45 protein-coding genes and 1 riboswitch (1 of these 46 running past the window's edge) are annotated in these 57,671 nt (G+C 67.3%); of the genes, 18 read left to right on the plus strand and 27 right to left on the minus strand.

The window, feature by feature from the left end; all coding sequences use genetic code 11:
• Window positions 1-178: 178 nt before the first annotated feature.
• Window positions 179-2,143 (plus strand): M2 family metallopeptidase, encoded by a 1,965-nt coding sequence (locus V3B30_RS17025; RefSeq protein ID WP_262082825.1) that lies wholly within the window; start codon window positions 179-181, stop codon window positions 2,141-2,143.
• A gap of 81 nt (window positions 2,144-2,224) precedes the next feature.
• On the opposite strand, the gene V3B30_RS17030 is transcribed toward V3B30_RS17025, so the two are convergent.
• The 3 genes from V3B30_RS17030 to V3B30_RS17040 all read right to left on the minus strand — a co-directional run bounded on the left by V3B30_RS17030 (window position 2,225) and on the right by V3B30_RS17040 (window position 4,950).
• A complete protein-coding gene (locus V3B30_RS17030; RefSeq protein ID WP_100473586.1) occupies window positions 2,225-2,617 on the minus strand; it encodes a hypothetical protein in 393 nt (130 codons plus the stop codon).
• Window positions 2,618-2,685: 68 nt separating this feature from the next.
• Window positions 2,686-3,582: a siderophore-interacting protein gene (locus V3B30_RS17035; protein WP_100473587.1), complete on the minus strand. Its 897-nt coding sequence runs from the start codon at window positions 3,580-3,582 to the stop codon at window positions 2,686-2,688.
• Between the two features lie 141 nt (window positions 3,583-3,723).
• Complete coding sequence (locus V3B30_RS17040) at window positions 3,724-4,950, minus strand: multidrug effflux MFS transporter (protein ID WP_262082826.1); 1,227 nt, start codon at window positions 4,948-4,950, stop codon at window positions 3,724-3,726.
• 299 nt (window positions 4,951-5,249) lie between these two features.
• Window positions 5,250-5,352: riboswitch (glycine riboswitch) on the plus strand.
• A 62-nt stretch (window positions 5,353-5,414) separates the two neighbouring features.
• On the opposite strand from V3B30_RS17040, the gene gcvP reads away from it, so the two are divergent.
• Entirely contained in the window at window positions 5,415-8,282 is a 2,868-nt protein-coding gene (gene gcvP, locus V3B30_RS17045; RefSeq protein ID WP_262082827.1) for an aminomethyl-transferring glycine dehydrogenase, read from the plus strand.
• Between the two features lie 92 nt (window positions 8,283-8,374).
• Here gcvP and V3B30_RS17050 read toward each other — a convergent pair whose 3' ends face one another.
• From V3B30_RS17050 to V3B30_RS17060, 3 genes are all read right to left on the minus strand, one after another.
• Window positions 8,375-8,785, minus strand: coding sequence for a VOC family protein (locus tag V3B30_RS17050; RefSeq protein WP_262082828.1), 411 nt, complete (start codon window positions 8,783-8,785; stop codon window positions 8,375-8,377).
• A gap of 103 nt (window positions 8,786-8,888) precedes the next feature.
• Window positions 8,889-10,256 (minus strand): amino acid permease, encoded by a 1,368-nt coding sequence (locus V3B30_RS17055; RefSeq protein ID WP_262082829.1) that lies wholly within the window; start codon window positions 10,254-10,256, stop codon window positions 8,889-8,891.
• An 82-nt stretch (window positions 10,257-10,338) separates the two neighbouring features.
• Window positions 10,339-11,061 (minus strand): AraC family transcriptional regulator, encoded by a 723-nt coding sequence (locus V3B30_RS17060; protein WP_014038112.1) that lies wholly within the window; start codon window positions 11,059-11,061, stop codon window positions 10,339-10,341.
• Window positions 11,062-11,175: 114 nt separating this feature from the next.
• Here V3B30_RS17060 and V3B30_RS17065 point away from each other — a divergent pair, with 114 nt between their 5' ends.
• Together V3B30_RS17065 and V3B30_RS17070 are read left to right on the plus strand one after the other, a co-directional pair.
• Window positions 11,176-13,266 carry a catalase gene (locus V3B30_RS17065; protein WP_262082830.1) on the plus strand — a complete coding sequence of 697 codons (2,091 nt, stop codon included), beginning with the start codon at window positions 11,176-11,178 and terminating at the stop codon, window positions 13,264-13,266.
• Between the two features lie 21 nt (window positions 13,267-13,287).
• Window positions 13,288-13,776, plus strand: a complete 489-nt coding sequence (locus tag V3B30_RS17070) for a hypothetical protein (protein ID WP_262082831.1) — start codon at window positions 13,288-13,290, stop codon at window positions 13,774-13,776.
• Between the two features lie 9 nt (window positions 13,777-13,785).
• On the opposite strand, the gene V3B30_RS17075 is transcribed toward V3B30_RS17070, so the two are convergent.
• The gene (locus V3B30_RS17075; protein ID WP_262082832.1) at window positions 13,786-14,487 is read right to left on the minus strand and encodes a lysophospholipase; all 702 of its coding nucleotides are present in this window, start codon (window positions 14,485-14,487) and stop codon (window positions 13,786-13,788) included.
• Between the two features lie 133 nt (window positions 14,488-14,620).
• On the opposite strand from V3B30_RS17075, the gene V3B30_RS17080 reads away from it, so the two are divergent.
• Complete coding sequence (locus tag V3B30_RS17080) at window positions 14,621-14,908, plus strand: hypothetical protein (protein WP_262082833.1); 288 nt, start codon at window positions 14,621-14,623, stop codon at window positions 14,906-14,908.
• Window positions 14,909-14,993: 85 nt separating this feature from the next.
• Here V3B30_RS17080 and V3B30_RS17085 read toward each other — a convergent pair whose 3' ends face one another.
• A complete protein-coding gene (locus tag V3B30_RS17085; protein WP_262082834.1) occupies window positions 14,994-17,117 on the minus strand; it encodes a methyl-accepting chemotaxis protein in 2,124 nt (707 codons plus the stop codon).
• 233 nt (window positions 17,118-17,350) lie between these two features.
• Between V3B30_RS17085 and V3B30_RS17090 the strand changes: the two genes are divergently transcribed.
• Complete coding sequence (locus V3B30_RS17090; protein WP_262082835.1) at window positions 17,351-18,313, plus strand: L,D-transpeptidase family protein; 963 nt, start codon at window positions 17,351-17,353, stop codon at window positions 18,311-18,313.
• 4 nt (window positions 18,314-18,317) lie between these two features.
• Entirely contained in the window at window positions 18,318-18,998 is a 681-nt protein-coding gene (locus V3B30_RS17095) for a M23 family metallopeptidase (RefSeq protein WP_100473594.1), read from the plus strand.
• Here the strand turns inward: V3B30_RS17095 and V3B30_RS17100 are convergent.
• The 5 genes from V3B30_RS17100 to hflK all read right to left on the minus strand — a co-directional run bounded on the left by V3B30_RS17100 (window position 18,928) and on the right by hflK (window position 23,522).
• Window positions 18,928-19,590, minus strand: coding sequence for a hypothetical protein (locus V3B30_RS17100; protein WP_262082836.1), 663 nt, complete (start codon window positions 19,588-19,590; stop codon window positions 18,928-18,930). The two genes, V3B30_RS17095 and V3B30_RS17100, sit on opposite strands and share 71 nt — an antisense overlap.
• Window positions 19,591-19,708: 118 nt before the next feature.
• Window positions 19,709-21,001, minus strand: a complete 1,293-nt coding sequence (locus V3B30_RS17105) for an adenylosuccinate synthase (protein WP_014648029.1) — start codon at window positions 20,999-21,001, stop codon at window positions 19,709-19,711.
• Between the two features lie 274 nt (window positions 21,002-21,275).
• The gene (locus tag V3B30_RS17110; protein ID WP_180866219.1) at window positions 21,276-21,461 is read right to left on the minus strand and encodes a DUF2065 family protein; all 186 of its coding nucleotides are present in this window, start codon (window positions 21,459-21,461) and stop codon (window positions 21,276-21,278) included.
• A gap of 67 nt (window positions 21,462-21,528) precedes the next feature.
• Window positions 21,529-22,392: a protease modulator HflC gene (locus V3B30_RS17115; protein WP_010482785.1), complete on the minus strand. Its 864-nt coding sequence runs from the start codon at window positions 22,390-22,392 to the stop codon at window positions 21,529-21,531.
• Window positions 22,389-23,522: an FtsH protease activity modulator HflK gene (gene hflK / locus V3B30_RS17120; RefSeq protein WP_100473597.1), complete on the minus strand. Its 1,134-nt coding sequence runs from the start codon at window positions 23,520-23,522 to the stop codon at window positions 22,389-22,391. Before hflK ends, V3B30_RS17115 begins: the two co-directional genes overlap by 4 nt.
• A gap of 153 nt (window positions 23,523-23,675) precedes the next feature.
• Between hflK and V3B30_RS17125 the strand changes: the two genes are divergently transcribed.
• Complete coding sequence (locus tag V3B30_RS17125; protein ID WP_262082838.1) at window positions 23,676-24,671, plus strand: YhdH/YhfP family quinone oxidoreductase; 996 nt, start codon at window positions 23,676-23,678, stop codon at window positions 24,669-24,671.
• An 88-nt stretch (window positions 24,672-24,759) separates the two neighbouring features.
• Entirely contained in the window at window positions 24,760-25,131 is a 372-nt protein-coding gene (pilH, locus tag V3B30_RS17130) for a twitching motility response regulator PilH (RefSeq protein WP_005410644.1), read from the plus strand.
• Between the two features lie 138 nt (window positions 25,132-25,269).
• Here the strand turns inward: pilH and V3B30_RS17135 are convergent, their stop codons facing one another.
• On the minus strand, window positions 25,270-26,163 hold the full coding sequence (locus tag V3B30_RS17135) for a DnaJ C-terminal domain-containing protein (protein ID WP_100473599.1): 894 nt from the start codon (window positions 26,161-26,163) through the stop codon (window positions 25,270-25,272).
• Between the two features lie 261 nt (window positions 26,164-26,424).
• On the opposite strand from V3B30_RS17135, the gene V3B30_RS17140 reads away from it, so the two are divergent.
• Together V3B30_RS17140 and V3B30_RS17145 are read left to right on the plus strand one after the other, a co-directional pair.
• Window positions 26,425-26,907, plus strand: coding sequence for a peroxiredoxin (locus tag V3B30_RS17140; RefSeq protein WP_100473600.1), 483 nt, complete (start codon window positions 26,425-26,427; stop codon window positions 26,905-26,907).
• Window positions 26,908-26,936: 29 nt separating this feature from the next.
• The gene (locus tag V3B30_RS17145) at window positions 26,937-27,512 is read left to right on the plus strand and encodes a ferritin-like domain-containing protein (RefSeq protein WP_100473601.1); all 576 of its coding nucleotides are present in this window, start codon (window positions 26,937-26,939) and stop codon (window positions 27,510-27,512) included.
• 72 nt (window positions 27,513-27,584) lie between these two features.
• On the opposite strand, the gene pbpC is transcribed toward V3B30_RS17145, so the two are convergent.
• From pbpC to prpB, 7 genes are all read right to left on the minus strand, one after another.
• Complete coding sequence (gene pbpC, locus V3B30_RS17150) at window positions 27,585-29,966, minus strand: penicillin-binding protein 1C (protein ID WP_262082839.1); 2,382 nt, start codon at window positions 29,964-29,966, stop codon at window positions 27,585-27,587.
• A 49-nt stretch (window positions 29,967-30,015) separates the two neighbouring features.
• Window positions 30,016-34,923, minus strand: coding sequence for an alpha-2-macroglobulin (locus V3B30_RS17155; protein ID WP_262082840.1), 4,908 nt, complete (start codon window positions 34,921-34,923; stop codon window positions 30,016-30,018).
• A gap of 159 nt (window positions 34,924-35,082) precedes the next feature.
• Complete coding sequence (locus V3B30_RS17160) at window positions 35,083-36,543, minus strand: bifunctional 2-methylcitrate dehydratase/aconitate hydratase (protein ID WP_262082841.1); 1,461 nt, start codon at window positions 36,541-36,543, stop codon at window positions 35,083-35,085.
• A gap of 124 nt (window positions 36,544-36,667) precedes the next feature.
• Window positions 36,668-37,846: a 2-methylaconitate cis-trans isomerase PrpF gene (gene prpF, locus V3B30_RS17165; protein ID WP_262082842.1), complete on the minus strand. Its 1,179-nt coding sequence runs from the start codon at window positions 37,844-37,846 to the stop codon at window positions 36,668-36,670.
• Between the two features lie 51 nt (window positions 37,847-37,897).
• Window positions 37,898-40,516 (minus strand): Fe/S-dependent 2-methylisocitrate dehydratase AcnD, encoded by a 2,619-nt coding sequence (gene acnD, locus V3B30_RS17170; protein WP_262082843.1) that lies wholly within the window; start codon window positions 40,514-40,516, stop codon window positions 37,898-37,900.
• Between the two features lie 97 nt (window positions 40,517-40,613).
• The gene (prpC, locus tag V3B30_RS17175; RefSeq protein WP_014038133.1) at window positions 40,614-41,771 is read right to left on the minus strand and encodes a 2-methylcitrate synthase; all 1,158 of its coding nucleotides are present in this window, start codon (window positions 41,769-41,771) and stop codon (window positions 40,614-40,616) included.
• Between the two features lie 36 nt (window positions 41,772-41,807).
• The gene (gene prpB / locus V3B30_RS17180) at window positions 41,808-42,701 is read right to left on the minus strand and encodes a methylisocitrate lyase (protein ID WP_012511842.1); all 894 of its coding nucleotides are present in this window, start codon (window positions 42,699-42,701) and stop codon (window positions 41,808-41,810) included.
• Between the two features lie 155 nt (window positions 42,702-42,856).
• Here prpB and prpR point away from each other — a divergent pair, with 155 nt between their 5' ends.
• Window positions 42,857-44,440 carry a propionate catabolism operon regulatory protein PrpR gene (prpR, locus tag V3B30_RS17185; protein WP_262082844.1) on the plus strand — a complete coding sequence of 528 codons (1,584 nt, stop codon included), beginning with the start codon at window positions 42,857-42,859 and terminating at the stop codon, window positions 44,438-44,440.
• 136 nt (window positions 44,441-44,576) lie between these two features.
• Here prpR and V3B30_RS17190 read toward each other — a convergent pair whose 3' ends face one another.
• From V3B30_RS17190 to pdxH, 3 genes are all read right to left on the minus strand, one after another.
• Complete coding sequence (locus V3B30_RS17190) at window positions 44,577-45,038, minus strand: DoxX family protein (RefSeq protein WP_100473608.1); 462 nt, start codon at window positions 45,036-45,038, stop codon at window positions 44,577-44,579.
• A gap of 160 nt (window positions 45,039-45,198) precedes the next feature.
• Entirely contained in the window at window positions 45,199-45,558 is a 360-nt protein-coding gene (locus tag V3B30_RS17195) for a hypothetical protein (protein WP_262082845.1), read from the minus strand.
• A 9-nt stretch (window positions 45,559-45,567) separates the two neighbouring features.
• Entirely contained in the window at window positions 45,568-46,167 is a 600-nt protein-coding gene (gene pdxH / locus V3B30_RS17200) for a pyridoxamine 5'-phosphate oxidase (RefSeq protein ID WP_100473610.1), read from the minus strand.
• A gap of 40 nt (window positions 46,168-46,207) precedes the next feature.
• Here pdxH and V3B30_RS17205 point away from each other — a divergent pair, with 40 nt between their 5' ends.
• Window positions 46,208-47,035: a kinase gene (locus V3B30_RS17205; RefSeq protein ID WP_100473611.1), complete on the plus strand. Its 828-nt coding sequence runs from the start codon at window positions 46,208-46,210 to the stop codon at window positions 47,033-47,035.
• 6 nt (window positions 47,036-47,041) lie between these two features.
• Here V3B30_RS17205 and V3B30_RS17210 read toward each other — a convergent pair whose 3' ends face one another.
• Window positions 47,042-47,245, minus strand: coding sequence for a dodecin family protein (locus V3B30_RS17210; RefSeq protein WP_012511846.1), 204 nt, complete (start codon window positions 47,243-47,245; stop codon window positions 47,042-47,044).
• A 101-nt stretch (window positions 47,246-47,346) separates the two neighbouring features.
• On the opposite strand from V3B30_RS17210, the gene V3B30_RS17215 reads away from it, so the two are divergent.
• From V3B30_RS17215 to mdtD, 5 genes are all read left to right on the plus strand, one after another.
• Entirely contained in the window at window positions 47,347-47,889 is a 543-nt protein-coding gene (locus V3B30_RS17215; RefSeq protein ID WP_100473612.1) for a shikimate kinase, read from the plus strand.
• On the plus strand, window positions 47,886-48,998 hold the full coding sequence (aroB, locus tag V3B30_RS17220) for a 3-dehydroquinate synthase (RefSeq protein WP_262082846.1): 1,113 nt from the start codon (window positions 47,886-47,888) through the stop codon (window positions 48,996-48,998). The genes V3B30_RS17215 and aroB overlap by 4 nt, the downstream gene beginning before the upstream one ends.
• A 122-nt stretch (window positions 48,999-49,120) precedes the next feature.
• On the plus strand, window positions 49,121-49,360 hold the full coding sequence (locus tag V3B30_RS17225) for a WGR domain-containing protein (RefSeq protein WP_262082847.1): 240 nt from the start codon (window positions 49,121-49,123) through the stop codon (window positions 49,358-49,360).
• A gap of 25 nt (window positions 49,361-49,385) precedes the next feature.
• Window positions 49,386-50,468: a uroporphyrinogen decarboxylase gene (gene hemE, locus V3B30_RS17230; RefSeq protein ID WP_262082848.1), complete on the plus strand. Its 1,083-nt coding sequence runs from the start codon at window positions 49,386-49,388 to the stop codon at window positions 50,466-50,468.
• A 92-nt stretch (window positions 50,469-50,560) separates the two neighbouring features.
• The gene (gene mdtD / locus V3B30_RS17235) at window positions 50,561-51,970 is read left to right on the plus strand and encodes a multidrug transporter subunit MdtD (RefSeq protein WP_100475236.1); all 1,410 of its coding nucleotides are present in this window, start codon (window positions 50,561-50,563) and stop codon (window positions 51,968-51,970) included.
• A gap of 490 nt (window positions 51,971-52,460) precedes the next feature.
• On the opposite strand, the gene V3B30_RS17240 is transcribed toward mdtD, so the two are convergent.
• On the minus strand, window positions 52,461-55,988 hold the full coding sequence (locus tag V3B30_RS17240; RefSeq protein ID WP_262082849.1) for a hybrid sensor histidine kinase/response regulator: 3,528 nt from the start codon (window positions 55,986-55,988) through the stop codon (window positions 52,461-52,463).
• A 96-nt stretch (window positions 55,989-56,084) separates the two neighbouring features.
• A protein-coding gene (locus V3B30_RS17245; protein ID WP_262082850.1) for an ATP-binding protein crosses the window boundary here: on the minus strand, window positions 56,085-57,671 show its final stretch. 1,956 nt of this gene lie beyond the right edge of the window; the window shows 1,587 of its 3,543 coding nt (coding positions 1,957-3,543); its start codon lies off the right edge, out of view; its stop codon occupies window positions 56,085-56,087.

Raw genomic sequence — 57,671 nt, forward strand, 5'->3', positions numbered from 1 at the left:
CCCCCCCCCCCCCCCCCCCCCCCCGCCCCCCCCACGGAATCCTCGCTTTTGAAGTTGACGTTGTCCTTGCTTGAAAGCCTCTGCGGGTGCCGGGTGCCGCCCGGCCGACTTCCGCCACTTGCGGTGACAGCGACGGCCCACTAGCCTTCGGCCGTCGTTCACCACCCAAGGACCGCCCGTGAAACACCGTCATCTCCTGCTGGCCTCGGCAATCGCCGCCGCCACGCTGGCCCTGGTCGCCTGCAAGAAGGAAGCTGCCCCAGGTACCGATACCGCCAGCAGCAGCGCCCCGGCCGGCGAAACGGCCGACCAGTTCGTGGCCCGCATCAATGCCGAATTCAAGGCCGCCTACCCGGAGATGACCTCGGCGCAGTGGCTGTCCTCCACCTACATCAACAGTGACTCCGAACGCATCGCGGCCAAGGCCAACGAGCGTTCGCTGACCCAGCTCAACAGCTGGATCGAACAGGCCGCCAGGTTCGACGGCAAGCCGATGAGTGAGGACAGCAAGCGCGCGATCCACCTGCTGAAGCTGATGTCGTCGATGCCGGCACCGCGCGATCCGGCCAAGCTGGCCGAGCTGACCCAGATCGCCACGCGCATGGAAGGCAGCTATGGCGCCGGCAAGTACTGCACCGATGCCAACGATCCGAACTCCTGCCGCCAGCTGGGCGAGCTGGAGCAGGTGCTGGCGCGCAGCCGCGATTACGACCAGCAGCTCGACGCCTGGCAGGGCTGGCACAGCACCACCAAGAGCATGCGCGGCGACTACCAGAAGTTTGTCGGGCTGGTGAACGAAGGTGCCAAGGGCATGGGCTTCACCGATGCCGGGCAGATGTGGCGCAGCGGCTACGACATGCCGCCGGAGCAGATCGGCCCGGAAACCGACCGCCTGTGGGAGCAGGTCAAGCCGATGTACGAGCAGCTGCACTGCTATGCACGCGGCAAGCTGGACAAGACCTACGGCAAGGACAAGGCCGAAGTGGGCAACGGCCTGATCGCCGCGCACCTGCTGGGCAACATGTGGCAGCAGGACTGGTCGAACCTGTGGGACCAGCTGGAACCGTACCCGGGTGCCGGCAGCCTGGACATCACCGCAGCGCTGGAAAAGCAGTACCAGACCAACCTGAGCGCGGCGCTGGCCAAGGCTGGCAAAGATGCCAACGTAGCGGCGCAGTACAAGGCACAGCGCGAGGCCGAACTGCGTACCGCCAAGCAGATGACCGAACGCGCGCAGGACTTCTACGTGTCGCTGGGCATGCCGTCGCTGCCGCAGTCGTACTGGGAGAAGACCCAGTTCATCAAGCCCGATGACCGCGACGTGGTCTGCCACGCCAGCGCCTGGGACATGAACATGGAAGGCGACGTGCGCACGAAGATGTGCATCAAGCCGAACGAAGAGAACTTCACCACCATCTACCACGAGCTGGGCCACATCTATTACGACCTGGCCTACAACCCCCTGCCGCCGCTGTTCCAGGGCGGAGCCAACGATGGCTTCCATGAAGCGATCGGCGACACCATCGTGCTGGCCATGACGCCCAAGTACCTCAGCTCGATCGGCCTGGTCGATGCGCCGACCGAAAGCCGCGAGGCGGTCATCAACAACCAGATGCGCATGGCACTGTCGGGTGTGTCGTTCCTGCCGTTCGGGCTGATGATCGACCGCTGGCGCTGGGGCGTGTTCGACGGTTCGATCACCGCCGACAACTACAACAAGGCATGGTGGGACCTGAAGGCCAAGTACCAGGGCGTGGCACCGGCCAGCACCCGTGGCGAAGAATTCTTCGACCCGGGCGCGAAGTACCACGTGCCGGGCAACACCCCGTACACGCGTTACTTCCTGGCGCGCATCCTGCAGTTCCAGTTCTACAAGGGCCTGTGCGACGCGGCCGGCTACAAGGGCCCGCTGCATGAGTGCACCTTCTACGGCAACAAGGAAGCCGGCCAGAAATACTGGGCGATGCTGAGCAAGGGTGCCAGCCAGCCGTGGCAGGCCACGCTGAAGGAGCTGACCGGCACCGACAAGCTCGATGCCGGCCCGATGATCGAGTACTTCACCCCGGTCAATGAGTGGTTGAAGCAGCAGAACGAAGGCCAGATGTGCGGCTGGCAGGCCAACGCGGCCCCGGCGGCGAAATGAAAAAAGGGGCGGATCCGCAAGGATCCGCCCCTTCAGGTGTTGTAGAGCCGAGCATGGCTCGGCTCGACGGTTTGGCAGCGATCAGCTGACCTTCTTCGCCGCCATCGCTGCAGCCAGTTCGGCCTTGAATTCCTCGAAGGTCTGGCCCTTCTCTTTCGCTTCGGCCTGCGCGGCATCGCGCAGCGCATCGGAGTACATCAGGCGCACTGGCGTGCCGTTGCGCTCGTGCAGCTCACCGGCCTGCATGATCAGCGCCAGTACCTGCGCGGCAGAATCACTGTGGCCGGCGATGCGGCCATCCATGCCCAACACCCATTCGCCATCACGGCGCACGACACCGGCCAGCAGGGTGCGCTGCGCGTCGCGCAGTTCGGCATGCGGCTCCACCGGCGAGGCCTGGGCAGCGGCCTTGTTGGCGGCCTGCTTTTCCTGGCGACGGCGCTGGTCGCGGCGGGTCTTGGAGCTGGTGGACATGGTGCGGTACCGCTGCGAGGGGGGCGCAAGGATAGCGCACCCCGCCCGCAGCGCCGCTTCACGCCACCTCAGTCCAGCACTTTGCCGTGCCGCCAGTAGCCCATGAAGGTGATCGCGCGGCGGTCCAGCCCGCAATCGCGCACCAGGTGGCGGCGGATCGCCATCACTGCCCCCGCCTCGCCCGCCACCCAGGCGTACAGCGGCCCGGCCACGCGGGTATCGGCCTGCTCCCAGAGGATCTGCGTATCGACGTCGATCTCCTCCAGCGCATCGCCGGCAGCCACACCCGAGGCCGCGGCCAACCTTGCCTGGACTGCCTGCAGCAAGGGCTGCCCGTACGCCGCCTGCCCGCGCGGCAACCAGACCAGCTCGGCCGTGGCCGGCGCCTTCAGGGGAACCGCATCACCGGCCTGCGCCACTTCCAGCAGGGCCAACGTACGCGGCGGATCCACCATGGCCGCCAGTTCCTCGAGAATGCCGGCCACGGCCGGCAGCGCGGTCTCGTCAGCCACCAGCAGCACCTGGCCAACGCCGGCCGGCGGCTTCCATTCCCAGCCCTCGCTGCTGTCGGCACAGTCGGCATCCGGGGCCAGCAGCACCACACGGTCGCCCGGCCGTGCATGCATGGCCCAGCGCGAGGCGGGGCCGGTCACGCCGTGGATGACGAAATCGACGTCGACCTCGCCCTGCTCGGCGCGCAGCTGGCGGATGGTGTAGGTGCGCATCGGCGGGCGCTGGTCGTCCGGCAGGGCCCGATAGCGTGGATACCAGTCCTCGCCGCTGGGGACCTGCGGCACCTCCTGGCCGGGCAAGGGGAAGAACACCTTGATGCGCTGGTCCGGGCCTTCGGTCTTCATCCGCGCCACGTCGGCACCGGTGAACACCATGCGGTCCAGGGAAGGGGAAAGAACGCGGCGCTCCTTCAGCGCCACCTCGAACAGGCGGTAGGTCTGCTGCGCAGCCATGGGGGTACCTCATGCAACGACAGTGGATCGGCTGGCTGTTGTGCACCCGTGCACCGGCTGGCTGGAGTACCCAGCCTAGTCCGGTGGTTTCCCGTCGCAAGTGCTGCGGGCGTCACGGCCCGCCCTACCCCTGCACGCTGCTCAGTGACCTGTGCTGGCCGCCTGCGCCGTGTGTTCGCGCTGGTGTTCCCAGTACCAGAACACGAAGCCGGCGCCGAAGAACGCCGCCTGGCCCAGCGCCAGGTGCAGCGGGCTGGCGCTGAGCAGCGGTGACACCACGCCGGCCACCACGGTGCTGATCATCAGCTGCACGAAGGCCTGCAGCGACGAGGCCAGGCCGCGCTGGTGCGGGTACATGTCCAGCACCGCCAGCGCCAGGATCGGGAAGATCAATGCCATGCCCATGCCGCCCAGGAAGATCGGCAGCACCGCCCACGGCAGCACGAACTGCGGCGCCAGCGCCACGTAGCCGACGTTCAGCACCACCGACAGCGCGCACAGGCCGAAACCGATGGCGACCTGGCGGGTGGGCGTGGTGTGCCCGGCCATGCGCCCGGACAGGAACGAGCCGGTGGTCATGCCGCCGATGGTGGGGATGAACAGCCAGGCGAAGCCGCCCTCGCCCAGATGCAGGTGCTGCATCACGAACACCGGCGCCGAGGCGATGTACAGGAAGATGCCGCCGAAACCGATGCTGCCGGCCAACGCCAGGCGCAGGAAGCGCGGGTTGAAACCGATGCGCACGTAATCACGCATCAGCACGCGCGGCGACAACGGCACCCGGGCCTCGACCGGGTGGGTTTCCGGCAGGTAGCGTGCGGTGGCTGCCAGCAGGACCAGTGCGAACACCACCAGGAACCAGAAGATCAGCGGCCAGCCAGCACCGCTGAGCAGGATCCAGCCGCCGATGATCGGCGCGATGGCCGGGGCGATGCCGAACAGCATCGACACCTGGCTCATCAGCCGCTGCGCGTCATGGCCGTGGTACAGGTCGCGGATCACCGCCCGGCCGACGATCATGCCGACGCCTGCAGACAGGCCCTGCAGCGCGCGGAACGCCAGCAGCGTGGTCAGGTCGGTGGACAGCGCACAGCCGACCGAGGCGCCGACGAAAATCACCAGGCCACCGAGGATCACCCGCTTGCGTCCCCAGGCGTCGGACAGAGGGCCATGCGCCAGGCTCATCAGGCCGTAGAACAGCAGGTACACGCTGATGGTCTGCTGCACCGCCACCTCGTCCACCGCCAGGCGCTGGGCCAGCTGCGGGAACGCCGGGAAGATGGTGTCGATCGAGAACGGGCCGAACATGGCCAGGCCGGCGAGCAGCAGGGCCATGCGGCGGGTGGAAGGAGCAACAGCGGCGGTCATGGGGAAGGCGTCCGGCAGGGCCATGCGCAGCACGCACGGCGGGCGCCGATCCCCTTCTGCAGGGACGGCGCCAGATGAATTCGGGTATCCGCCCATCATAGGTGGGGATTGCGCCTGATGCCATGCAGCGGTGCACAAAACGCACGGCCGGGCCATCGGCCATTCAGGCGCAACGGCCGGGCCCGGAGGCGGCTGGCGCGCCCGCAACGGGCTATAATCGGCGGGCAACACGGTGGGAGAAGCGGAACACCGCTGCCGAAGGCGCAACGCCCGTAATCGCTCAGGCCCGATACCACCCGTAACACAACTCTGGAGAGACCGGTTCGATCCGGCGCCGAAGGGGCACGAAGCTGCGGTCCGCCGCGCTTTTAAACTCTCAGGCAAAAGGACAGAGGGGCGCCCCGCAGACCGCCGACCGGCGGCTTGTGCCCGTGCGTGTGCCCTTTCCTGACGGATCCTTCGCCATGTCCCAGAACACCCCTTCCCTGCGTGAGCTCGAGCATCATTCCGCGTTCGTCGAGCGCCACATCGGCCCCAACGATGCCGAGATCGCGCAGATGCTCGACGTCGTCGGCCACGCGTCGCTGGATGCGATGACCGATGCCATCGTACCGGCCAAGATCAAGTCGCCGGCGCCGCTGGCACTGCCGGAGTCGATGACCGAAGTGCAGGCCCTGGCGAAGATCCGTGCGATCGCCGACAAGAACACCGTGCTGCGCAGTTTCATCGGCCAGGGCTACTACGGTACCCACACGCCGAACGTGATCCTGCGCAACATCCTGGAAAACCCGGCCTGGTACACCGCCTACACCCCGTACCAGGCGGAAATCTCGCAGGGCCGCATGGAAGCGCTGATCAACTTCCAGACCCTGTGCGCCGACCTCACCGGCATGGAAATCGCCAACGCCTCGCTGCTGGACGAAGCCACCGCCGCCGCTGAAGCGATGACCCTGGCCAAGCGTTCGGCCAAGTCGAAGTCGGACACCTTCTTCGTGCACGACGCCGTGCACCCGCAGACGCTGGAACTGCTGCGTACCCGCGCAGAACCCATGGGCATCGTGCTGCGCGTCGGCACCCCGGCCGAAGCGCTGGAAGCGGAAGCCTTCGGCCTGCTGCTGCAGTACCCGGATACCTTCGGCCAGGTCGGCGACTACAAGGCGCTGGTCGATGCCGTGCACGCGCGCGGCGGCCTGGTGGCCGTGGCCACCGACCTGCTGGCCCTGACCCTGCTGGCCGCCCCGGGCGAATGGGGCGCGGACATCGTGGTCGGAAACAGCCAGCGTTTCGGCGTGCCGTTCGGCTTCGGCGGCCCGCACGCCGCGTTCATGGCCTGCCGTGACGCCTACAAGCGCTCGATGCCGGGCCGCCTGATCGGCGTCTCGGTCGATGCCCAGGGCAACCCGGCCTACCGCCTGACCCTGCAGACCCGCGAGCAGCACATCCGCCGCGAGAAGGCCACGTCCAACATCTGCACCGCACAGGTGCTGCTGGCGGTGATGGCCTCGATGTACGCCGTTTACCACGGCCCGGACGCCCTGACCCGCATCGCCCGCCGCACCCATCGCCTGGCCTCGATCCTGGCCGCCGCGCTGCGCAACGCCGGCGTGCAGGTCGGCGGTGACTTCTTCGACACCCTGCATGTCACCGGCGTGCATGCCGATGAGATCCACGCCAAGGCCCGCGCCGCCGGCTACAACCTGCGCGCGATCGACAGCGACTCGGTCGGCATCAGCCTGGACGAGACCGCCACCCGCGCCGACGTGGTCGCGCTGGCTGCCGTGTTCGGTGCCCAGGCCGACGTCGACGCGCTGGATGCCAGCACCGCCGATGCACTGCCGGCCGGCCTGCTGCGCCAGTCCGCGTTCCTGACCCATCCGGTGTTCAACACCCACCACAGCGAGCACGAACTGCTGCGCTACCTGCGTTCGCTGGCCGACAAGGACCTGGCGATGGACCGCACGATGATCCCGCTGGGCTCGTGCACCATGAAGCTCAACGCCACCGCCGAGATGATCCCGGTGACCTGGCCGGAGTTCTCGCAGATCCACCCGCTGGTGCCGGCCGACCAGGCGCTGGGCTACAAGGAGCTGATCGACACGCTGGAAGCGATGCTGGTGGAATGCACCGGCTACGACGCGGTCAGCCTGCAGCCGAACTCCGGCGCGCAGGGCGAGTACGCCGGCCTGCTGGCGATCCGCGCCTACCACCGCTCGCGCGGCGAAGACCACCGCGACATCTGCCTGATCCCGGACTCGGCGCACGGCACCAACCCGGCCTCGGCGCAGATGTGCGGCATGAAGGTGGTGGTGACCAAGACCGATGCCAACGGCAACGTCGACGTGGAAGACATCCGCCTCAACGCCGAAAAATACAGCGACCGCCTGGCCGCGATCATGATGACCTACCCGTCCACGCACGGCGTGTTCGAGGAAGAGGTGGTGGAGATCTGCGAGATCATCCACAAGCACGGTGGCCAGGTGTACACCGACGGCGCCAACATGAACGCCCTGGTTGGCGTGGCCAAGCCGGGCAAGTGGGGTTCGGACGTTTCGCACCTGAACCTGCACAAGACCTTCTGCATCCCGCACGGCGGTGGCGGTCCGGGCGTCGGCCCGTGCGCGGTCAAGGAGCATCTGGCCCCGTTCCTGCCGGGCAAGCTGGGTGACAACGGCCCGGTCGGCATGGTCAGCGCAGCCAGCTTCGGCAGCGCCTCGATCCTGCCGATCAGCTGGATGTACATCGCGATGATGGGCCGCGACGGCCTGCGCAAGGCCACCCAGGTCGCGCAGCTCAACGCCAACTACATCGCCAAGCGCCTGGCCCCGCACTTCAAGACCCTGTACACCGGCCGCAACGGCCTGGTGGCACACGAGTGCATCCTCGACGTGCGCCCGTTGGAGAAGACCAGCGGCATCGGTGCCGAGGACGTGGCCAAGCGCCTGATCGACTTCGGCTTCCACGCCCCGACCCTCAGCTTCCCGGTGGCCGGCACGCTGATGGTGGAGCCGACCGAGAGCGAATCGCTGCACGAACTGGATCGCTTCATCAACGCGATGATCCAGATCCGCGAGGAAATCACTGCGATCGAAGACGGCCGCCTGGACCGCGAGGACAACCCGCTGAAGAACGCGCCGCACACTGCCACCGCAGTGACCGCCAGCGAGTGGACCCACGCCTACCCGCGCGAACTGGCCGCCTTCCCGCTGGCCAGCCTGAAGCAGAGCAAGTACTGGCCGCCGGTGGCGCGTGTCGACAACGTGTACGGCGACAAGAACGTGATGTGCGCCTGCATCCCGGTCGATGCCTACAAGGATGATGAAGTCGAGGCTTGATTCCTCACTGCATCGGCAACGAAAACGGCCCGCGCGAGCGGGCCGTTTTCGTAAGGGCGCGTGGACCAAGGCCCGCACCCACACACATCGGATCACGGGTCAGGCATCTGCCCCAGGCTCAACTGCCATGACACGCCGAAGCGGTCCTGCACCCAGCCGTAGCGGTTGCTGAAATCGTAATCGCCCACCGGCATCAGCCAATGGCCGTCCTCGCCCAGCACGCGTGCGGCTCGTTCGAACTGCTCGGCGCCGGAACACTCGACGAACAGCGAGATCGACGGCGAGAAGGTGAAATCGTGCACGTCCAGGCTGTCGAAGCACAGGTAGTGGGTGCCACCGAGCAGGAAGATGGCCTGGCGGACCTGCCCGGGCACGCCAGCGCCGGCCCCCTCGGGGTGGCGTTGCAGGGCCAGCAGGCGGAAGTCGGCAAAGGCTTCGGCGTACAGGGCCAGCGCGGCCTCGGCCTGGCCGGTGAACATCAGGAAGGGACGGCTGCGCAGCATGCGGTGCTCCTGTTCGACGGGCCGATGACGACCCATGCGATCAGGATGGCACGGCGGATGTGCAGCCCCCGTGGTAGTGCCGGCCGCTACCCGGCAGCTTCCATCAAGCCTCGCGCATGCGCCGTGCGATGGCGCTGCTGGCGGCGATCGTGGCAGTCAGCGCCACCATCGACAGGAACTGCAGCCGGGTATGCGCTTCACTCAGCAGCAGCCCGAAGATCAGCGCCAGGATCGCCAGCGCACACACGGTCAGCCACGGGAAGCCGGCCATGCGGAATGGCAGGCGGGTACCCAGGCGATCCGCACGCCTACGCAGCACCAGCTGCGAGACAAGCGACAGCGTCCACACCAGCAGGCAGGTGGAGCCGACGATGTTCAGCAGCACCGGCAGCACTTTGTCCGGGAAGAGCAGCTCCATCACCGTGGCGGCAAATCCGAACAGCACGCTGGCCAGCACGGCGATCACCGGCACCTGGCGCGGGTCGGTCCAGCCAAGCACGGCCGGGGCTTCGCGGCGCTGCGCCAGCGAATACATCATGCGCGAGGCTCCGTAGAGGTTGGCATTGAGCGCCGACAGCAGCGCGATCACTGCAATCAGGGTGATGGCGGTACCGGCGCCCGGGATGCGGGCGATGTCCAGCACGGCGGCGAACGGCGACTTCAGCGCGTCGCTCGTCCACGGCACCACGGCGATGATCACGCTCAGCGAGCCGATGTAGAACACCAGGATGCGCCAGGCCACGGTGCGGATGGCCCGGGCAATGCTGCGCTCGGGATCTTCGGTTTCAGCCGCCGCAACGGCCACGATCTCAGTGCCGCCAAAGGCAAAAACGACAACCAGCAGCGCCGCGCCGATCCCGGCCAGGCCCTTGGGTGCAAATCCGCCGTGCTCGGTGAAGTTGCTCAGGCCTGGCGAGGTGACCTGCGGCAGCCACCCCATCAGCAGCGCCACACCGATGGCGATGAAGGCCAGGATCGCCGCCACCTTGAGGATGGCGAACCAGAATTCGAACTCGCCGAAGTTCTTCACCCCGAGCAGGTTGATCGCGGTGAAGAACAGCATGAACGCCAATGCCGCCATCGGTACCGGTATCGCCGGCCAGACGGTAGCCAGCAGCCCGGCGGCGCCCACCGCTTCGGCGGCGATCACGATCACCAGCTGCACCCACCACAGCCAGCCGACCGTGGCGCCGGCCGTGGCGCCCATGGCATCGGCGGCGTACACCGAGAACGCACCGCTGGTCGGCTTGGCCGCCGCCATCTCGCCCAGTGCGTTCATCACGATGATCACCAGCGCACCGGCTACCAGATACGACACCAGCACCGCCGGGCCTGCGGCCTGCACACCCACGCCCGAGCCGAGGAACAGGCCGGCACCGATGGCGCTACCCAAGCCCATCATGATCAGCTGGCGGGGCTTGAGCGAATGTCCGAGGCGGGACGGCGAAGCGGTCGGAATCGAGTTGGGCATCGGCGGGGCTGGCGGCGGGCTACAGGGGCGACACCTTACCCTGTCCCGTGCCCACGGGGATAGGCACAGCGCAGCAGGCGGCTCAGGCCAGCGCCGGCTCGCCGACGTTCCCACCGATACGGGCACGGTAGGCGCGTGGCGAAAAACCGGTTTCAGCCTTGAACTTGCGGGTAAAGGCACTCTGGTCGCTGAAACCGCAGGCCTGGCCGATGCAGGCGATGCTGTCGTCGCCATGCAGCAGGTGCATGGCCATCTGGATCCGCAGCCGGGTGAGCACCTGCTGCGGGGTCATCTGGAACACCTTGCGGAAACTGCGCTCCAGCTTGGACAGCGAGAAGCCGGTGATGTCCAGTAGCGTCTGCATGCGCACGTTCTCGGCGTAGTGCGCGTTGAGATGGGCCAGCGCCAGCCGCAGCTGCTCGTACTGGGTGCCCAGGCTGTCCTTCTGCCCCAGGTCGCGGGAGATGCCGATCAGGCCCTCTATGGCCCCGTCGACCACCAGCGGGCGCTTGCAGGTCAGGCACCAGCCCGGTTCGCGGTTGGCGAACAGGTGCAGCTCCATCAGGTTCTCGATCACCTCGCCGGACAGCACGCGGGCATCCTGGTCGACGTAGTCCGCACTGAGGCCGGTCGGGTAGATCTCGGCCGCGGTACGGCCGATCACGTCCTTGCGCGCGCGCAGGCCCAGCCGCCGCAGCATGGTCTGGTTGACGTGGGTATAACGCCCCTGGCGGTCCTTGATGAAGAACAGCACATCCGGGATGGCGTCGAACAGGGCTTCGATGTCGGCGGGCTCGACTCGCATGTAGCAAGCATACCCGAGCCTGCTTTTGCCTGTACGTTCACCTTTGCCGGACCTTGGTTTAACGGGTCCGGTTCCAGTGTCGTGGTTCCCTTTGATGATCCGGAGCCACCATCCATGGCCGCCAGCAAGCCGACCGGCAAGCGCGCAACCGCCCAGACCGAGAACGATCGCCGGGGCAATGGCGATGAACTGCACCAGCAGGCCGGGGGCAGCCACCCGGCGATGACCACCGACCAAGGCATCCCGGTGGCGGACAACCAGAACTCCCTGCGGCAGGGACCTCGGGGACCCACACTGCTGGAGGACTTCATCCTGCGGGAGAAGATCACCCACTTCGACCATGAGCGCATCCCCGAGCGCATCGTGCACGCACGTGGCAGCGCGGCACATGGCTACTTCGAGTTGACCCGATCGCTGGCGGCCCACAGCCGTGCACGCATCCTGACCGAGGTAGGCGTGAAGACGCCAGTATTCACCCGCTTCTCGACCGTGGCCGGTGGCGCGGGCTCGGTGGATACCCCGCGCGACGTGCGCGGCTTTGCGGTCAAGTTCTATACCCGGGAAGGCAACTGGGATCTGGTCGGCAACAACATCCCGGTGTTCTTCATCCAGGACGCGATGAAATTCCCGGACCTCGTGCATGCGGTGAAGATGGAGCCTGATCGTGCCTTTCCTCAGGCCGCCTCCGCCCACGACACTTTCTGGGATTTCATCTCGCTGATGCCCGAATCGATGCACATGATCATGTGGGCGATGAGTGATCGCGCCATCCCGCGCTCGCTGCGCATGATCGAGGGTTTTGGCGTGCACAGCTTCCGCCTGCTGAACGAGGCGGGTGACTCGACCTTCGTGAAGTTCCACTGGCGGCCAAAGCTGGGCATCCAGTCCACGGTGTGGGACGAAGCGCTGAAACTGCAGTCGGCCGACAACGACTTCCATCGCCGCGACCTGTTCGAGGCCATCCAGCGCGGCGACTTCCCGGAATGGGAACTGGCAGTGCAGCTGTTCACCGAAGAACAGGCCGACAGTTTCCCGTTCGATCACCTGGATCCGACCAAGATCATTCCCGAATCGCTGGTGCCGTTGCAGGTGATCGGGCGCATGGTGCTGGACCGATGGCCGGACAACTTCTTCGCCGAGACCGAGCAGGTGGCGTTCTGCCCGGCCAATGTGCCGCCGGGCATCGACTTCAGCAACGACCCGCTGCTGCAGGGCCGCCTGTTCTCCTACCTGGACACCCAGCTGCTGCGTCTGGGCGGGCCGAACTTCCACCAGATCCCGGTGAATGCCCCGAAGTGCCCATTCGCCAATCACCAGCGCGACGGCCACATGCAGATGCAGGTGCCCAAGGGCCGCGTCGCCTACGATCCCAGCTCGCTGCAGGACGACACACCGCGCGAGACCCCGAGCGGCTTCCGCAGCCACGCCAGTGCGGACGACGGTCGCAAGGGGCGCACCCGCGCGGAGAGCTTCGCCGACCACTACAGCCAGGCGCGCATGTTCTTCCGCAGCCTTGAAAAGCCGGAGCAGGCGCACCTGGCATCGGCGCTGGTGTTCGAACTGTCGAAGGTGGAAACGCTGAAGGTGCGGGTACGGACCGTCAGCCATCTGCGCAACATCGATGACGCATTGGCGCAGCGCGTGGCCGATGGACTGGCGCTGCCTGCCCTGCCCGACCCGGCGCCCACCGCCACCCCGGCACGCGACATGCCGCCGGCCCCCGAGGTGCGCGTGATCGGCCGCACCAAACCCACCCTGCAGGGGCGCTGCATTGGCATCCTCTTCGATGAAGGTTCTGACGCCCGCATGATTGCCAGCCTGAGCAAGGCCGCGCGGAAGGCGGGAGCGGACGTGAAGCTGGTCGCGCCGAAAGTGGGCGGCGCCACGCTCAGCGACGGCACGTTGCAGGCGGCCGATGGACAATTGGCCGGCACCCCATCGGCTGTGTTCGATGCGGTAGCCGTGGTGCTGAGCCTGGAGGCGTCGAAGGCGTTGTCCAAAGAGAGTGCCGCCATCGAGTTCGCCAGCCAGGCGTGGGCTCACCTGAAGGCCATCGCCAGCGACACGGGCGGCCAGGCGCTGCTGAAGGCAGCAAGAGTCGGCAACGACGCCGGCATCGTCGAAGCGGAGGACGTCAAGGGGTTCCTGGCGGCGGCCGCCACCCGCCAGTGGGCCCGCGAACCCAAGCTGCGACTGCTGGCCTGACCACACGACAGGAGAACCGTCATGCCCCGTGGTGACAAATCCGCCTATACCGAGAAGCAGAAGCGCCAGGCCGAGCACATCGAGCAAAGCGAGCGTGATCGTGGCGCAAGCGAAGGCACGGCAGAACGCATTGCCTGGGCCACCGTGAACAAGCAGGACGGTGGCGGCAAGCGCAGCGGCAGCGCACGCAAGGGTGCGAAGAAGGCGACCCGCAAGACGCCTGCCAAGAAGGAGCCTGCCAGGAAGTCGGCCACGAAGAAGGCCACAACCAGGACGACGGCGAAGAAGGCACCTGCGAAGAAGACGGCAGCCAAGAAGGCGGAGGCAAAGAAGGCACCGGCTCGCAAGACAGCCACGAGGAAGGCCACGAAGAAGACGGCGGTCAAGACGGCGAGTTCGGCCGCCTCGCGCAGTGCTGCCGCAAAGAAAGCGGCGAAGAGCCGTGCGGCGAAGAAGACCGTCCGCAAGGTGGCGGCGAAGAAAGCCGCGCGTACCCGCGCGCGCGGCTGAGCCTGCCGATCAGGACGACAGCGTTCTCATCCACGCGGCGACTTCGGCTGCGGCTGCGTCAGCGCGTGCTTGAAGCAGCAGATGCGGCCCCTCCAGCGAAACATGCCGGGCGCCGGGCAGCAACACCTGCAGCTCGGCCACGCTGGGTGGCCACAGCAGGCGGTCCTGCAGGGCATGCAGGCATAGCGTCGGCAACACCAGTTCCGGCAGCAGTGCACGAACATCCACCTGCATCGTTGTCGCAGCACGCTGGCGCAGGGTTGCAGCCGGTACCTGCGCGATTGCCAGGCCCAGCTCACGCTGGTTCGCGCGCGTCCGCCATCGCCCCAGCAGCAACCGGGCCATCAACATGAGTGGCGGCAACGGCCACGCCGGAGCCAGTATCCGGGCGCTCGCCGCAGGCAGCGGCACCGGCCGCCGTGCGAAGGTCGCACTCAGTACCAATCCATGCAATCCAGGCTGCCCGGCCGCCGCCAGTTCGATGGCCAGTGGTCCGGCGAACGATTCGGCCAGCAGCACGAAAGGAGATGCCGGAAGCTGCGGGCGCAGGATCGACGCCAACGTGGTGTAGTCCTGTGGCCCCTGCACGGGCATCGACAATATCCGCACCTGCACGCCGTGCGCCTGCATCGCCTCTACGAAACGTGCCGACAGCAGGCCGGTGCCATCCAGGCCTGGCAGCATCACGACCGGCGGCAGCAGTGCATTCATCACGTCGACCATCCTTCATGCCTTCCCGTGGGAATCACTGCCCTGCAGCTTCACCCATCGGCCCGACCTTCGGAAGTGCACAGCCGCGAACGCCGCGCTACCCTGCTGGCCCCGACGGAACGGAGAAGGCGGCATGCGCAAGCCACGCTGGCTCAGCTGGACCGGCATTGCCATGTGCGTACTCTATCTCGCACTGACGGTCTGGTGGGTCCACGATGCCCAGGCCTACAGCGATCCCAAGAGCGCCTACATCTTCATGCAACTGCCGGTGATGCTGCAGACCGTTGCGCTAGACGCCATCGGCATGGGCGCATGGCTTTCCGGAAAGAGCTGGACAACCATCTACCTTCTGGTGATGCCCCCCACCCTGGCTGTGCTGTATGTACTGGGGGCCATGCTCGGCAGCGTTCTGGAGCAATGATGGCCGTGCTTCCCACTGCCTGCGCCGGCCATTGAAATACGGCCGCCCAGGGCGGCCGTATTCCTGTCACTGCGCTGGCAGCAGCTCAGGCTGCGCGACGCGGCACAACCGACGCTGCTTCGCCTTCCACCTTGAACACCGACACCGAGGTGGTCAGCGCATGCGCCTGTTCTTCCAGCGCGCGGCTGGCGGCGGTGGCTTCTTCCACCAACGCGGCGTTCTGCTGGGTCACCTGGTCCATCTGCACCACCACCTGGTTGACCTGTTCGATACCGGCGGCCTGCTCCTTGCTCGCCGCAGCGATGTCGCTCATCAGCTGGGTCGTGCGCGAACTTGCCTGTGCCACGCGCGCGATCGCGGCTTCGGATTCAACGGTCACTGCCAGGCCGCTCTTCACCTTGGCAGCGGCGTCTTCGATCAGCTCCTTGATCTCCTTGGCGGCGACACCGGCACGCTGCGCCAGCGTGCGCACTTCGCTGGCGACCACGGCAAAACCGCGGCCCTGCTCACCGGCACGTGCGGCTTCCACCGCCGCGTTCAGCGCCAGGATGTTGGTCTGGAACGCGATGCCGTCGATCACCGTGGAGATCTCCGAGATGCGTGCCGACGACTGGTCGATCTCGCCCATCACCGACGCCATCTGCGCCATTGCCTGCTCGGTCTCGCGCACCGCGGCACCGGCGGCATGCGCTTCACTGTCGGCCTGACGGGCCAGTTCGGCATTCTGGCGCACGGTGGAGGTCAGTTCCTCCATCGATGCAGCGGCCTCTTCCAGGTTCGCCGCCTGCTGCTCGGTGCGGCGCGACAGGTCGTTGTTGCCGGCGGCCAGTTCCTGTGCCGCATTGTTGATGCTGTCGGCAGCCACCTGGATGCCCCGCACGATGCCGGTCAGCTGCGCGGTGGTGGTGTTGGCGTCGTCGCGCATGCGAGCGAACACACCGTCGTACTCGCCGTCCATGCGTGCGGTCAGGTCACCGTGCGAGATCGCGCGCAGCACGTCGGAGACATCGGCGATGCTGGCCTGCGAACTGGCCATCATGCCGTTGAGGTGCTCGACCATCGCCTTGAACTGGTACTGGAACGCAGCGGCATCCCCGCGCATGCTGAAGTCGCCGGCGCGCGCGGCGCGGGCCAGTTCATCGATCTGCGCGTTGATCGCCATCAGGCTCTGCTTCACTGCCGCCAGGGTGCGGGTCAGCGTGCCCTTCTCGCCCGGGTAGTCCGGCAGGTCGCGGCTGAGGTCGCCGATGGCGTAGCGCTGCATCACCTCGGCCATCAGCAGTTCCACCTGCACGTGTGATTCGACCAGGCTGTTGGTCGCCTGGACCATGCGGCCGAAGTCACCGGGGAACGCACCTGCATCCATGCGATAGCGGATCGCGCCGGCCTCATGCTGCTCGGCCATCTGCAGCTGCGCGCCGATCGCGGCCTGCACACTCTGCCGCACGCTGGCCATGGCTTCACCCAGCTGGGTCAGTTCGTCACGACCGCCCAGGCGGAACTCCTGGTCCAGCTGGCCCTTGGACAGGCGCTCGGCCAGGTTCACCGCGCGGGCCAGCGGGCCGGTCAAGCTGCGGCCGATCATCACCGAGGCACCGATGCCGACCAGCAGCGCGACGCCGCCCAGCACCAGCAGCTGCAGCAGGCTGCGCTCACCCAGGCGGATCGCCTCGGCGGCCGCATCGCGGCTTTCCTTCTCTTCGAAGTCCACGCCATCGGACAGGGCCTTGTTCCAGCCGTTGGCCGCGTCCTGCACCGGGCCCAGGGTCAGCGCCACGGCGCCCGGGTAGTCGCCCTGCTCCATCAGTTCGCTGGTCTGCTTGTTGAGCGGGCGCGCGATGGCACGCTTGGCGGCGATGGTTTCGGCGATGGCCTTGCCGTCGGCGTCACTGGGCAGGGCCTGGTAGGCGGTCCAGCTGGCCTCGTAGCGTTTGACCAGATCGGCGATGCGCTGCTCGTCGCGGCCACGCTCGTCACCCTGGCGGATCAGCATCTCGCGGCGCACCACCATCATCTGGTTGTTGGCATCGAGCATCTGCGACAGCAGGCGCACCTTGGCCACGCTGACGTCGACCACCTGCTGCATCGCGCGCTTCTGCACGACACTGGCGGTCGCGCCAGTGGCCACCACGGCAGCAACCAGCAGCAGCAACAGGCCAAAGCCCAGCCCAAGACGCCAGGCAACCCTGACGTTCCTCAAGTAGTTCATGGGGGTATCCAAAACGGGGGGATGCGCCCTTATCGGCGACACGGCAGGCAATCTTGATCGCTGCCCATCGACGGCGTCGGCCACTGTTCACCTTGGTGAGCGTCCGCCCAGCGGCACCTGTCCGCAGGAACCGGCCGCAATGGCCATGGCTGCTCATGCGGGCATCAGATGCCTTTCACGGTGGCTCGGCGCCGGCTGCGTGCAAGGTGATGGCGTACCTGCTGGAGATCCCAATGCCCTCATCTGTGTCCCGATCCACCTTGCTCGCAATCTCGCTGCTGGCGTCGCCGGTCTTCGCGCAGGCGCCGCCGGCCAACTTGCCCGCCCCCATCGCCGAAAAGGCCGGACCGGACACCGCCCCGCGCTCCGCGCTGCATGCCCAGGTCCTGCTGGATCGCGCGAATTTTTCCCCCGGCCAGATTGATGGCGAGGTGGGTAGCAACCAGCGGCGCGCGGTGTCGGGCTTCCAGGCGGCGCATGGGCTGACCGTCTCGGGTGAACTGGACGACGCCACCTGGAAGGCCCTGCAGGCTGATACGGTCGGGCCGCTGGCCAGCTATACGCTGACTGCTCAGGATGTTGCCGGTCCGTTCCAGGCCACACCGAAAGGGCCCGCCGCCCAGGCCAAGCTCAAATCGCTGGGTTACGGCAGTGTGGAAGAGGCCCTGGGCGAGCGTTTCCATGCCTCCCCTGGTCTCCTGAAACTGCTCAACCCTGGCGTGGATCTGAGCAAGGCGGGCAGCCGCATCCAGGTACCCAACATCGCGCCAGGCGCATTGCCGAAGGCCGCGAAGATCGTGGTCGACAAATCCGACTCCACCCTGCAGTTGCTGGATGCACAGGGCAAGGTGATCGCGCAGGTGCCGGTGTCATCCGGCAGCCAGCATGACCCGCTTCCGATCGGCGAATGGAAGATACTCGGCGTCTACCGCGACCCGCCGTTCCACTACAACCCCAAGCTGTTCTGGGATGCGCGCAAGGGCGAGAAGAAGGCCACGCTGCCGCCAGGCCCGAACAATCCGGTCGGCCGCGTCTGGATCGACCTCTCCAAGCCGCACTATGGCCTGCACGGTACGCCCGAACCCGGCCATGTCGGCAAGACTGAATCGCATGGCTGCGTGCGCATGACCAACTGGGATGCGCTGCGTGTGGCCGATGCAGTGGATACCTCGGTATCCGTGGTGATGCAGGAGTGAGCCGATGCGTCTTTCGCAGCTGATCGTGCTGGGCGTTCTGCTGGGGCTGGGTGCAGGTTGGTGGCTGCGCCGCGATGCGGGTGAACCGGTAGCCGCCTCGCTGCCGGCAGCGCCATCGACGGTGGCCGCTGCACCGGTGAAGCAACCTGTCGCGCCACGCGCAGTGGCCCCACCTGCCATCGCTGCGCCGTCGGCCACGCGGGCTGCGGATGCACCGTCCGGGCTGCTGCTACCGGTACAGGGCGTGGCTGCCTCACAGCTGCGCGACACTTTCACCGAAGCCCGCAGCGAAGGGCGTGTGCACGATGCCATCGACATCATGGCCGACGCTGGAACGCCGGTGCTGGCGGTGGCCGATGGCACCGTGGAAAAACTGTTCGACAGCGCGCGCGGTGGCCTGACAATCTACCAGTTCGAGCCCAGCGGGCGCTGGTGTTACTACTACGCCCACCTGCAGCGCTATGCCGATGGCCTGGCCGAGAAGCAGGTGGTCAAGCGCGGGGACGTCATCGGCTATGTCGGCAGCACAGGCAATGCCAGTGCCGACGCGCCGCACCTGCATTTCGAGGTGCACGTGCTGGGGCCGGAAAGGCAGTGGTGGAAGGGAGAGTCGATCAACCCCTATCCCCTGCTGAAGTCGGCAGCACTGATGCCTGGCGCTGCCAGCGCCGCAACGCCCAAGTGAAGACAGCCAACGCAGCCCCTGGAATCAGCAAAAACAGTGCCGCCATCTTCCAGAAGAAGAACGGCCACAGCCAGACGTAATCCAGGTCGGCCAGCTTCAGCAGATCCAGCGGTGGCTGCAGCTCGATGTCTGCCTCGTGCCCCGCCAATGCCGGGTCCACCGCCAGCACGGTGACCCGCAGCCAGGAGCGGCCACGTGGCAATGCATCGCCGCGGCCGTATCCAAAGTAGGACGCCGTGAGGCCGCTGGACTCAACCGATGCCAGCGGGCGGTTGATGCCCTGCCCGGCCACGCCCGAACGCGCCCCTGCGCGGAAGGCTCCATGAGCGGTCGGAGTTTGGATGCGCAGCAGTACATCGGGGTCAGCCTCCGTACCGTCTGCGGCATACCGCAGGCGCAACCGCAGACGATCATCGATGAGGCGATAGACGGTGATCTGGGCGGTTGCACCAGGACTCATCGCCAGCGGCACCGTCTGCGTGCGCGAAGCCAGGGCATTGGCGGCTGCACCCAGCAAGAGTGCCAGGCAGGCGATGCCCCACAGGCTCCACAACCCCCACAAGGTGACCCGCACTACCGTCTTGCCCTTCACGCTGACATCCTGGTCATCGCTTCGCCTCTCCGCCGGCCCCGCAGCAACAATAACGAAAAAGCCCCGCTTTTGCGGGGCTCCTTCTTGCAGCGGATGCCGGGCATGGCCCGGCGCCATCTCAGGCGAACGGATCCTGCAGGACCATGGTGTGGTCGCGGTCCGGGCCGGTGGAGACGATGCTGATCGGGCAGCCGGCCAGCTCTTCCAGCGAACGCAGGTAGGCGCGTGCGGCCGGCGGCAGGTCATCCCACTGGGTGATGCCGTGGGTGTTCTCGCTCCAACCCGGGAACTCCAGGTACACCGGGGTGCACTCTTCCCAGCCCTGCGCGTCCAGCGGCGCGTACTCGGTGCGCTTGCCGTTGTATTCGTAGGCGATGCAGACCTTCAGCTTTTCCATGCCATCCAGCACGTCCAGCTTGGTGATGCACAGGCCGCTGATGCCGTTGATGGCCACGGCGCGCTTCAGCGCGACGATGTCCATCCAGCCGCAACGACGCGGACGGCCGGTCGAGGCACCGTACTCGGCGCCGCGGTCACGGATGCCCTGGCCGACTTCGTCGTCCAGCTCGGTCGGGAACGGGCCGCCGCCGACGCGGGTGGCGTAGGCCTTGGCGATGCCCAGCACGTAGTCGATCGAATCGGCACCGACGCCGGAACCGGCCAGTGCACCACCGACGGTCGTGTTGGAGCTGGTGACGTACGGGTAGGTGCCGTGGTCGATGTCCAGCAGCGCACCCTGCGCGCCTTCGAACAGCACGCGCTTACCCTGCTTGCGCAGGTCGTGCAGGATGCCGGCCACGTCGGACTTCATCGGCTGCACGTATTCGCCAAAGGCCAGTGCTTCGTCGAAGGTCTTCTGGAAATCGACCGCATCGGTATTCAGATACTTGGTCAGCACGAAGTTGTGGTAATCCAGCGCCGTGCGCAGCAGTTCTTCCAGCTGCTTCGGGTAATGCAGGTCGGCGATGCGGATGCCGCGACGCGCCACCTTGTCTTCGTAGGCCGGGCCGATGCCACGGCCGGTGGTGCCGATCGCCTTGCCACCGGCAGCGCGCTCGCGCGCCTGGTCCAGGGCGATGTGGTACGGCATGATCAGCGGCGCGGCCGGGGAGATCTTCAGGCGCGAACGCACTTCCACGCCGGAGGCTTCCAGCTCGGCGATTTCCTTCTGCAGCGCGGCCGGCGAGATCACCACGCCGTTGCCGATCAGGCACAGCGCATCGTCACGCAGGATGCCCGACGGGATCAGGTGCAGGACGGTCTTCTTGCCGTTGATGACCAGGGTGTGGCCGGCATTGTGGCCGCCCTGGAAGCGCACGACGGCGCCGATTTCCTCAGTGAGCAGATCGACGATCTTGCCCTTGCCTTCATCGCCCCACTGGGCACCAAGCACTACGACAGACTGACCCATGACGGGCTCCTCATATGTTGCGGCCATCGGGGCCGCGGACGGTTGAACCGTGGCGGGGCTGGCCAGCACCTGGAGGGCGGCTCCAAACGGGGAGCAGCCGGCGATGGAAGGCCCAGACACGGAAAAAGCCGAACGGGGAGGCCCGTCCGGCTTTTGTGCATTATCCGGGTTTCCGGGGTCGGGTGCCACCTTTCCGACGGACGGCTTCACCCAGCGGTCAGGGGGCCCGAAACGGGGTCAGATCGCTTTCCTGCGGAAAGGGATCTGACCCCTGCTAATGCCGCACCCACCACAGCAGGCTCAGGCCGGCCAGCAGCACCAGCCCGCCGAAGCTGCGCAGGGCCGGGCTGGGCATGTCCAGCAGGCGTTCGGCCATGCGTTTCCAGGCGAACGGGGCGACGAACAGGAACAGGCCTTCCAGCACCGCCACCAGGCAGACGGCGGCGAACAGATCTTTCATGGGGGACTCCGGAAAAAGCACGGGGCCCGGCATCTGGCCGGGCCCCGTGGGGTACTGCCCTGCGACCTCAGCGGTCGTTCTTCAGGTACTGCAGGAACGGGTCGTTCTTGTCGAGCACGATCACGCCGTTGCCGTCGGTCATGGAGCCACGGTAGGCCTCCAGGCTGCGGTAGAACGCGTAGAACGACGGATCGGCCGAGCCGGCCTTGCCGTAGATGCGGGCCGCATCGGCATCGCCTTCACCGCGCAGGCGCTGTGCATCACGCTCGGCCTCGGCGATCAGCACGGTGCTGTCACGGTCTGCCTGGGCACGGATGGTCAGCGACTGCTCCTCGCCCTCTGCACGCAGCTTGGCCGCTTCCTGCTTGCGCTGGGCGCGCATGCGCTCGTACACGTCGTTGATCACCTGGCTGTCGGTCGGCAGGTCCACCTGCTTGATGCGCAGGTCGATCATCTGCATGCCCAGGCCGGCCACGGCTTCGTTGATCCCCTTCAGCTGCTCGGCGATCAGCTCGCTGCGGTCGCCGGAAACCAGCTGCTGCAGGGTGCGCGAGTTGATCTGGTTGCGCAGCGAGTCGGTGATGATCGGAGCCAGGCGGGCATTGGCAATGCGCGGATCGCCGCCGGTGGCGCGGAAGTAGTCACCCACGTTGGAGATGTAGCCGATGGCGAAGAAGTCGACGCTGACGTCCTTCTGCTCGGCGGTGAAGTAGCGCGCCGGCGCGGTGTCGAGCACCTGGAAGCGGCGGTCGAAGACCTTCACCGTTTCCACCACCGGCACCTTGAAGTGCAGGCCCGGCTTGATGTCCGAGCGCACCACCTTGCCCAGGTTCAGCACCATGGCGGTCTGGTCCTCACGGACCACGTACACCGAGCCGAGCAGGCCCAGCACCACCGCCACGATCACGGCGATCCAGATAGGACTTTTCATCGGCTGCCCTCCTCACGGCCGCTCGGTCGCCCGGTCGGGCGGCCCACCGGCCGGCCCGGATCACGGGAAGCTTCCACCGCTGCACCCGGCAGCGACGGCATCACCACGTCCGGGTTCGCCACTGCGGCCGGGGCCGACGTGCTGGGACGGGTGTCGCCGGTCATCGGCACGTAGATCAGCTGGCGGCCATCGCCCCCGATCACCTTGCGGTTCTCGCTCAGCACCTGCTGCACGGTCTCCAGCCACAGGCGCTTGCGGGTCACTTCCGGCGCGTCCTTGTACTGGGCCTGCAACAGGCTGAAGCGCTGCGCGTCACCCTCGGCCTTGGACACCACGGCCTGCTTGTAGCCTTCGGCGGTGGTACGGGCACGCGAGGCCTGGCCTCGGGCTTCCGGCACGACCTTGGCGGCGTAGGCCTGGGCTTCGTTGATCAGGCGCTCCTTGACCTGCTGGGCACCGTTGACCTCGTCGAAGGCCGGCTTCACTTCTTCCGGCGGACGGGCGTCCTGCAGGGTCAGGCCGGTCACGGTCAGGCCGGTCTTGAACGCCTTCAGCAGCGCCTGCAGGCGCTCCTCGGCAGCCACGGCCAGCGGGCCACGGTTGTTCAGTACCGCATTGAGGTCGGCGCGGCCGACTTCCTCGCGCACCGCGCTCTGCGCCGACTGCTCCAGCACCTGGTTGGCATCGACGGTGCCGAACAGGTACAGCTGCGGGTCGTCGATGCGGTACTGGACGTTCAGCGAGACGTTGACGATGTTCTCGTCGCGGGTCAGCACCGGCACCTGGATCGAGAAGGTCTTGATCTCGGTGGCGTTGACCTTGGTGACCGATTCGATCGGCCACGGCAGCTTGAAGTTCGGGCCGGGCTGCAGGATGCGCGAGAACTGGCCGAAGCGCAGCACCACGCCGCGCTGCTGTTCGCCGATCAGCTGGAAGCTGGAGAACAGCACCAGCAGCACCACGGCCGCCACCACCCAACGCACGATGCCGCCGTCGAACAGGTCCTTCAGCGGCCCGGGCAATCCGCCCCAGCCACCACCATTGCCACCGCCGCGCGACCCGAACGGCCCGCGTCGATTGTCCTCGGGGCCTTGTCCGCCCTTGTTGCCGCCGGGTGTATTCCAGGCCATGCACGCTCCATCAAGATGTGGGCTGCGGCGCGGGCCCTTCCCGCGGCGCCAGCCGTGAAACCATCACCGATCATACAAGATGGGGCGGATCGGCAGGATCGAAAGGGGGGCGACGGGGTAAGGTGGCGTTTTCCTCGAAGTCAGGCAACGCCGATGGCCCCCACCACCCCGTTCACCGCCTTCCGCATCGAAAACGACGACGCCGGCTACCGCAGCGGCCTGGCCCAGCTCAATGTCGACGACCTCAACCCCGGCCAGGTGCTGATCCGCGCCCACTGGTCCTCGGTCAACTACAAGGACGCCCTGGCCGGCACCGGCAAAGGGAAGATCCTGCGCCGCTTCCCGCTGGTGGGGGGTATCGACGTGGCCGGCACCGTGGTCGCCAGCACCGACCCGGACTGGCGTGAAGGTGACGCGGTGCTGGCCACCGGCTGCGGCCTCAGCGAGACCCGTGACGGCGGTTACAGCCAGTATGTGCGGCTGGAGTCGCGTGCGGTGATCGCCCAGCCGGCCGGGCTGAGCCCGCGTGAGGCGATGGTGCTGGGCACCGCCGGCTTCACGGCGGCGCTGGCGCTGCTGCGCATGCAGGACAACCGGCAGGCTCCGGAGCTCGGCCCGCTGGCAGTGACCGGTGCCAGCGGCGGTGTCGGTGCGCTGGCGCTGTCGATCTTCAGCCGTGCCGGCTACACCGTGCACGCGGTCAGCGGCAAGCCGGACCAGGCCGATTTCCTGCGCGGCATCGGTGCCAGCGAGGTGCTGCCGCGCGAGGCGTTGGCCGATACCGGACCACTGCAGTCGGCGCGCTTCGGCGGTGGCCTCGACAATGCCGGCGGCGGAATGCTGGCCAGCCTGCTGGCGCAGACCGTGCCCTACGGCAGCGTGGTCAGCGCCGGACTGGCAGCCAGCCCGGCGCTGGACATGACAGTGATGCCGTTCATCCTGCGCGGCGTATCGCTGCTGGGGGTCTCCTCGGCCAATGCGCCGCGCGGGCTGCGCGAGGAGGTGTGGGCGCGGCTGGGGGATGAGTGGAAGCCGCAGCAGCTGGACCGGATCTGCACCGCCGAGGTCGGCCTGGATGGCCTGCCGGCCGTGTTCGAGCGGATGCTGGGCGGTGGCTCGCTGGGGCGCACGGTGGTGCGGATCGACTGAACGTCGCAGGCAGGCGACGGACGGCAACCGCGCCCCTCCCGCCGGTAATGTGCCCGCACTACACTGCGGGCATTACATGGGGAACAACATGGCACGCATTCTGATCGTCGACGACTCACCGTCGCAGCTGTTGGGGATACAGCGCATCGTCGAGAAGCTCGGGCACCAGATCCTGACCGCCACCGATGGCGCCGCCGGGGTCGAAACCGCCAAGGCCGAGCTGCCCGACCTGGTCCTGATGGACGTGGTGATGCCCAACCTCAATGGCTTCCAGGCCACCCGCACCCTCGCCCGCGACGAGGCGACCCGGCATATCCCGGTGATCCTGGTCACCACCAAGGACCAGGACACCGATCGCATGTGGGGCATGCGCCAGGGCGCCAAGGCCTACATCACCAAGCCATTCTCGGAGGACGAGCTGTCCGAGGTGCTGGAGCGGGTGTTCGCCGGGCAGGGCTGAGGCTCGCCCCCGCAGGTGCCGACCTTGGTGGGCACGCTCTGAACGACCGCAAGGCGTGCGCACCAAGGTCCGCACCCACCAGTATCCATCTCAGATCGTCTCGCCGACGGCGCACGCCGCCGGCGCTCCTTCGGCCACTCAGATCGTCTCGCCGAAGGCCTTGGCCAGGTTCCGGTACGCCTTCTTCTGCGCCTCGTCGGTCGCGGCCGGGGCCACGATCTCGATTTCGACGATCTGGTCGCCGTCCGGGCTGCCCGGCAGGCCGCGGCCACGCAGGCGCAGTTTGCGGCCGGCATCGGAGTCGGCCGGGATCTTCAGCTCCACCGCACCGCCCAGGGTCGGCACGCTGATGCTGGTACCCAGCGCGGCCTGCCACGGCGTGACCGGCAACGTATAGAGGATGTTGCGGCCATCGACCTCGAACTGCGGGTGCGCGGCGTACTCCACTTCCAGCAGCAGGTTGCCGCCATGGTTGCCCTGCCCCGCCAGGCGGATCACCTGGCCCGGACGGATGCCCTTGGGCACGCGTACGTCCAGCTGCTTGCCGTTGACGGTGATGCGCAGGCTGTCACCGCTGTAGGCCGCTTCCAGCGGAACCGACAGCTTGGCGCGGGTGTCGCGGTTGGGCGCATGCCCCTGGCTGCTGAAGCCCGGCCCCGGACCAGCGCCGCCACCGCCACGCTGGCGCGCGAACAGGCTTTCGAAGAAGTCGCTGAAGCCGCCGTTGGGGCCACCGCCGCCGAACACTTCCTCGAAATTGAAACCACCGGCGCCGCCGTAGTTCGGCGGCACGTTGAACTCCTCGCCCGGGCGGTAGCCCTGTGCGCGCAGCTGGTCATATGCCGCCCGCTTCTCCGGATCGCGCAGTGCCTCGTAGGCCTCGTTGACCGCCTTGAACTTGTCTTCGGCCCCGGTCTCCTTGCTGACGTCCGGGTGGTACTTGCGTGCCAGCCGGCGGTAGGCCGTCTTGATCTCCGCCTCGCCCGCGCTTGGTTCCACCCCCAGGGTGGCGTAGTAATCCTTGAATTCCATCCAGCTACCTCGATTCGCTTCGGCCGCGCCGGTGGCGCCGCCCCGGGTTCATTCTACGCGCCGGCGATGCTACGCCGCCTCTCGTGCGGCCCCGGTGAGGCCGACTGATCCTGCGCAATGCGGCTGCCATCCCGATACCCCAGGCTGTGGCTGGAAGCCCCTGCCGCAAAGCCCGAAGATGGGGCCTGCACACGGGTTTTCCAATGTCTTGACGCCCCTGTCCCATCCGGCCCACTAGCCTGCCCCAGCAAGGAGTTCCCCATGACCATCCATGTCGGCGACCGCATTCCGGAAGTGACCCTCAAGCGCATCCGCGAGGGCATCGAAACGCTCGATACGCACTCGCTGTTCGACGCGCGCAAAGTGGTGCTGTTCTCCGTGCCCGGCGCGTTCACCCCGACCTGCTCGGCACGCCACCTGCCCGGGTACGTCGAGAAATTCCAGGCCTTCCGCCAGCGCGGCATCGACGTCTACTGCATGGCCGTCAACGATCCGTTCGTGATGAAGGCCTGGGCCGCCGACCAGAGCGTGCCCGACAGCCTGCTGATGCTGTCCGACGGCAATGCCGAACTGACCCGCGCCCTGGGCCTGGAGCTTGATGCCAGCGCGTCGGGCATGGGCATCCGCTCGCGCCGCTTCGCCCTGTACGTGGTTGACGGCGTGGTCCGGGCGACGTGGATCGAAGAGCCCGGCCAGTTCGAGGTGTCTTCGGCCGAGTACGTGCTGGAGCACCTGCCCACCTGATCTCCCACCGCAAAAGGAAACGGCCAGCCATGTCCAGCAAGCCAGCCAAAGCTCCCAAGCCCGCCGCCGGGGTTCCCGGCATCAGCGATCGCAAGAGCCTGCGCGAGCGCGCCAGGCGCAATATCGAGGACGGTGCGATCACCGACAGCTACAGCGCCGACCGCAAGGTGGTAATCAAGCTGCTCAACGACGCACTGGCCACCGAGTACGTGTGCGTACTGCGCTACTACCGGCATTACTTCATGGCCAAGGGCATGCTGGCCGACGCGGTCAAGGCCGAGTTCCTCGAGCATGCGCAGCAGGAACAGGCGCACGCCGGCAAGCTGGCCGAGCGCATCGTCCAGCTCGGCGGCGAACCCGACTTCAACCCGGATACGCTGACCGCGCGCTCGCATGCCGAATACAAGGAGGGCAGCGACCTGCGCGACATGGTGCGCGAGAACCTGGTGGCCGAACGCATCGCCATCGACAGCTACCGCGAGATGATCAACTTCATCGGCGACCGCGATACCACCACCAAGCGCATCCTCGAAGAGATCCTCGCGCAGGAAGAGGAACACGCCGACGAGTTTGCCGACCTGCTGGATGGGTGGATCGGGGAGTAGCGGCCCCGCATACACCTTGGTAGATGCCCACCTTGATGGGCGGATTCATCGCGTGCCAACCCAGGTTGGCACCTACCGGAGGACGTTGAACCGCACCTGCGTCCATGCGCCATCGGCTGCCAGTGCGGTCAGCGTGTGTGCACCCGGCTCGGCGAATTCGCGCTGCATCAACTGCGCACCGCGGGTCTGCGCGATCCAGCGGCCATCCAGCAACCAGTCCACCGCCTGCTCGCTGCCCAGTGCACGCAGCTGCAGGCGCACGCCATGCTCCGAATTCGGCGCGCGCGCCAAGGTAGCGCCATCATTGAGCCCGTCCACATGCAGCGCGACACTGGCTTCGCGCCCATCGTCGCGGCAGTCCGGCGACAACGCCGGCAGCTGCGAAGCCTCGCGCGTGGCCTTGGGCAGCCACGGTGACAACAACGCCGGCCAACGCGCGATCTCACGCGCGACTTCCTCATGTGGCGCGCGGCAATCAGCGGATACGCGCAGACCGGTCCGCGCGTCGGCCAGGTAACGCTGCCGCCCCGGTTGCCAGCGGCGTGCCTCACGCTCGGGGAAAGTCGGCGGTGCAGCGCCGTCCAGCAGATAGGCCGGCATCCGCCGCTGGCACAGCGCCGGCGACAGTCCTTCGGCGCGTTCGCCGGTGGGCCAGCAGATGTCCTCCTGGCTGACACTGCCCGGCATCGGTGCGGCCGCCGAATCGCCGCGCTGGCGCGGCAGGCTGTCGACCACTTCGAACATCAACGGCAGCGCCGTGACCGCGCCGTACTGGCCCGGCAATGGGGTGCCATCCGGCCGGCCCACCCACACGCCCACGGTGTAGTGGCGCGTGCTTCCGATCGCCCACGCATCGCGATAGCCATAGCTGGTGCCGGTTTTCCACGCCACGCGCGGGCGGCCACCAACATCGAAGGTGCCGACGCTGTAACCCGGGCGTGGGTTCGATTCCAGCATCTCGCGCACGATCCAGCTGGCGCCGGGCGAGGCCAGGCGCCGCTCGATCATCGGTTCGTCATCGGTGTAGCGCACGCGTCCGGCAATACCGTTGCGGTTGAGCGCGGCGAATGCGCCGACCAGATCTTCCAGCCGCGCTCCGGTACCGCCCAGGATCAGCGACAGGTTGGGCGTGCTTCCCGGGGGGAAGCGCAGCTGGATGCCGGAGTGCGACAGGCGCGCGGCGAAGCGCGCGGCCCCGACCCGTTGCAGCAGGTCCACCGAGGGCACGTTGAGCGACAGTCGCAATGCACTGGAGGCACCAATCGGCCCATTGAAGGCCATGTCGAAGTTGCCGGGGCGGTAGCTGCCGAAACTCTGCGGCGCATCGACCAGCAGGCTTTCCGAATGGATCAGGCCATCGTCCAGCGCCATCGCATACAGGAACGGCTTGAGCGTGGAGCCCGGCGACCGCCAGGCCTGCACCATGTCCACGTGGCCCAGCCGCTGGCGGTCACCGAACGCCAGGGTACCGACATAGGCACGCGCCTGCAGGGTCTGGTTGTCGACCACCAGCAAGGCGGCCGAGGTGCGTTCGGGCAGCGTCGAGAAATAGCTGGCCACGCGTTCTTCCAGCGTGCGTTGCAGGCCGATGTCGATGCTGCTGTGGATGCGTGCCTGGCCCGGGTGCGCCGAGTGCAGTCGCTGCGCCAGCAGTGCGGCATGCAATGGCGGCCGCAGCGAGCGCGCCACCACATTCTCGATGCGCGCGTCCTCCACCTCTTCCGGTGTCCACGCGCCCAGTTCGGCCATGCGTGACAGCACCTTGTCGCGTGCCTTCTGCGCGGCCTCCGGGTGACGATCCGGGCGCAGCCGGCTCGGCGCCTGTGGCAGGACCGCCAGCAACGCGGCTTCGGCATGCGACAGCTGCGCCGCCGGCTTGCCCAGGTAGGCCCAGCTGGCCGCTTCCACGCCTTCGATGGTGCCGCCGTAGGGCGCCCGCTCCAGATACAGGGCCAGGATCTGCTGCTTGCTCAGGTGCACTTCCAGCTGCACCGCGCGCAGCATCTGCTTGAGCTTGCCCCAGGGGGTACGCGTATGCGGGTCGAGGATGCGTGCGACCTGCATGGTCAGGGTCGAGCCACCGGACACGATGCGGCCACCGCGCAGCAGCTGGCCGCTGGCACGCAGGATCGCCAGCGGGTTGATGCCTGGATGCCGCCAGAACCAGCGGTCCTCGTAGGTCAGCAGTGCCTGCAGGTACAGCGGCGAGACGCTGTCGATCGATGCCGGATAGCGCCACACGCCCTCGGCATCGGCAAACGCGCGCAATGGCGTGCCGTCGGCAGCGACCACCAGGGTGCTGGTATCGCGCTGCTTCGGCAGCGGCGGCGGGAAGGCGAAATCCAGCGCCAGCAGCAGTGCCAGCGTGGCGGCCGTCCCCCAGCGCAGCCACGGCCACAGCGGCCGCAGCCGGCGGCGCAGGGCCGCCAGCCGGGTCGTCATCGTCTTCTTCATGGCCTGTTGCCAGCAGGACGGGCCGCGCCGTCGCGGCCCGTCCGCGCGGTCACGGCTGCACCACCGTGATCGTGGTCGGGTTGCTGCGGCCAACGCCACGCAGCTGTGGCCGGTACATGTCCTCCACCAGCGGTGGCGGCACCGAGTAGGTTCCCGGGGTCACCGCGCGCACCAGATAGAACACGTTGGCCTTGCTGCCGCGCGAGAGCTTCAGCGCGGCCACATAGCGGTCGTCGCGGAACTCTTCGTGCTTGGTGTCGGCAGCTTCACCGCGGTCGCTGATGGTGATGCCATCGACCACCACATCGGCCCACTGCTTGGCATCGCCCAGGTTGAAGTTCTCGATCTCCAGGCCCGCCGGCAGCAGGTCGGTCAGCAGTGCATCGGGCATCGTGGTGTCGGCGGTGACGGTGACGCGCACGATCAGTGCTTCGCCCTCCTTCAGCGGACGCGGCGACCACGGCTTGCCATCGGTGCTGTAGTAGCTGCGCTCGACGCCCAGCACGCTGTTGTCCGGCGCCGGCGCGCTGCGCGGGATGCCGGCCACGTCGATGCTGGCGAACATCGGCGGCTGCCCCTGCGGGGTGAAGCGCACGCCGCTGGCCAGCTCGCTGGCGCTGAAGTTGCGGCCGAACAGCTTGCGCTCGCCGATCGCTTCGGTCGTGCCGCCGATCACCAGTTCACCGGCCACCAGCGCCTTCTGGTTGGCGGCAAGGGCCTTGCCGAGGCGGGCGATGGCCACCTGCTCCTGCGTGCTCAGCCACATCCAGCCGGCGTTGCGGCGCGCATCCAGGCCACGCCCCAGATCGACCGCGCGGGCATCCCAGGCCGGCTTGGCAAGCTTGTTTTCGTGGGTCAACGCGATCATCAGCGCGTCATCGCGGATCGCACTGCCGTAGTCGCCGAAGTACGACGGGCGTTCGCTGCTGGACTTGGCGAAGGCCGCCGCCAGCGCGGCCTGGCCACGCTTGGCATCGCCCTGCAACGACAGCGCCACGCCCAGATGGACCAGCGACAGGCCGCCGACCGCCTTGCTGCGCTCGTTGTCGTACAGCGTACGCAGGGTACCCAGCGGCGCACGGTTGACCCGGGCCAGCACGTAGCCCGAATACGCCTGGTTGGCGAACTTCAGTTTCTCGCGATCCTCCTGCCCGTAGAACGGGTTGCCACCGGACAGCAGGTCTTCGCTGAGCCGGTTGAGTGCCTTCTGCAGCACGTTGTCCGGCACCGCGAAACCGGCGTCCTTGGCATCGAGCAGGAACTCGGTGATGTACGGGGTCAGCCACGGGTTCACATAGCCGTCGTCACCCCACATCGAGAAATTGCCATTGGCCACCTGCATCGATGCCAGGCGACCGAACGCGCCTTCCATGCGCTCGCGGCGGGTCTTGGCATCCAGGCCGTCGGCACCGAGCATCGACGATGTCGCCTGGTCCAGGATCAGCGCGGCGTAGCCCTTGCTGGTGGTCTGCTCGGCACAGCCATACGGGTAGTTCAGCGCGCCCTGCAGTGCACTGGCGAACGGAATCGGTGGCAGCGGGCTGACAAGCAGGCGGGCATTGACCGACTCGGACATCAGCCCATCGGTCAGGCTGTTGTCGAGGCTGACCGCCGCCAGCGGGTCGAGCGTGCGCACCTGCGAACGCAGCACCTGCGGCCACGCCGCACGCACCGGCAGGTCGTAGCGGCGATCAGCCTTGAAGCCGTTGCCGTCCACCCGCACGCGCACCTTGGCCACGCTGTGGCCCTCGCGCGCCGACAGCGGGAAGCTCAGCGTGGTCTTGGCATCGGCATTCAGCTGCACGCTGCGGCTGCCTTCACCGAGGCTCAACGGGCCCTCGGTGTCCACCTTCACGCTGAACTGGCCCGGCTTGCCGGTGAAGTTCTGCACGTCCAGGGTCACGGTGCTGCGGTCGCCCGGGGCCAGCACGCGTGGCATGCTGGCTTCGGCCAGGATCGGCGCGCGCACAATGGTTTCCACATCGCGCTTGCCGTACTGGTCATCGCTGTAGACCAGCGCCGACACGCGCAGCGTGCCGTTGAAGTCCGGCACCTTCAGGCGGATGCGGGCGTTGCCCTTGGCATCGAGCTGCACCGGGCCGGAGAACAGGTCCACGGTCTGCACGCGTGCCGTCGGGCGCTTGGCCTGCGGCAATGCCTGCAGCGCCATGTCACCACCGAACTTCAGCTTGCCGCTGCCACCATCAAAGCTCTCGATCACCCGGCTGTAGATGTCATAGGCATCGATGCCGAGGCGGCGCTGGGCGAAGAAATGCGCACCGGCGTCGGGCACCGGGAAACGGGTGATGTTGAGGATGCCTACGTCCACCGCCGAAACGGTAACGTGCGCCATCTTTCCGGCCAGCTGCGGTGCGCTGACCGTCACCGGCAGGTCCTGTTCCGGCCGCATCTGCTTGGGCGCGACCAGGCCGACGGCCACGGTGCGGCCCTTGCGGTCCATCGGCACGTGCACCACGCCTACGGCGCGGGCCGGGGTGATCTTGCTCGGCGCACTGCCGCCGCGGAACACCAGCGCGGTGATGTAGACGTCGTGGCGTTCCCAGTCGGCGGTGACCGGAATCTTGAAGGTCGAACCCGGCTTGGCCTCGATGTCCTGCACGTACAGCATGCGATCGGTCTCGACCATCAGGATGCCCTTGCCAGCATGCGGCGGGGTCACCGTCACTTCCAGGGTGTCGCCGGCCTTGTAGCTGGTCTTGTCCAGGCCCAGCTTGACCTTGTCCGGGCGCGCGTCCAGGCCGCGGTTGTCATCACCCCAGCTCCAGCCGGCGCGGAACGGATAGCGGCTGGTCAGGCCGGTGGACGGATCGAACACGTCCACCCGGTACTCCCCCCACTCCACCGGGAAATCGAAGGCAACCGCGCTGCTGCCGGCATCGACGGTGCGGGTTTCCTTGTTCTCGAAACGGCGGGTGAAATCGTAGTCCCAGCGGTTGTCGTTGAAGGTCCAGTGGTAGTCGCGCAGCTCACGCACCAGGGTGATCTTCAGGCCCTTGGCGGGCTGCGGCGTGCCGGCGGCATCCACGCGCATCAGTTCAAAACGTGCATTGCCGTTGGAATCGGCCCCATCGTCTGGGTTGAACAGCGGGCGCACGCCGACCAGCGCGTTGGCCGGCCACATCACCCGCTTCAAGGTGCGGGTGACCGTACGGCCACCGGTTTCATACAGGCTGCCGGACAGCACCACGGCAATGGGTGCCTTGGCCTTGGCCGCCTCTTCCGGCAACGCCACGTCCTCACGCAGCTGGCCATTGGCCGGCAGCGTGGTATCGATCACGTCCTTGGCTTCGCGCGGCAGCTGCAGGGTCGGGTCACCGAAGAAGTAGCCCGGCAGGCCGTCCACCGGCTTCTGCTCGGCGGCCACCGCCAGGCGCGCGGTGAAGCGGTTGCCATCGGCCGGCGCGCCGTACAGATAGGCACCATTGGCCTGCAGGCGCAGCTCCTCGCCCGGCTTCAGCGTCTTCTGCGCGCTGTCCAGGTCCAGCTTCATGCGCTCGGGCAGGAACTCCTCGATGCGCAGGGTCATGCCCTGGATCGCTTCCTTGCTGGCCGGATCGGTGCGGAACTCGACCTGCCAGCGCCCGGTCGGCGCTTCAGCGGGAATGACCTGCTCGAAGTTGATGTAGCCCTGCTCGCCCGGCTGCAGGCGGGTTTCGCGGAAGGTCTTGCCGTCGGGCTGCTTCAGGCGCAGGAACACCGGTTGCGCCTTGACCGGCTTGCCATCATTGTCGCGCAGCAGGGCGGACAGGCGCACGGTCTCGCCCGGGCGGTACAGGTCGCGCCCGGACCAGGCATAGACGTCGAACCAGGCGTTGTCACGTCCGGCCACTGCGAATTCGCTCAGGTCCAGCGCCGGCTGGTTGAACGGCAGGAAGCTGGTGTCCTTGCCAGTGCTGGCGACCAGCACGTGGGTGGCATCCAGGGTGTAGTTCAGCAGCGCGTTGCCATTGCCGTCGGTGCTGCCCTTAAGCACCACCTCGCCCTTGGCGTCGAGCACGCGCAGGTCGATGCCCTTCAGCGGCGCACCGTCCTTGAGGCCGGCGGTGTGCACGAACAGCTTGTCCTTGTAGGCGCGGGTATGCAGGCCGATGTCGCTGACCGAGAAGAACGCGGTATCGAACTCGCCTTCGTAGTCACCGGTGCGCTTGAGCAGGGCGAAGTACAGGCCCGGCTCCTGCAGTTCCTTGATGTCCTGGGTCGGCAGGTAGGTCAGCACCCGCTCGTTCTTCTTGCCGCCGAGGATGAAGCGGTTGACGTAGACCGGCTCGGCCAGCTTGTTGATCGGGCTGCGCTCGTAGTCGCTGCTCAACTCCCAGCTGCCGCGGCGGCCACCGCGCTGGTACTGGCTGAAGAAGGTCGGCAGGTCCTTCTCGCGCACGCGCAGGAACTCGACGTCGACCTCCGGTACGTTCACCGAGACCACCGGCAAGCCGCGGCTGTCCTTGGCCGGCAGCACGCTGCCCTGCGAAGCGAAACCGACCACCGGCTTCAGCTCGCCGCTGAACACCTTCTGCTTCAGCTCCTTGCCGAGGCGGCTGCCATCGGCCGCCAGCAGGTCGGGCGAAACCACCAGGCTGAACTCCTTGCCGGCCTCGACGAACGGATAGCGCAGGGTCAGGCCGTCATCGGACAGGGTCCAGCTGCTGTCGTCGGTGCCGACCTTCTCCTCGAAGCGCACCAGCTTGTCGAAGTCCTGGGTACCGACCAGCGGCCGCGAGAATTCCAGCGCAAGCGACAGGCCGTCATTCTTCTGGTCCGGGTAAGCGCGCAGCAGGGTGAATTCCTTCACCTGCTCGGCCTGGGTGGTGATCGCCTCACCACTGGCCTTGGGCAGCTGCCCGCTGTCGTTGCGGCAACCGGCCAAGCCCAGCAACAGGCCTCCTGCCAGTACCGCCGCCGCCCATCCCCACCGCTTCCGCCGTGCCGGACCGCTCATGTCGTCACTCCTTGATCGAGGCAGCCATTATAGGCAGGCCGCGTCAAGGCGTTGACACCCCGGCGGTCGGAAAGCCGGTCCCGCCCGGGACCTGGTTGCCGCCAACCTTGGTTGGCGCCCCCCCCATGCCAACCAAGGTTGGCATCCACCAGAGCGGCCTCACCCCGGCAGGTACAGGTCCACGTAGTCGGTCACCGGCATTGCCGCCAGCGCCACCGGGTCCAGCGATGCGGCCAGGATGCGCTGCTGCTGGGCGGTCGGGAAACGGTGGGCCAGGTGCCGGCGGAACTTGTCCATCAGCAGCGGAATGCCTTCCTCGCGGCGTCGAGCGTGGCCGAGCGGGTACTCCACCAGTACCTCCGGCAGTTCGGTGCCATCAGCGAAGCGCACGCTCAGGCCGTTGGCGATGCTGCGCTTGTCCGGGTCCAGGTAGTCGGCGCTGAGCTGCGGATCCTCATGGCAGGCCATCTTCGCGCGCAGTGCGTCGATGCGTGGATCCGCCGCCACGTCGTCCTCATAGTCCTCGGCCACCAGCCGCCCATGCAGCAGCGCGATGGCGACCATGTACTGCACGCAGTGGTCGCGGTCGGCCGGGTTGTGCAGCGGCCCCTGCTTGTCGATGATGCGGATGCAGGCTTCCTGGGTCCGGATCGCGATGTGCGCGATGTCCTCGACCCGCCGTCCCAGCGCACGCAGCTGCTGGTGCAGCGCGATCGCTGCCTCCACCGCGGTCTGGCCGTGGAACTCGGCCGGATAGCTGATCTTGAACAGCACGTTCTCCATCACGTAGCTGCCCAGCGGTCGCCCCAGCGTCAGCCTCTGGCCATGCATGGACACCGCCTCGAAGCCCCAGGTCGGCGCGCTCAGCACGCTGGGATAGCCCATCTCGCCACTGGCCGCCATCAGCGCCAGGCGCACGCCACGGCTGGTGGCGTCGCCGGCCGCCCAGCTCTTGCGCGAACCGGTGTTGGGCGCATGCCGGTAGGTGCGCAGCGCCTGGCCATCGACCCAGGCCAGCGACAGCGCATTGAGCATGCGTTCGCGATCCAGGCCAAGCAGCTGCGCTACTACTGCGGTAGTAGCCACCTTGACCAGCACCACGTGATCCAGCCCGACCCGGTTGAAGGAATTCTGCAGGGCCAGCACGCCCTGGATCTCGTGTGCCTTGATCATCGCCAGCAGCACGTCATGCAGGGTCGGCGCTGGGCGGCGCATAGCCTGTGCGTTGCGCCCCAGCCAATCGCACACGGCAAGAATGCCGCCCAGGTTGTCCGACGGATGGCCCCATTCGGCGGCCAGCCAGGTGTCGTTGAAATCCAGCCAGCGCACCATCGCGCCCAGGTTGAAGGCCGCCTGCACCGGGTCCAGCTCGTAGTGCGTACCCGGCACGCGCGCACCGTTGACCACGCTGATGCCCGGCACCAGAGGACCGAGCAGCTTGCTGCAGGCCGGGAAGGACAGCGCTTCCAAACCGCAGCCCAGCGTGTCAAGCAGGCAGTGGTGCGCGGTCTGGAACGCCAGGGGTGAGTCGATGCGCGCGTCGCGCACGTAGTCGACGATGTCCACCAACAGCGCATCCCACGCTGCACGCTCGTTGGAGGGGGGGCGGCTGTCAGACATCGTCGATCTCCTCGTTGCGGTGCACGGTTGCCCGTGCACCATGCCAACCAGGGTTGGCAGCTACCAAAGCAATCGGTCTCTGCGGCTTGGTAGTCGCCAACCCTGGTTGGCGACTACCAATGCATCATTCGGCCGGCACCCGCACCTTGCCTTCCATCAGCACGCGGGCGCTGCGGCTCATGATGGCCTTGGTCACCGTCCACTGGCCGTCAACGCGCCCGGCCTGGGCGCCCACGCGGAGCGTGCCGGAGGGGTGACCAAAGGTCACCGCTTCGCGTTCACCACCGCCGGCCGCGCGATTGACCAGCGTGCCCGGAATCGCCGCCGCGGTGCCGATCGCCACGGCGGCGGTGCCCATCATCGCGTGGTGCAGCTTGCCCATCGACAGCGCACGCGCGTTCAGATCGATGGCCGAGGCCGCAATGGCCTTGCCACTGGACGACACGTAATCCTGTGCAGGTGCCACGAAGGCGACCTTCGGCGTGTGCTGGCGGGTCGCCGCGTCTTCCAGTTTCGAGATCAGGCCCATGCGCAGCGCGCCGTGCGCGCGGATGGCCTCGAACTTCTGCAGGGCCGCCTTGTCCTCGTTGATCGCCGGCTGCAGCTCGGTACCGGTGTAACCCAGATCCGCCGCATTGAGGAAGATGGTCGGAATGCCGGCGGTGATCATCGTCACCTCGAAGCTGCCCACGCCGGGGACATCAAGGGTGTCCACCAGATTGCCGGTCGGGAACATCGCGCCAGCATCGCCGTCATCGGAGGGATCGATGAATTCCAGCTGGATCTCGGCGGCGGGGAAGGTCACGCCATCCAGCTCGAAATCGCCGGTCTCCTGCACTTCGCCATCGCGCATCGGCACGTGGGCGATGATGGTCTTGCCGATGTTGGCCTGCCAGATGCGCACGGTGCACAGGCCGTCGCGCGGCACGCGGGCCGGATCGATCAGGCCATTGGCAATCGCGAACGGGCCCACCGCGGTGCTGAGATTGCCGCAGTTCCCGCTCCAGTCGACGAAGGCGGTGTCGATGGACACTTGGCCATACAGGTAATCCACATCGTGATCCGGCACCGAGGCGGTGGAAATGATCACGCACTTGCTGGTACTGGAGGTGGCGCCGCCCATGCCGTCGGTCTGCTTGCCATACGGATCGGGCGAGCCGATCACGCGCATCAGCAGTGCGTCGCGTGCGGCACCCGGCACCTGCGCCGCTCCGGGCAGGTCCTGCAGGCGGAAGAACACGCCCTTGCTGGTGCCGCCGCGCATGTAGGTGGCGGGAATACGGAGTTGCGGGAGGAAGGTCATGGATGTGTTCCTTGCAAAGAATGACGGCCCGTTGCCGGGCCGTCGGATGTCTCACGCCACCTTGGCGCCTTCCAGGAAGTCCTGGGCGAAGCGCTGCAGCACGCCACCGGCTTCGTAGATCGCCACTTCCTCGTCGCTGTCCAGGCGGCAGGTGACCGGCACCCTCACGTCCTGGCCGTCGCGGCGGTGGATGACCAGGGTCAGGTCGGCACGCGGGGTGCGCTCGCCGACCACGTCGAAGGTCTCGGTGCCGTCGATGCCCAGGGTCAGGCGGGTGGTGCCGGGCTTGAACTCCAGCGGCAGCACGCCCATGCCGATCAGGTTGGTGCGGTGGATGCGTTCAAAGCCTTCGGCCACGATCGCTTCCACGCCCGCCAGACGCACGCCCTTGGCCGCCCAGTCACGCGAGCTGCCCTGGCCGTAGTCCGCGCCGGCAATGATGATCAGCGGCTGCTTGCGGTCCATGTAGGTCTCGATCGCTTCCCACATGCGCATCACCTTGCCTTCCGGCTCCACGCGCGCCAGCGAACCCTGCTTCACGCTGCCGTCGTCGTTGCGCACCATCTCGTTGAACAGCTTCGGGTTGGCGAAGGTGGCGCGCTGCGCGGTCAGGTGGTCACCGCGGTGGGTGGCGTAGGAATTGAAGTCCTCTTCCGGCAGGCCCATCTTCGCCAGGTATTCACCGGCGGCACTGGACGCCAGGATCGCGTTGGACGGCGACAGGTGGTCGGTGGTGATGTTGTCCGGCAGCACCGCCAGCGCGCGCATGCCAGACAGCGTGCGCTCACCGGCCAGTGCGCCCTCCCAGTACGGCGGACGGCGGATGTAGGTGCTCTGCGGGCGCCAGTCATACAGCGGGCTGACCGCCGCGCCATGCTCCACGCGCACGTTGAACATCGGGTTGTAGACCTTGCGGAACTGCTCAGGCTTCACCGAAGCCTTCACCACCGCATCGATCTCGGCGTCACTCGGCCAGATATCCTTCAGGCGCACGTCGTTGCCATCGGCATCCACGCCCAGCACGTCCTTCTCGATGTCGAAGCGCACGGTGCCGGCGATGGCATAGGCGATCACCAGCGGCGGCGAGGCCAGGAAGGCCTGCTTCGCATACGGGTGGATGCGGCCATCGAAGTTGCGGTTGCCCGACAGCACGGCGGTGGAATACAGGTCGCGATCGATGATCTCCTGCTGGATCGCCGGATCCAGCGCGCCACTCATGCCGTTGCAGGTGGTGCAGGCGAAGGCGACGATACCGAAGCCGAGCTTTTCCAGATCCGGCAGCAGGCCAGCTTCTTCCAGGTACAACTGCACCGCCTTCGAGCCCGGCGCCAGTGACGACTTCACCCAGGGCTTGCGCAGCAGGCCGCGTTCATTGGCCTTGCGCGCCAGCAGGCCGGCGGCGATCACGTTGCGCGGATTGGAGGTATTGGTGCAGCTGGTGATGGCGGCAATGATCACCGCGCCATCAGGCATCAGGCCCTGCGCCTGCTCGGCCTTGCCCGCTTCCAGCTTGGCTTCGTCGGCAATGCCGCGCTCGGCCAGTTCGGCCACCGGCAGGCGGCGATGCGGATTGCTCGGGCCAGCCATGTTGCGCACCACGCTGGACAGGTCGAAGCGCAGCACGCGCTCGTACTGCGCGGTGGCCAGGTCGTCGGCCCACAGGCCAGTGGTACGCGCGTAGTTCTCCACCAGCGCCACCTGCGATTCCTCGCGGCCGGTCAGGCGCAGGTAATCGATGGTCTGCCCGTCGATGTAGAACATCGCGGCGGTCGCGCCGTACTCCGGGCACATGTTGGAGATGGTGGCGCGGTCACCGATGGTCAGTGCCGCGGCACCCTCGCCGAAGAATTCAAGATATGCACCGACCACGCGCTCCTTGCGCAGGAACTCGGTCAGCGCCAGTACCACATCGGTGGCGGTGATGCCCGGCTGCGGCCTGCCGGTCAGCTCGACACCAATGATGTCCGGCAGGCGCATCCACGACGCGCGGCCCAGCATCACGTTCTCCGCCTCCAGGCCGCCGACACCAATCGCGATCACGCCCAGCGCATCCACGTGCGGGGTATGGCTGTCGGTACCCACGCAGGTATCCGGGAAGGCCACGCCGTCCTGCACGTAGACCACCGGCGACATCTTCTCCAGGTTGATCTGGTGCATGATGCCGTTGCCCGGCGGAATCACGTCCACGTTCTGGAACGCCAGCTTGGTCCAGTCGATGAAGTGGAAACGGTCTTCGTTGCGGCGATCTTCGATGGCGCGGTTCTTCTCGAACGCCTGCGGGTCGTAGCCACCGCACTCCACCGCCAGCGAATGGTCGACGATCAGCTGCACCGGCACCACCGGATTGACCTTGGCCGGGTCACCGCCCTTGTCGGCGATCGCATCACGCAGGCCGGCCAGGTCGACCAGTGCGGTCTGGCCGAGGATGTCGTGGCACACCACGCGCGCCGGGAACCACGGGAAGTCGAGGTCCCGGCGGCGCTCGATCAGCTGCTTCAGCGAATCGCCGAGCGTGGCCGGATCGCAGCGGCGCACCAGGTTCTCGGCCAGCACGCGCGAGGTGTACGGCAGGGTGGCGTAGGCGCCGGGCTGGATCGCATCGACGGCGGCGCGCGCGTCGAAATAATCCAGCGCGCTGCCGGGGAGGTTCTTGCGGTAATCGGTATTCATGGGCTGGCGGAGTGCTTGGGGCGGGCCGGGTGCCGGCGGTGCGGCGGCGAAAGCATCCGGCCGGCACGCGGCCGGCCGGATGGATACAGCAGGTGGATCAGACGCGCTTGTCGATGGCGACGAAGTCGCGGTCTTCCGGGCCGATGTAGTTGGCGCTCGGGCGGATGATCTTGCCGTCGATGCGCTGCTCGACGATGTGCGCGCTCCAACCAGCGGTACGGGCGATCACGAACAGCGGGGTGAACATGGCAGTCGGCACGCCCATCATGTGGTAGCTGACGGCGCTGAACCAGTCCAGGTTCGGGAACATCTTCTTGATGTCCCACATCACCGATTCCAGGCGCTCGGCGATGTCGTACATCTTCATGCTCGACTGCTCTTCGGACAACTCGCGGGCCACGTCCTTGATCACCTTGTTGCGCGGATCAGAGACGGTGTAGACCGGGTGGCCGAAACCAATCACCACTTCCTTGCGCTCGACGCGGGCCTTGATGTCTTCCTCGGCCTCATCCGGGTTGTCGTAGCGCTTCTGCACCTCGAACGCCACTTCGTTGGCGCCGCCGTGCTTCGGGCCGCGCAGCGCGCCGATGCCACCGCAGATCGCGCTGTACATGTCGCTGCCGGTACCAGCGATGACGCGGCAGGTGAAGGTCGAGGCGTTGAACTCGTGCTCGGCGTACAGGATCAGCGAGGTGTGCATCGCCTTCACCCACGATTCCTGCGGCTTCTCGCCGTGCAGCAGGTGCAGGAAGTGGCCACCGATCGAGTCATCGTCGGTTTCCACGTCGATGGCGCGGCCGTTGTGGCTCCAGTGGTACCAGTACAGCAGCATCGAACCGAGGCAGGCCATCAGCTTGTCGGCGATGTCGCGCGCACCCGGATGGTTGTGGTCATCCTTCTCCGGCGCCACGCATCCGAGCACGGACACGCCGGTGCGCATCACGTCCATCGGGTGCGCCGACGGCGGCAGTTCTTCCAGCGCCGCCTTCACCGCAGCCGGGATGCCACGCAGCGACTTCAGCTTGGCCTTGTACGAAACCAGCTCGGCGCGGGTCGGCAGCTTGCCGTGCACCAGCAGGTAGGCGATTTCCTCGAACTCGCTGGTGTTGGCCAGGTCCAGGATGTCGTAGCCGCGGTAATGCAGGTCGTTGCCGCTGCGGCCCACGCTGCACAGCGCGGTGTTGCCGGCAGCGGTGCCGGACAGGGCGACGGACTTCTTCGGCTTGAAGGTCGGGGTTGCGGTCGTATCGTTCATGTTTCCCTCCGAAAACTTGATGGTGCAGGGTACTGCTTATTTCTTGGCGGCGAACAGTGCATCGAGCTGCTGCTCGAAGGCGTGGTAGCCGATGCGGTCGTACAGCTCTTCGCGCGTCTGCATGCTCTCCACCACATTGCGCTGATGGCCATCGCGGCGCACCGCCTGGTAGACGTTCTCGGCGGCCTTGTTGGCCGCACGGAAGGCCGACAGCGGGAACAGCTGGATGGCAACGCCAGCCGAAGCAAGTTCATCGCGGCTGAACAGCGGGGTGGCACCGAATTCGGTGATGTTGGCCAGCACCGGCACCTTCACCGCGTCGACGAAGCGGCGATAGGTGTCCAGATCGTAGGCAGCCTCGGCAAAGATGCCGTCGGCACCGGCCTCGACACAGGCGATGGCGCGCTCGATGGCCTTGTCCACGCCGTCCACCTGGATGGCGTCGGTGCGTGCGATCAGGAAGAAGTCCGGATCGGTCTTGGCATCGGCGGCCGCCTTCACCCGGTCGACCATTTCACCCTGCGAGACGATCTCCTTGCCCGGGCGGTGACCGCAGCGCTTGGCGCCGACCTGGTCCTCGATGTGGCAAGCGGCCGCGCCGGCCTTGATCAGCGACTTCACGGTGCGCGCGATGTTGAACGCGCTCGGGCCAAAGCCGGTGTCGATGTCGACCATCAGCGGCAGGTCGCACACATCGGTGATGCGGCGCACGTCGATCAACACGTCTTCCAGGGTGTTGATGCCCAGGTCCGGCAGGCCCAGCGAGCCCGCGGCAACGCCGCCACCCGACAGGTAGATGGCGCGGAAGCCGGCGCGCTTGGCCAGCAGGGCGTGGTTGGCGTTGATCGCGCCGATCACCTGCAACGGCGATTCGGCAGCCAGCGCCTCACGGAAGCGGGCACCGGCGGAGAAAGGGGCGGAAGCAGTCATGCGGCAATCCAGGTTTGAAGAACGACGGGGTAGGCGCAAGCACCATGCCAAGCTGCAAGCCGTTGATTTCACGGGGATGACGCTCACGCAACAGTGAAACATATGAAACGTTGAAACAGATGTATCATGAAACACCCTGATCACCCCTCACCGTCATGTACCTGCCCCGCTCGCCCCTGCGCCACGCCGATGCCGACCCCGGCCGCCCGGTGATCTGGACCGTCAGCGTCTCGCGGTTGACCGGCCTGCTCGGCGACGTCATTCCCGAGTTCGACCGCCGCGCGCGCATCGAGCAGATCAACCTCGGCTTCGAGGAAGCGGTGGAGGTGATCGGCCAGCGCCTGCGACGCGAGCACTGCGACGTGGTGATCGCCGGCGGCTCCAACGCCGCCTGGCTGCGCGGCAGGCTGGAGCTGCCGCTGGTGCCGATCCAGGCCAACGGCTTCGACCTGATGGAGGCGCTGGCCCGCGCCCGCCGCATCGCCAGCCGCATCGGCCTGGTCACCCACGCCAGCGACGTACCGGTGTTCAGCAATTTCCAGCAGAGCTTCGGCCTGGATATCGAGCATCGCCGTTTCGTCACCCGCGAGGATGCGCGCGACTGCATCGCCGACCTGCGCGCCAACGGCATCGAGGTGATCGTCGGCACCGGCATGGCCATCGACCACGCCGAACAGGCCGGCCTGCCCGGGGTGCTGCTGTATTCGGCCGACTCGGTACGGCAGGCGTTCGAACATGCGCTGGAACTGACCCAGGCCCTGGCACGTTCCGGCAGCCATCGCCCTGCCCCGCGCCGGCGCCCGGCAGCGCGTGCCGATGCGCATGAACTGCTCGGCGACAGCGATGCGATGGCGCAGGTGCGCGCGCAGATCGCGCTCTACGCCCCACATGACAGCACCGTGCTGGTCAGCGGCGAAACCGGCACCGGCAAGGAACTGGTCGCGCGCCAGCTACACGCCGCCAGCAGTCGTCGTGGACGCTTCGTCGCGCTGAACTGCGGCGCGATCAGCGAATCGCTGCTGGAGGCGGAATTGTTCGGTTACAGCGATGGCGCCTTCACTGGCGCACGCCGTGGGGGGCGTGTCGGCCTGGTCGAAGCTGCAGATGGCGGCACCCTGTTCCTGGATGAAATCGGCGAGCTGCCGCTTCCGCTGCAGACCCGGCTGCTGCGCGTACTGGAGGAACGTGAAGTGCTGCGCGTGGGTGCCACCGAGCCGACGCCGGTGGACCTGCGCGTGGTGGCCGCCACCCTGCAGTCGCTGGAACAGCGCGTGGCAGCCGGCAGCTTCCGGCGCGATCTCTACTACCGCCTGGCAGCGCTGCGCATCGCGCTGCCGCCGCTGCGTGCGCGGCGTGCGGACATCCCGCTGCTGGCCCAGCATTTCTTCCGCCAGCTGCGGGGCATCGATGCACCACTGGATGAGGACGCACTGGCGATACTGACCACCGCCGAGTGGCCCGGCAACGTGCGTGAGTTGCGCAACCTGGTGGATCGGCTGCGCATCCACTGGCAATCCGGCGAAGGATTGATCGACGCGGCCCGGTTGCTGCAGCTGGCGCCTGAGCTGGTCAATGACGGCATCGCTGCACTGCCCGTGGAAAGCAGCGGCAGGCGTCCGCCACGTGCTCAGTTGGAAACACTGCTGCAGGAGCACCGCAATGACCGCGAAGGCATGGCGCAGGCGCTGGGCGTGTCACGCACCACGCTATGGCGCTGGCTGCGCGCGGAGGGGTTGTAACCACTCGTTGTCTGGTGGGTGCGGCCCCTGGTTCGCACCGCTCTTCCGTCAAGCATCTCATCCATGCATGGCGTGGAGCTACCGGAACACGCCAGATGCTGCAGACGCGCTCCGGCTGCGTGCGGACGAGGCACGCTCACCGCGCCCAACGTGCCTCGAAGGCGAACCGACCGCTCCCTGCCGCCGCAACCCATAACAGCAGCACCCCAAGCGGCACTTCGCTCAGGTAGAAGAACCAGCTCAGCCAATCCGGCACGCTCAGTCCCGCAGGAATGCGCGTGATGCCATCGGTCAGTGCTGCTACCGCACAGATGCCCGCCAGCAGCAAGGCCGAGGGGCGGCTCAACAACCCCAGCACCAGCAGGCCGCCGGCGATCCATTCAATCGCACCCAGTACCGGCGCACTGGACACCGGGAACGGAATGCCCGCGTCGACCAGCGTATGCACCATGCGCTCACGCCCCGCGTCGGTGAACAGCTTGTTCCAGCCGGACACACAGAACATCACCCCGGCCACGATGCGGGCGAGCAGCAGCAGGAAGGCTTCCACGCCACGGCGCGGTGAAGGCACGGCAAACAGGCAACGCCAGGAGGGCATGGCAACTCCGGAAGTCGAGGGCATTCGTCGGAGTGTGCCGGTCACTGGCCTGCTCGCAGATGAAGCGAACCGGTTGGTTCGGCCAGCCTGCTCCCGTAGTGCCGAGCCATGCTCGATTGCCTTCCCTGCCGGGACAACAGCAGCCGCGCAGGGCTCCACTCTACGGCAGCAACCCGTCGGCCAACAGGACCTCGATTTCCTCGACCTGCACCACCGGCACCTGCCAGGGATGATGCGGCACGATGCCCTGCTCGAAGATGCACTGCAGCCGCTGCGGATCACGCGGCAGGCAGAGTTCCAGGCGCACGCTGCCGACCACTTCGGTGCGACCCGCCACACCCTGCACGGGCGACGCGCCCACGCGCGGGCGGAACTGTTCGAACCCCGGCGCCGACCACCACATCCCGTGCTCGTAGTCACCGGCGGCCAGCGCGTCCACGGCGAGGATGCCCTGCTTCACCGCGTCCAGTGCTACCGATGGCACGAATACCACCACGCGGTACATCGGCAGGCGTTGCATCGCGCAGCCTTACGGGTAGAGCAGGCGCTTGCTCCAGCGCCCCTCGGCGCCGGCCTCATAGCACCAGCGTTCATGCAGCCGGAACTGCGCGCCGTACCAGAATTCGATGCGGTCGGGTACCACGCGCAGACCGCTCCAACCATCCGGGCGGGGCACGTCCTTGCCTTCGAAGCGGGCTTCGATCTCGGCCACGCGGGCGTCGAACTCCTCGCGCGTTGCCAGCGTCTTCGACTGCTGCGAGGCCCAGGCGCCGATCTGGCTCATGCGTGGGCGGCTGGCGAAATAGGCATCGGCCTCGGTGTCTGCCACCTGCTCGACACGGCCCTCGATGCGCACCTGGATGCCGGCCTCGCGCAGGCTGCGCCACAGGAACAGCAGCGCGGCCTGTGGGTTGGCCTGCAGTTCCCGGCCCTTGTGGCTGTCCAGGTGGGTGTAGAAAACGAAGCCACGCTCATCGAAGGCCTTCAGCAGCACAGTGCGCGCCGAGGGACGGCCCCGTGTATCGGCGGTGGCCACGGTCATCGCGTTCGGCTCGACCTCGCGGCTCTGTTTGGCCTCTTCGAACAGGCCGGCAAACGTGGACAGGGCTTCGGCGTACAGGTCGCTCATGATTGCGGTCTTCTCACACGGATTGGGCTATTGTGGCTGCATGGCCGCTGCTGCGTATATGCCCCAGGTGAAAGGATTCCCCGAAACATTGGCCGAACAGGTGCTGGACGATGCACTGGGCAGCGGCGCAGCAGTGCCAGTATTGGCGATCAGCGGCCTGCAGGGGAGCGGCAAATCGACGCTGGCCGCGCAGGTGGTGGCGCGCGCACAGGCACGCGGCCTGAACGCCGCTACGTTGTCGATCGATGACGTCTACCTCACCCGCGCGCAGCGCCAGCGACTGGCCCGCCAGGTGCACCCGCTGCTGATCACCCGTGGCCCGCCCGGCACCCATGACCTGCCGCTGGCCCACGCGGTGCTGGACGCGGTGGCCGCACGCCAGCCCTTCGCGATGCCGCGCTTCGACAAGCTGGCCGACGAGCGCCTGCCCGAGGCGCAATGGCCGCAGTTGCAGCAACCATTGGACCTGCTGGTATTCGAAGGCTGGTTCCTGGGCACGCCGGCACAGGATGACGACGCGCTTGAAAGTCCACTGAACGCGCTGGAGCGCGAGGCCGACGGCGATGGCCGCTGGCGCCGCTGGTGCAACCAGGCGCTGGCCCGCGACTACCCTGCGTTGTGGCAGCGCTGCGACCGCCTGTGGTTCCTGCAGCCGCCGGATTTCTCGGTGGTGCCGCGCTGGCGCTGGCAGCAGGAACAGAACCTGCAGGCCGCGCAGCCGGGCCGGCACGGCATGAGCCGGCCGCAGCTGGAGCGCTTCGTGCAGTACTACGAGCGGGTCAGCCGGCAGGCACTGCATGCCCTCCCGCGCCTGGCCGACCACGTGGTGATGCTTGATGGCCAGCGCCAGGTGCAGGCGGTGCGCTGAGGGCGCCTATTCCACCAGGAACGTCACCCGCAGGTTGACCCGCCATTCGGTGATTTCGCCGTTGCCATCGGTCACCACTTTGGTTTCGTTGATCCAGGCACCCTGGATGCCCTTGACCGTCCCGGACACCTTCTTCAAGCCACTGCGCACGGCATCCTCCACGCTCTTGGGCGAGGACGCATTGATTTCGATGACTTTGGCGACCGTCATGGCGGGTACTCCGTCAGGCGCGGGAAAACCCCCGCAGGAACGGCCACCCTGACGTGAAGAACGTAAAGGCCACGGCACAGAGGTGTTAGGATCACAGGGGCATGAATCCTGCTCCGAACCTGATCCTGATCGGCCCGATGGGCGCCGGTAAAACCTGCATCGGCCGCCGCTTGGCCGAGCGCTTCACGCTGGACTTCGTCGATGTCGACCAGGCCATCGTCGATGCCGCCGGCGCCAGCATCCCGACCATTTTCGAGCATTCCGGCGAAGCCGGCTTCCGGGCCCATGAACGCCAGGCCCTTGCGCGCGTGCTGGACGGCCGCGGCAAGCTGGTTTCCACCGGTGGCGGCGCCGTGCTGGATCCCGGCAACCGTGCACTGATCGCCCGGCGCGGCTTCGTGGTCTACCTGCGGGTCAGTGTGGCCGCGCAGCTGGAACGGCTGGCCCGCGACAAGGCTCGGCCGTTGCTGCAGCGCCCGGACCGCGAGCAGGTGTTGCACGATCTGGCTGCACACCGCGACCCGCTGTACCGCGAACTGGCCGACCTCACCCTTGATACCGACCCGTATACCGCTGCCGACGCGACCGCCCACCTGGTGGTCAAGCTGGCCACGCAATGGCAGCGCCAGGACCTGACCGCATGACTTCCCCCGCCCTGCTGCAGGTCGCCGTTGGCGGCGACCGCCCTTACTCCATCACCATCGGCGCCGGTGCCCAGGCCGACGGCGCCGCGCTGGCCTCGCATGTTCGCGGCCGCCACGTGCTGCTGCTCAGCGACAGCGAAGTGGCCCCGCGCTATCTGGACGCCGTGAAGCAGACGCTGATGGCCGCACGCCCCGACCTGATCGTCGGCGAGCACGTGCTGGCCGCGGGCGAAGCCTCCAAGACCCTGGCCGAATTCGGCCGCGCGATCGAAGCGCTGGCCGCGCTCGGCGCCACCCGAGATGCCTGCGTGTTCGCACTCGGCGGCGGCGTGGTCGGTGACCTTGCCGGGTTCGCTGCCGCCTGCTGGATGCGCGGCGTGGACTGCGTACAGCTTCCGACCACCCTGTTGGCGATGGTCGATTCGTCGGTGGGCGGCAAGACCGCAGTCGATATTCCGGCCGGCAAGAACCTGGTCGGCGCGTTCCATCCGCCGCGCGCGGTGATCGCCGATACCCGCGTGCTCGCCACCCTGCCGCCGCGCGAGCTGCGCGCCGGCCTGGCCGAAGTGGTGAAGTACGGCGCACTCGGCGACGCGGTGTTCTTCGAATGGCTGCAGCAGCATGCCGATGCGCTGATCGCCGGCGAAGACAACGTGCTTTCCGAAGCCATCGCGCGCAGCTGCCGGCACAAGGCTGCCATCGTCGAGCGCGATCCGTTCGAGAAGGGCGAGCGTGCCCTGCTCAACCTCGGCCATACCTTCGGCCATGCCATCGAGACCGAACAGGGCTATTCGGCCCCGGGTCGCGATGCGCTGAACCATGGCGAGGCGGTGGCGGTGGGCATGGTACTGGCGGCAAAGCTGTCCTCCGACCTCGGCCTGGCCGACGACGCCGACCGCGCGCGCCTGCAGGCGCTGCTGGAGCGCCTCGGCCTGCCGGTGGCGATCCCGGACGGGCTGGACCCGCAGGCCCTGCTCGGCCGCATGCGCCTGGACAAGAAGAACGTGGCCGGCCGCCTGCGCCTGGTGCTGTGGCGTGGCATGGGCCGCGCTGAAGTGGTGCCGGACGTGGATGAAGCGGCGGTGCTGAAGGTGCTGGGCGCGGGCTGATCGTTTCCGCGCTCGCCGGGCATGGCCCGGCGCTACCGGGGAGGTTTCATGAGGCTGCCGGCCAACGGCCGGCACGACCGCGTTGCGGCCGGGGTCACCCTGGCCCCGCTACAATCGGCGCCATGCACGTCTTCCTGCAACATCCCGACGCCGGTGCGCAGGCACCGCGTTTCCTGCGCCTGAGCCTGCTGCCGGACCTGTTCGGTGGCTGGGAGCTGCTGCGCGAGAGCGGCCGCGTCGGCAGCCGCTCGCAGCTGCGGCGCGAACTGTTCCTGCAGGCCGACGAAGCCCGCCACGCCTTCGAGAAGGCCCGCGATGCCGAATTGCATCGCGACTTCCAGATCCTTTCGCACGGCGACTGACGCCGCTGCTCCTCCCGTCCAAGGAATGCCCATCGTGACCAGCCCTCTCCGCAACGATCGCCTGCTGCGCGCCCTGCGCCGCGAACCGGTGGACTGCACCCCCGTCTGGCTGATGCGCCAGGCCGGCCGCTACCTGCCGGAATACCGCGCGACCCGGGCCAAGGCAGGCAGTTTCCTGGCCATGGCCAAGACCCCGGAGATCGCCTGCGAAGTCACCCTGCAGCCGCTGCGCCGCTTCCCGCTGGATGCGGCCATCCTGTTCTCGGACATCCTCACCATTCCCGATGCGATGGGCCTGGAGCTGTACTTCGTCGAAGGCGAAGGCCCGAAGTTCCGCCACCCGGTGCGTGATGAAGCGGCCATCGCCAAGCTGGCGGTGCCGGACATGGAACAGGACCTGGGCTACGTGATGGATGCGGTACGCCTGATCCGCCGCGAGCTGGACGGCCAGGTGCCGCTGATCGGCTTCTCCGGCAGCCCTTGGACGCTGGCCTGCTACATGGTGGAAGGCGGCGGCAGCAAGGATTTCGCGCGCATCAAGGCGATGGCGCTGAACCATCCGCAGGCCCTGCATCGCCTGCTGGAGGTCACCACCGAAGCGGTGATTGCCTACCTCGGTGCGCAGCGCGCGGCCGGTGCGCAGGCGCTGCAGGTGTTCGACACCTGGGGCGGCGTACTCTCGCCGGCGATGTACCGCGAGTTCTCGCTGCGCTACCTGCAGCGGATTGCCCAGGGCCTGGACCGTGGCGAGGGCAGCGAGCGCACCCCGCTGATCCTGTTCGGCAAGGGCACCGGCCTGCACCTGGAAGCGCTGTCGCAGACCGGTGCCGATGCACTGGGCCTGGACTGGACGCTGGACCTGGACGAGGCGATGCGCCGCACCGGTGGCCGCGTCGCGCTGCAGGGCAACCTCGACCCGACCACGCTGTACGCTTCACCGGATGCGATCGCCGCGGCCGCCGCGCGCGCGCTCGACACCTACGCGGCCGGCAACGGCGGTTCGCGCGAGGGCCATGTGTTCAACCTCGGCCATGGCATGTCGCCGGACATGGACCCTGCGCATGTGCAGGTTCTGGTCGACGCGGTGCACGCGCACAGCCAACGCTGAGCATTGCGCATGCAGGTACGGCGCGTCCTTGATCGCGCCGTGACCCGCATTGCGCGATCATGGCGGTCCCCACGCTGCACCGGCCGCACGCCATGCCTACATCGTCATCGACCTACAACCGCCACCGCCCCCTGCTGTGGCTGGTGTCCTTGGCGATCTTCATGCAGATGCTGGACTCGACCATCGTCAACACGGCCCTGCCGGCAATGGCGGCGAGCCTGGGCGAGAGCCCGCTGCAGATGCAGTCGGTGGTGTTCAGCTATGCGCTGGCGGTGGCCACCTTCATTCCTGCCTCGGGCTGGATCGCCGACCGCTACGGCACCCGGCGCACCTTCCTGGTGGCGATCATCCTGTTCACCCTCGGCTCGCTGGCCTGCGCGCTGGCCCAGCACCTGCACCAGCTGGTCGGCGCGCGCGTGCTGCAGGGCATCGGCGGTGCGATGCTGCTGCCGGTCGGTCGGCTGGCGGTGATGCGTTCGGTGCCGCGCGAGGATTTCCTGCGCGCGATGAGCTTCATCGCCATCCCGGCCCTGGTCGGCCCGTTGATCGGCCCGACGCTGGGCGGCTGGCTGGTCGAGATCGCCTCGTGGCACTGGGTGTTCCTGATCAACCTGCCGATCGGCGTGATCGGTTTCATCGCCGCGATGAAGATCATGCCCGACCACTACGCCAGCCATCGCACACGTTTCGACCTGCGCGGCTACATCATGCTGGCCTTCGCGATGGTGGTGTTGTCGCTGGCGCTGGACGGCATCTCCGGGCTCGGTACGCCACACGCATTGGTCATGCTGATGACCGTCGCCGGCCTGGCCGCGCTGGTGGGTTACTGGCTGCACGCCGCCAACTCCACTGCGCCCTTGTTCTCGCTGGCACTGTTCCGCGTGCCCAGCTACCGCATCGGCATTCTCGGCAACCTGTTCTCGCGCATTGGCAGCAGCGCCATGCCGATGCTGATTCCGCTGCTGCTGCAGGTCGGCCTCGGCCTGGGCCCGATGCACGCTGGCCTGATGATGGTGCCGGTGGCGGCCGCCGGCATGGTGTCGAAGAAGCTGGCGGTAAAGCTGGTCGAGCGCTACGGCTACCGCCGCGTGCTGATGGTCAACACCGTGCTGGTCGGCCTGGCAATGGCCAGCTTCATCCTGATGACACCGGGCCAGCACCTGGCCTGGCGCCTGTTGCAGCTGGCCTTCTTCGGCGCGGTCAATTCCCTGCAGTTCACCGTGATGAACACCGTGACCCTGCGCGATCTGGACCGCGAATTCGCCAGTTCCGGCAACAGCCTGCTGTCGATGGTGATGATGCTGGCCGCCGGTTTCGGCGCCGCAGCCGCCGGCAGCCTGCTGGCCGCGTTCGGCACCCACCTGGACAGCACCGACGCTACTGCGGCGTTGCATGCCACGTTCCTGTGCGTGGGCGCGATCACGCTGACCTCGACGATGATCTTCTGGCAGCTGCCCGACACCAAGCCTGAACCGCGGCAGGTCGAGCACGTCGCGGAGTGAGGTCTGGCAGGGCCTGCGGCCCTGCACCCGCTACACGCAACGGCAACGGCAACAGCTGAAGCAACAGCCAAAGCAGCATTCCGTGGGATGGTGGGGCGGTGTCGGGTTGCGGGGACGCCGCAAGTACGTCCTTGTAGGCTTGGCAGCCGCATCCATGCGGCTGACACCCCGCAACCCGACACCGCCCCACCTCTGACAGATGGTCGCTGCTGTTGGTGGCTGTCGACCTTGGTCGACACATCGGTCAGAAATCGAAATGAACATAGGGTCAGATCCATTTTGATATCTGACAGAGATTCATCCACGCATGGCGTGGATCTACTGGCCACCAGGACAGGTCTCGAGGGAAAGCCCCCTGAGTCAGGGGGCGGCCGCGAAGCGGCCGGGGTATGGGTGCTGGTAAGAGGGGCCCGCGTTTCGCGCAGCGAAGCGTGGGAGCGACAGCGCGCATGCGATGGCGTGTACCAGGGCCGCAGGCCCTGCTGAATCCCTACCTTCCCATCGCCCTGGCGATCGCTTCCACCAGCAGCTCGCCGGTCACCGGCTTGCGCAGGAAGCCACCGATGCCGGCCGCTTCCACCTGCTGCTGAAGGTCCGGATCGGTGCGTGCGGTCACCGCCAGCAACGGCAGCATGTAGCCCTGGTTGCGCAGGTGCTGGGCCAGTTCGAAGCCGCTCAGGCCCGGGAGGTCCAGATCCAGCAGGCCGACGTCGAAATCGCCGGCACTGATCTCGCGCAGCGCCGCCAGCGCGTGGCCCGCATGCACCACCTCGTGGCCGCGTGCGCTCAACAGCCCCCGCACCACATCGGCCACGGTGGCATCGTCCTCGACCAGCAGCACCCGCAGCGGTGGCATGTTCGCCGCCTCGTCGCGATTGCCCTCCCCGGACGCCTCGGCATCACTGTCCACCACCAGTGGCAACGGCAGGGTCACGCCGAAACAGGTGCCTCGGCCCAGCTGGCTCTCCACCTGGATCCGCCCCTGCATTGCATGGGCCAGCTCGCGGCAGATCGCCAGGCCGAGGCCGCTGCCACCGTACTGCGCTGCGGTACGTGCACCGTCGGCCTGCTCGAAGCGGCGGAACAGGCGCTGCTGCTGTTCCTGGCTGATGCCGGGGCCGGTATCGCGCACTTCGAAATGCAGCGCGCGCAGTTCGCCATCGCAGCGTGCATGCAGGGTAATCGTGCCGCGGCTGGTGAATTTCACTGCATTGGACAACAGGTTGAGCAGGATCTGCCGCACGCGCATGGCATCACCGGTCGCCTGCAGGCCCGGCGGCAGCTGGTTGTCGAGGGTGAAGCGCAGGCCCTTCTGTGCGGCCAGCGGGCCCATCAGGGCCGCGAGGTCGTGCAACAGGCCATTCAAGGCAAACGACTGCGACTGCAGTTCCAGGCGGCCGGACTCGATACGCGCCAGGTCCAGCGCATCGTTGACCAGGTGCAGCAGGTGCTCGCCAGCATGCCGGATCGACTGCGTGTAGCCACGCTGCTGCGGGTCCAGTGGTGATGCCAGCAGCAACTCGCTCATGCCCAGCACGCCGGTCATCGGTGTACGGATCTCATGGCCAAGGTTGGCCAGGAAGCGGGTCTTGGCCGCCGAGGCCTGCTCGGCCAGTTCCTGCTTGTGCAGCGCCAACTGGTAGGCGTGGCGCCGCTGCAGGCGGCGTCGGTACAGCCAGGCGAACCAGCTGGTCAGCAGCAATCCGACCGACGCCAGCACCAGCAGGCCGGACAGGCTGCGCCACCACGGCGGCTGCACGCGGAATTCCAGGCTCTGCACCCGCGACCACACATGGTCGGCCGAGCGTGCCTGTACTTCCAGCCGGTAACTTCCCGGCGCCAGGCGCGAGAACAGGCGCTCGCCCGCCGGGCCGACTTCGACCCAATCCGGATCGTAGCCCGCCAAGCGGTAGCGGTAGGTATTGGACGCCGAGTCGGCGAAGGACAGCAATCGCGCGACGATGCGCAGGTCGCGGTCGCCATCGGCGATCTGCAACGGTGCATCGTGGGTCATGTCCAGCACCTGCTCGTTGCGGCGCACTTCCACCCGCTCGATCACCAGTGGGGCGCGACGTACCGAAGGCCGCACCTGCTCCGGATCGAACACCACGGCGCCCGCCGCTGTTCCGGCCACCAGGTGGCCATCGGCTGCTGCAATCAAGGTGTGCTCGCGGAACTCCTGGCTTGGCAGGCCGTCGTGCACGCCATACAGGCGCACGCTCTGCCCATCGGCGCTGACACGTACCAGGCCGCGTGCGCTGGTCGCCCAGGCCACGCCCTGCGCATCCACCACCAGGCCAGAGGCGGAAATCGCCGGATAGCCCTGTTCGGCACCGACCACCGCCTGCCGTTCCAGGCGCCCCTGGCTCCAGCGATATCGCGACAGGCGCCCGTCCTCGGACAACCAGACCTGGCCATCGCCGCCCACATGCAGCGCATGGATGGCGGTTGCCGGCGCCCCCGGCACCGGCTGGAAGCGCTCGCTTTCCGGCAACCACTGCAGCAGGCCACGGCTGCTGGCCAGCCAGATGTGGTCCTGCGGACCGCATTCCACATCGAGGTTGAGCTGGCCCTGCTGCAGTCCGCGCTGGCCATTGTCCAGCTGGCGACGCACGCGCCCGTCGAGGTCGCGCTGCTGCAGGCCTGCGGGCAGCATCAACCAGAGGCTGTCGCCATCGCAGGTCATCATCGCTTCGATGACCCCTTCCATCGCTGCATCGGCACCGGCGTCGCGCCCCCAGCGGCGCACGTCGCGCCGTTGCGGGTCGTAGCGCACCAGCGCATCGGTCGACCCGATCCAGACCTGGCCGCGACGGTCCTCACGTACCGACGACAACCAGTGCATGCCGTTGACCCAGGTACGGTGCTGTTCGATCCTGCCCGTTTTCGGATCGAAGCGATCCAGCGCGCCATGGCTGCCCACGGTCCAGACGCCGCCATTGCTGGACGGGCTGGTGCCCAGCACCAGCGCATTGCGCAGCGAACTGGGGTCGTCCTCCAGGCGCGACAGCACCGAGAACTGCCACCAGCGTGGCAGCAGGTGCCACAGCCCGGCATTGGTGCTGGCCAACCAGATGCCCCCCTCCCGATCCTCATAGGCACCGGTCCAGTTCGGTCGTACCGGCTCGCGCGCGATCGCGCTGTACAGCGGCACGGTCTGGTACTGGCCATCGACCGCGCGCCCCAGCCCGGTGCGCGTATCCAGCCAGTGCCCGCCCTGCTCGTCGCGCAGCATCATGCCCAGCACCTGCTCGCCCGGCGGAAGCTTCCACGGGGGTGCCTCGAAGCGCCCATCCGGGCGGCGCACGGTGGCCCCGGCCAACGTGCTGATCCACAGGCTGCCATCCGGTTCGGTGGTCAAGCCGTTGATCAGCAGACTGGGAATGACGTCCGTACCGACACGCTCGAAGTCGGTCCCGGTCCAGCGCGCCACGCCATGCTTGGTGCCGATCCACAGGCTGCCATCGGGCAGCGTGGCCAGGTAGGGCACCGACGCGGAGGGCAGGCTGCGCGGATTGTTCGGCTCGGGCAGGAAGCGCTGCAGGCGGTCATGGCTGTCCAATCGATACAGGCCACCTTCGTGGGTACCGAACCAGATCGAGCCGTCAGGCGTGCTGGCCAGGCTCCAGACCGTGTTGGTGCCCATCAACGGCTGGCTGCTGCGGTCGTAGAAGTGCAGCTGCCGACGGTCGGCCGACATGCGCACCAGGCCGGCATTCTCGGTCCCTATCCACAGCTGGTTGCGGGCATCGACCAGCACCGTCCAGATGCGGTTGTCACGCAGCCCGTCCTCCGAGCGCCACACCCGGTAGGTGCGCCCGTCATAACGGGCCAGGCCATCGTTGGTGGCGATCCACAGGTAACCGTACCGGTCCTCGGCCATGCGGTTGACGGTATTGGACGGCAAGCCATCGAACACCGTCACCTGCCGCGGGCTGGGAGGCACCGGCTGTGCCGCAGCGGGCAACGCGCAGCACAGCAGGACCAGCAGCAGCATCGCCGCCCGCAGATACACCACCGATTGCCTCCTCACGCTGATCCTGATGATTCCCGCGCTGCGGGCGTCGGCATGGTAAACCGAAAGTCGCGCCGTTCACGCCCGGCGCCGACGCAGTCACGCAGTCGCCTGCCGTTTCGCACGCGCCTGGGCGATGGCCGCCACCAACAGGTCGCCGGTCACCGGCTTGCGCAGGAAGCCATCGAAGCCTGCGGCCAGTACCTGGGTTTCGGCATAGGCATCGGAACGGGCAGTCACTGCCACCAAGGGCAGTTCATAGCCCATGGTGCGCAGCTGGCGGGCGATGGCCGTACCGTCCAGTGCGGGCAGATCAAGATCGAGCAGGCCGACGTCGAAACCCTCGGTGGCGATCTCCGACAGCGCGCCCAGGCCATGCAGCACGTGCACCACCTCGTGCCCGCGCACTCGCAGCAGACCAGCGATGACTTCGGCCACCGTGGCATCGTCCTCGACCAGCAGGATGCGCAGCGGCGGCAGTTCCGGCAGGGCCGCCACCTCGCCCGCCGTGCTGGCGGACTGCCGCGTCCAGGGCAATGGCAGACGCACACGGAACCGCGCGCCCTTGCCTGGCTGGCTGTCCACTTCGATACATCCGCCCATGGCCATCGCAAGTTCCTGGCAGATCGCCAGCCCCAGCCCGCTGCCACCGTAGCGCGATGCGGTGCGCGGGCCGTCGGCCTGTTCGAATCGATGGAACAGGCGCTGCTGCTGCTCGGCATTGATGCCCGGGCCACTGTCATGCACTTCGAAACACAGGCCGCCCTTTTCTTCCAGGCGTACGGCCAGGCCGACGTGGCCACGCTCGGTGAACTTGATGGCGTTGCCGAGCAGGTTCAGCAGGATCTGGCGCACACGCATTTCGTCGCCGCTGACGCTGACCGGCCCTGCGGGGTCCTCACCACGCTGGAATTCAAGCTGGCGCTGCTGCGCCATCGGCTGCATCAGGCCCTGCACCTGGTCGAGCAGCTCCTCCAGGTCGAACGGATGCAGGTCCAGCTCCAGCCGCCCGGCTTCGATGCGGGCCAGGTCCAGCGCATCGTTGACCAGCCGCAGCAGATGGCTGCCGGCCTGCTGGATCGACCCCGCGTAACCGCGCTGCACCGGATCGAGCGGAGTGGCCAGCAGCAGCTCGCTCATGCCCAGCACGCCGGTCATCGGCGTGCGCACTTCGTGGCCAAGCGTGGCCAGGAAACGGCTCTTGGCCTGGGAGGCCTGCTCGGCCAGCTGCTGCTTGTGCACCGTCAGCTGCCATTGCTGGCGACGACGCAGCCGCGCGCGGACCGACCAGACCAGGACCACCAACAGCAGCGACCCCAGCAGGATGTAACCGAAAATCGCCATGCCGCTGCGCCACCACGGCGGCAGCACCTTCACATGCAACTGCTGCGAAGGCGTCCATGCGCCCCGGGCGGTCGCCGCCTGCACCTCGATGACGTAGCTGCCGGTCGGCAGCCGCGACAGGGTGCGCTGGCCATCGCCCCCCTGCTCCACCCAATCCTGATCGTAACCCTGCACGCGGAAACGGTAACGGTTGCCCTGCGGGCTGGCGTAGGACAGCAGTCGTGCATCGATCTGCAGATCGCGGTCATCCGGTCCCAGCAACAGGGTGCCGGTGACCGGCAACGGTTGCCAGCCGCGCGCATCATCGCGGCGCACCCGCACTTCGGCGATCACCAGCGATGA

This window comes from Stenotrophomonas sp. SMYL41 (genome assembly GCF_036319965.1).
Lineage (GTDB): Bacteria > Pseudomonadota > Gammaproteobacteria > Xanthomonadales > Xanthomonadaceae > Stenotrophomonas > Stenotrophomonas maltophilia_R.

Excerpts from the sequence above, each read along its gene's own strand:
- V3B30_RS17030 (WP_100473586.1), bottom strand. The coding sequence starts at position 2,617 with ATGTCCACCAGCTCCAAGACCCGCCGCGACCAGCGCCGTCGCCAGGAA.
- V3B30_RS17035 (WP_100473587.1), bottom strand. The coding sequence starts at position 3,582 with ATGGCTGCGCAGCAGACCTACCGCCTGTTCGAGGTGGCGCTGAAGGAG.
- V3B30_RS17040 (WP_262082826.1), bottom strand. The coding sequence starts at position 4,950 with ATGACCGCCGCTGTTGCTCCTTCCACCCGCCGCATGGCCCTGCTGCTC.
- gcvP (WP_262082827.1), top strand. The coding sequence starts at position 5,415 with ATGTCCCAGAACACCCCTTCCCTGCGTGAGCTCGAGCATCATTCCGCG.
- V3B30_RS17050 (WP_262082828.1), bottom strand. The coding sequence starts at position 8,785 with ATGCTGCGCAGCCGTCCCTTCCTGATGTTCACCGGCCAGGCCGAGGCC.
- V3B30_RS17055 (WP_262082829.1), bottom strand. The coding sequence starts at position 10,256 with ATGCCCAACTCGATTCCGACCGCTTCGCCGTCCCGCCTCGGACATTCG.
- V3B30_RS17060 (WP_014038112.1), bottom strand. The coding sequence starts at position 11,061 with ATGCGAGTCGAGCCCGCCGACATCGAAGCCCTGTTCGACGCCATCCCG.
- V3B30_RS17065 (WP_262082830.1), top strand. The coding sequence starts at position 11,176 with ATGGCCGCCAGCAAGCCGACCGGCAAGCGCGCAACCGCCCAGACCGAG.
- V3B30_RS17070 (WP_262082831.1), top strand. The coding sequence starts at position 13,288 with ATGCCCCGTGGTGACAAATCCGCCTATACCGAGAAGCAGAAGCGCCAG.
- V3B30_RS17075 (WP_262082832.1), bottom strand. The coding sequence starts at position 14,487 with ATGAATGCACTGCTGCCGCCGGTCGTGATGCTGCCAGGCCTGGATGGC.
- V3B30_RS17080 (WP_262082833.1), top strand. The coding sequence starts at position 14,621 with ATGCGCAAGCCACGCTGGCTCAGCTGGACCGGCATTGCCATGTGCGTA.
- V3B30_RS17085 (WP_262082834.1), bottom strand. The coding sequence starts at position 17,117 with ATGAACTACTTGAGGAACGTCAGGGTTGCCTGGCGTCTTGGGCTGGGC.
- V3B30_RS17090 (WP_262082835.1), top strand. The coding sequence starts at position 17,351 with ATGCCCTCATCTGTGTCCCGATCCACCTTGCTCGCAATCTCGCTGCTG.
- V3B30_RS17095 (WP_100473594.1), top strand. The coding sequence starts at position 18,318 with ATGCGTCTTTCGCAGCTGATCGTGCTGGGCGTTCTGCTGGGGCTGGGT.
- V3B30_RS17105 (WP_014648029.1), bottom strand. The coding sequence starts at position 21,001 with ATGGGTCAGTCTGTCGTAGTGCTTGGTGCCCAGTGGGGCGATGAAGGC.
- V3B30_RS17110 (WP_180866219.1), bottom strand. The coding sequence starts at position 21,461 with ATGAAAGATCTGTTCGCCGCCGTCTGCCTGGTGGCGGTGCTGGAAGGC.
- V3B30_RS17115 (WP_010482785.1), bottom strand. The coding sequence starts at position 22,392 with ATGAAAAGTCCTATCTGGATCGCCGTGATCGTGGCGGTGGTGCTGGGC.
- hflK (WP_100473597.1), bottom strand. The coding sequence starts at position 23,522 with ATGGCCTGGAATACACCCGGCGGCAACAAGGGCGGACAAGGCCCCGAG.
- V3B30_RS17125 (WP_262082838.1), top strand. The coding sequence starts at position 23,676 with ATGGCCCCCACCACCCCGTTCACCGCCTTCCGCATCGAAAACGACGAC.
- pilH (WP_005410644.1), top strand. The coding sequence starts at position 24,760 with ATGGCACGCATTCTGATCGTCGACGACTCACCGTCGCAGCTGTTGGGG.
- V3B30_RS17135 (WP_100473599.1), bottom strand. The coding sequence starts at position 26,163 with ATGGAATTCAAGGATTACTACGCCACCCTGGGGGTGGAACCAAGCGCG.
- V3B30_RS17140 (WP_100473600.1), top strand. The coding sequence starts at position 26,425 with ATGACCATCCATGTCGGCGACCGCATTCCGGAAGTGACCCTCAAGCGC.
- V3B30_RS17145 (WP_100473601.1), top strand. The coding sequence starts at position 26,937 with ATGTCCAGCAAGCCAGCCAAAGCTCCCAAGCCCGCCGCCGGGGTTCCC.
- pbpC (WP_262082839.1), bottom strand. The coding sequence starts at position 29,966 with ATGAAGAAGACGATGACGACCCGGCTGGCGGCCCTGCGCCGCCGGCTG.
- V3B30_RS17155 (WP_262082840.1), bottom strand. The coding sequence starts at position 34,923 with ATGAGCGGTCCGGCACGGCGGAAGCGGTGGGGATGGGCGGCGGCGGTA.
- V3B30_RS17160 (WP_262082841.1), bottom strand. The coding sequence starts at position 36,543 with ATGTCTGACAGCCGCCCCCCCTCCAACGAGCGTGCAGCGTGGGATGCG.
- prpF (WP_262082842.1), bottom strand. The coding sequence starts at position 37,846 with ATGACCTTCCTCCCGCAACTCCGTATTCCCGCCACCTACATGCGCGGC.
- acnD (WP_262082843.1), bottom strand. The coding sequence starts at position 40,516 with ATGAATACCGATTACCGCAAGAACCTCCCCGGCAGCGCGCTGGATTAT.
- prpC (WP_014038133.1), bottom strand. The coding sequence starts at position 41,771 with ATGAACGATACGACCGCAACCCCGACCTTCAAGCCGAAGAAGTCCGTC.
- prpB (WP_012511842.1), bottom strand. The coding sequence starts at position 42,701 with ATGACTGCTTCCGCCCCTTTCTCCGCCGGTGCCCGCTTCCGTGAGGCG.
- prpR (WP_262082844.1), top strand. The coding sequence starts at position 42,857 with ATGTACCTGCCCCGCTCGCCCCTGCGCCACGCCGATGCCGACCCCGGC.
- V3B30_RS17190 (WP_100473608.1), bottom strand. The coding sequence starts at position 45,038 with ATGCCCTCCTGGCGTTGCCTGTTTGCCGTGCCTTCACCGCGCCGTGGC.
- V3B30_RS17195 (WP_262082845.1), bottom strand. The coding sequence starts at position 45,558 with ATGCAACGCCTGCCGATGTACCGCGTGGTGGTATTCGTGCCATCGGTA.
- pdxH (WP_100473610.1), bottom strand. The coding sequence starts at position 46,167 with ATGAGCGACCTGTACGCCGAAGCCCTGTCCACGTTTGCCGGCCTGTTC.
- V3B30_RS17205 (WP_100473611.1), top strand. The coding sequence starts at position 46,208 with ATGGCCGCTGCTGCGTATATGCCCCAGGTGAAAGGATTCCCCGAAACA.
- V3B30_RS17210 (WP_012511846.1), bottom strand. The coding sequence starts at position 47,245 with ATGACGGTCGCCAAAGTCATCGAAATCAATGCGTCCTCGCCCAAGAGC.
- V3B30_RS17215 (WP_100473612.1), top strand. The coding sequence starts at position 47,347 with ATGAATCCTGCTCCGAACCTGATCCTGATCGGCCCGATGGGCGCCGGT.
- aroB (WP_262082846.1), top strand. The coding sequence starts at position 47,886 with ATGACTTCCCCCGCCCTGCTGCAGGTCGCCGTTGGCGGCGACCGCCCT.
- V3B30_RS17225 (WP_262082847.1), top strand. The coding sequence starts at position 49,121 with ATGCACGTCTTCCTGCAACATCCCGACGCCGGTGCGCAGGCACCGCGT.
- hemE (WP_262082848.1), top strand. The coding sequence starts at position 49,386 with ATGCCCATCGTGACCAGCCCTCTCCGCAACGATCGCCTGCTGCGCGCC.
- mdtD (WP_100475236.1), top strand. The coding sequence starts at position 50,561 with ATGCCTACATCGTCATCGACCTACAACCGCCACCGCCCCCTGCTGTGG.